The sequence below is a fragment of the Bradyrhizobium guangdongense genome (assembly GCF_004114975.1).
Classification (GTDB): domain Bacteria; phylum Pseudomonadota; class Alphaproteobacteria; order Rhizobiales; family Xanthobacteraceae; genus Bradyrhizobium; species Bradyrhizobium guangdongense.
Window position 1 is genome coordinate 4,083,301 of the sequence record NZ_CP030051.1, and the last position, 57,671, is coordinate 4,140,971.

Sequence of the window (57,671 nt, forward strand, 5' to 3'; positions counted from 1 at the left end):
GGCGGTGGTGATGCCGGCGAGGGTCTTGCGGGCTTCGGGGGACAGCGACATGGACGAGAACGAGCTCCGAGGTGCAGGAAAGAACGCGCGCATCTTGCGAGCCGCAGCCCTTGCGTCAAGGGCCAAAGCCCTGACGGGAACGCGACCCTGCCGGGCTGTTATGCGACACGATAACAAGGCTTTATCGGATGCCCTTGCATTAATTTATTGGACTTGCGGGCGCATTTACGCGAAGCAGGGGTAACGCGGAACTGAAAGGCCGCGCCCGCGCTTTTCCAAAGGCCCGATTACGACAACTCATGGCCGAGACGCTCCCCCCGCCCCGCCTTCTGCCCAGTGGCGACAGCGCCGTCACGGTCGAGTTCAGCCGCACGATCGACGACGCCGCCAACGAGCGCGTGCTCGCGCTCGACAAGGCGCTTGCAACAGCGTCCATCGAGGGAATCTCGGAGACGATTCCGACCTATCGCTCGCTGCTGGTGCATTACGATCCCGGCAGGATCGGCTTTGACGCGCTCGGCGAAAAGCTGCTTGCGATCGCTGGTCAGCCCCTGCCGCCAACCACGAAAGCGCGGCGCTGGCGGATTCCCGTCGCCTATGGCGGCGAGCACGGCATCGACCTCGAGGACGTCGCGAAAGCGCTGAACACCACGCCCGACGATATCGTCGCCCGTCACGTCGGCGGCGACTATCGCGTCGCCATGATCGGGTTCACCCCGGGTTGGTCCTATCTCAGCGGCCTCGACAAATCGCTGCACATGTCGCGGCGGCAGAGCCCGCGACTATTCACGCCCGCAGGCACGATCTCGATCGGCGGCATCCAGGCCGGGATCCAGTGCCTGGCCGCGCCGAGCGGCTGGCACCTGCTCGGCCGCACGCCGGTGCGCACCTATCAGCTCCACCGTAACCCGACCTTCCTCACCGAACCGGGTGATCGCGTGACGTTTTTTGCCATCGACCACAAGACGTTCGAGGAACTGGATCGCGCCGCCGAAGCCGGCGAGATCATCGCCGAGCGGGCCGACGCATGAGCCGGCTCGTCGTCGCCAGCATTGGACCAGCCAGCTCCGTCCAGGACGGCGGACGCCACGGCGCGCAACGCTATGGCCTGACGGTCAGTGGCGCCATGGACCGGCTGGCGCTCGCGGCCGCGAACACGCTGGTCGGCAATGATCCGTCCGCAGCCGCCGTCGAGATCGGCCCGTTCGGTGCGACCTTCACCGCCAGAGATGGCGCCGTGCGCGTTGCGATTGCAGGCGCGCCGCGCAATGTCGACGTGGCCGGAAAACCGGTTGCGTTGGACACGTCCGTCACGCTGAAGGACGGCGAGACGCTGACGCTGGGGTTTGCCCGCGGCGGTGCGTTCACGTACCTGGCCATCGAAGGCGCGATCAAGGGCGAGCCGGTGTTCGGCAGCCTCGCGGTCAATGCCCGCGCCGGTCTCGGCAGCCCCTACCCGCGCCCGCTTCAGGCCGGCGACGAGTTCACCGTCGATGCCGCGAGCGGCGCGCCGGAACTGCGCATCGAATTGCCGAAGCCGGTGAGCGGCCCGATCCGCGTCGTGATGGGGCCACAGGACGACGAATTCGACGACGCCAACAAGGCGCTGTTCCTGAGCAGCGAATGGAAGATCTCGGCGACATCGGACCGCATGGGCTACCGGCTCGAAGGTCCCGCGATCCAGCATCTGCACGGCCACAACATCGTCTCCGACGGCACCGTCAACGGCAGCATCCAGGTGCCCGGCAACGGCGCACCGATCGTGCTGATGATGGACCGCGGCACCTCGGGCGGCTATCCCAAGATCGCGACCGTGATCACGGCCGATGTCGGGCGCCTCGCCCAGACCTCGGCGGGCACGGCGTTCCGCTTCAAGGCCGTCACCATGGCCGAGGCGCAGGATGAGGCGCGCAAGTTCGCACAGCTGATCAAAAGCTTGCCCGATCGCCTGCGCTCGTCGGACACGGTCGAGCTCAACATCGAGGTGCTCAGCGACGCCAACGTTGCGGGGCATGCGGTGAATGCCATGGATGCCGGGACCTGGCAGGTCACGGCGGAGCCGTAAGGACGAGGCCAAAGGCGGAGAGCAACCATGAAGACGATCGATCTCAATTGCGACCTCGGCGAAGGTTTGGGCGCCTGGGAGATGGGCAACGACGCCGCCATGATTGAGCTCGCAAGCTCGGTCAACGTCGCCTGCGGCTTTCATGCCGGCGACCCCGACATCATGCGGCGGACGGTCGAGCTTGCGAAGGCACGCGGCGTCTCCGTCGGCGCGCATCCTGGATATCGCGACCTGCACGGCTTCGGCCGCCATCCGATCGCGGGGCTGAAGGCGTCCGAGATCGAGAACCTCGTCGCCTACCAGATCGGCGCCCTGCAGGCGATCGCGACGGCCGCCGGCCACAAGGTGACGCATGTGAAGGCGCATGGCGCGCTCTCCAACGTCGCCTGCGAGGACGACATGACCGCGAAGGCGATCGCTGCCGGCATCAAAGCGGTCGACCCCAGCCTGATCTTCGTCGTGCTGGCCAACTCGAAACTGGTCAAGGCCGGCGAAGAAGCCAACCTGCCGATGGTGCATGAGGTGTTCGCCGATCGCGCCTATGAGGACGACGGCAATCTGGTGTCGCGCAAGAAACCGGGCGCGGTGCTGCACGATGCCAAGGCGATCGCCGAGCGCGTGGTGCGCATGGTGCAGGACGGCGCAGTGGTTTCGGTGACCGGCAAGGTGATCAAGATGCGGACGGACACCGTGTGCATCCACGGCGACACGCAGGGCGCGGTCGAGATCGCGCGGACCTTGCGTCAGGCCTTGAAGGATGCGGGCATCGAGGTGGCGCCGTTCAAGCGCGGGGCGTGATCAGAACGAGTGCGCCGACAGCGTGCCGAACACGAGCATGGCGATCAGCGCACATGCGCCGTAGATCCCGAGGTGATGCGCGCTCGCTTTGGCTCTGCGGGACAGCGATCGCGCATAGAGATGGAGTCTGGCTTCCGCCGACAATTCCCGGATGGTCGATTTCCAACGCACCATGCGCTGAGTATGAACGATCGGACGCGACGGCTGTAAGACCATCGCGCAAATAGCGACGAAAGCGCGATTGGGCGCCACTTCGCAGTAGAAAATTCTCCGGACCGGCCGGTTCCAAGAATCCCATTCGTTCAAGTTCATGGCAAATGGAACCGGGTCGAGTTCCCACCAGCCGAAACGTGAAAACAACCCCATGCACAGTAGAGGACCGTCACCGGCACGTTGCGCCGCGTCGGCGATTCATGGAGGTCGCCCTGAGGCTTAGTAGACGTCAGCCTGGAAGCGGCCCTTCTTCTTGAGGTCGGCGACGAAGCTGACGGCCTCGTCGGTCGAGCGCGCGCCGAACTGGGCGACGATGTCGACCAGCGCCCGCTCGACGTCTTTGGCCATGCGCTTGGCATCGCCGCAGATGTAGAGATGCGCGCCTTCCGCAAGCCACGTCCACACTTCGCGGCCGAGCTCGCGCATGCGGTCCTGCACGTAGAACTTCTTCTCGCCATCGCGCGACCAGGCCAGCGACAGGCGCGTCAGAAGCCCCGAGGTCTTCATCGCGTTGAGCTCGTCGCGATAGAAGAAATCGCAATCGCTGCGCTGATGGCCGAAAAACAGCCAGTTCTTGCCTTGCGCTCCGGTCGCCTTGCGGTCGAGCAGGAAGGCGCGGAACGGCGCAATGCCGGTGCCCGGGCCGATCATGATGATCGGCGTCTTCGGATCCCGCGGCAGGCCGAAACCGTGCGCCTTCTGCACATAGACCTTGAGCTTGTCGCCTTCGTTGATGCGCTCGCCGAGGAAGGTCGAGGCGACGCCGAGGCGCTTGCGCTTGCCGATGACGTAGCGGACGGAATCGACCGTCAGCGACAGCTTGCCGGGCGTCGCATTGTGCGACGAGGAGATCGAGTAGAGCCGCGGCTGCAGCGGCTCGAGCGCCTCGACAAAGGCTTCCGGATGCGGCCGCGTGCCTGAAAACTTCTGCAGCGCGGCCATCACGTCCAGCGTCGCGGCATCGCCGTCGGGATCCTCGCCCTGCGCAAGTGCCCTCGCCTTTTCGCGCTGGGCGCCGCCGGTGATGAAGGAGAGCAGCTCGAACAGCTTGTCCGGCGCCGGCGACAGCGAGACGTCCTCGACCAGCGCCTCGCGCAGCGTCTTGTTGTTGACTTTGGTGGTGTGGGAAGCGCCGAGCAGCGCGATGATCTGGTCGACGAGGCCAAGGTCGTTGCGCGCGAACACGCCAAAGCTGTCGCCGACAACGTAGTCGAGCTTGCTCTCGGAGAGATCGAACTCGACGTGATAGGTCTCCTTCTCCGAGCCGGGCCTGTTGAGCAGACGCCGCGACAGGAAGGTCGCCTCTGCCGGATTTTCGCGCGCGCGGCCGAGTTCGGCCTTCACCTCAGGCGCGGCCGGGGCGCTCGCGGCCGGAGCGGCTGCTCCCCCGGCAGGCTTCGCGGCCGGCGCCTTGTCGATCTCCTCGAACAGCTGCTTGAGCATCCGCGCCGTCTCCTTGCCGCCGGGGGCGCAGAGGTTCAAGCGCGCTTCGCTCTTGTTGGCGATCGAATCCGAATAGTCGGCGCAATTGTAGCCGCACTGGCCGCAATCCTGCTGCGCCATCGCCGCCATCATGCGGCGGCGGAGCGGCCGCCCCTCGGCGAGCTTCATGCGGTCGGCGATCGGCATCGCCGGATCGTGCCATGGCGCCTCGCCATCGTCGCCGTCGCCTTGCGGCGAGAGCACGGCGCCGTTCTCCGCCGGCGACAGTGGCGTCGAGCCGTCGAGGCCGAGCATGCCGACGAGAAACCCGTTCAGCCACAGCCGTTGTCCCTCGCTGAAGGGAGCGTTCGGCGGGATGATCTCGAGCTTCGGTGGGACGGGCATCTGGGTCATGCTGTGACTTCCGCTTCGGCGAGTTTGCGTAAGGCTTCACCGTCATGGCGACGGGAGAAGGTCAGGAACGTTTCTTCAGGCGAGGCGCGGTTGGCGAGATAGGCCTTGAGCAGACCTTCGACCGTCTTCGGCACATCCTCGGCCCTCACGTCGTGGAACACTTCCTGCCCGATATCGGCATCGGGGCCGAAGCCGCCGCCGGTGAAGAGATGATAGCCCTCGACCTGGTCGTCCTCGCTCGCACCCGGCACCTTGGCCGCGATCAGGCCGATGTCGGAGATGTAGTGCTGCGCGCAGGAATGGTGGCAGCCGGTCAGATGGATGTTGAGCGGCGTGTCGAGATTGACGCGCGCGTCGCACCAGTCGCCGATCGCGGCGGCATGACGCTTGGTGTCGGACGCAGCGAACTTGCAGCCGGCATTGCCGGTGCAGGCAATCAGGCCGGCCCGAACGTTCGAAACTTCGGTGGCCAGCCCGAGCTTCTCGACCGCAGCGGTGACGAGCGCGACGTTCTCGTCGCGCACGCCCGAGATCAAGAGGTTCTGCCAGACCGTCAGCCTGACATCGCCGTCGCCGAGATCCTGCGCGATCTTGGCCAGCCCACGCATCTGCTCGCAGGTGAGCTTGCCGACCGGTAGCGCGACGCCGACCCAGTTGAGGCCGGCCTGCTTCTGCCTGTGCACGCCGATATGGGCCATGCGGTCGCACAGCGGGCGCGGCGCCAGCGCCTCGGCCGGTACACGCGCGAACGGCTTCTTGAGGCGCTCCTCGACCAGCTTGAGGAAGCCGTCGTGGCCCATGGTGTCGAGCACGTATTTCAGCCGCGCCTTGTTTCGGTTGGTGCGGTCGCCATGCTCGATGAAGACGCGCACGATGGCATCGGCAACCGCGGTCGCGTCCTCGGGGCGAACGACGATGCCGGAATATTTCGCAAAATCCTTGTGCCCGGTGATGCCGCCGAGACCGAGCTTGAACCAGACACCCGGCTCGACGCCGAAACCGTCCCTCACCTCGACCGCGGTGAAGGCGATGTCGTTGGTCTCCTCAAGCGCTGCGATCTTGCCGGCGCCGTCGAAGGCAACGTTGAACTTGCGCGGCAGGCCGAACAGCGAGCGGTCGTTGAGGATGTGGTAGTGCCATTCGCGCGCATAGGGGCGCGTGTCGAGCAGCTCCTGCGGATCGACGCCGGCGGTCGGCGTGCCGGTGACGTTTCGGATGTTGTCGGCACCGGCGCCGCGCGAGCAGAGGCCGATGTCCTGGACGGCTTCGATCAGCTTGACCGCGTTCTTCGGCTCGATCTCGCGGATCTGGAAGTTGGCGCGGGTGGTGACATGGGTGTAGCCGCCGCCACAGCTTTCCGCGATGTCGGCAAGGCCCGACATCTGCCAGTGCTTCAGGATGCCGTTGGGAATACGCAGGCGCGCCATGTAGGAGGTCTGCGCCGGCGCCACCCAGAAGATGCCGTAATAGCGCCAGCGGAAATTGTCCGCTGGCGTCGGATTGGCGTTGTTGCGCGCCTGGTCCTTTAGCCGCTCATAGGCATCGAACGGATGCATCTCGCGCTTGAACTTCTCCTGGTCGGTGAGCTTCTTGCCCGCCGCAATGAGCTTGTCCTGCGCCTTGATCGCCGCCGCATCCGGACCTGACGGTTCCGCGGGAGCGCCTACGGCAGGCGCGCCGCCGGCCGCGAAGGCGCGCCCGACACGCCCGACCTGCATGCCGGACATGAAGCCTTCGAGATAGCGCTTCTGCTCGTCGGAGAAATCGGCCGTGGGTGCTGTATCGAGTTTCATGGACTGAATGGACCTACTCTGCTGCCTGGACCGCAACCTGCGCCACGTCGGCGACCGGCTTTGCGGGCTTGTACGTCGTGTAGAGCGCGAGGCCGGTGAAGACGAAGCCGCCGACGAGATTGCCCAAGGTCACGGGAATCTGATTCCACAGCCACCAGTCGGCCACGCTGACCTTGGCGCCGAGCATCATCCCGGTCGGGATCACGAACATATTGACGACGGCATGCTCGTAGCCGAGCGCGAAGAACAGGAAGATCGGCAGCCAGGTCGCCGCGATCTTGCCGACCGTGGAGGTCGAGGTCATCGCCATGACGACGCCGAGACAGACCAGCCAGTTGCAGAGGATCGCCTTGACGAACACCGAGACCATGCCGGCGGTGCCGATTGCGGCATTGGCGATGGTCTTGGCCTCGGCGACCGCAACGATCTTCGCGGCGACGCCGGTGACCTCGAGCTTGCCCATGTTGGTGAGCGAGATCGCGATCAGTGCGCCGACGGCGATGCTGCCGAGCAGATTGGCGAGGAAGACCCACGACCAGTTGGCGATGACCGCATTCCAGCTGGCCTTGCCTTCGAGGCGCGCGAGCGGAACGATGGCAAAGCTTCCGGTGACGAGCTCGAGGCCGAGCAGTACGATCATCACAAGACTGACCGGAAAGATCAGCGCGCCGACGATGGGCTGGCCCGTCGTGACCGCGCCGGTCAGGGCGAGCGTCGTGGCCGCGCCCAGCAGCGCACCTGATATCGCGCCGCGGATCACGATATCGCGCGGGGCCAGCGCCAGCTTCTTCAGGCTGGCATCGACCATCGAGGCCACAACATCGGAGGGTTTCGCGTAATCCATATCGCAGCTCCAGCTTGCCGCGCGAAAGGCGGCGTCAACGGGTGAAACGGACGGTGATCGCGGGGAGCCGGTTGCAGGCGCATCAGCACCTCGCCGGAGCCCGGAGCGATCCGATCAGCCTCGTTGCTGCGGAAATCCACCATGGACTTGGAGTCGCCGGCGTCCACGCCTGGCGGCTTGGGCTCTCCTATTCAAGGAGTGTGCCAACGCAGCAAAAGCCGCAAAACCAATTGAAATCAGCGATTTAGAGTTTGGTGCAATGCATGAAGTGGATCGGGGTTCATGCTGCTTCGGGCAGCAATGGCCCAAAGATTGAGCTTCGAATCGATGTGATTAATACTTGAGCAGACCTACCGAGCCCGGCGGGCGACTTCAAACGCGCCCAGATAACCAGCGATGTCCCTGACATCGAATGCGGGTCCGGCAAAGGCGCCGAACGGGGTGCTGGCCTGCCCTTCTCCGCCATGCCCGAGGGCGGCATCGTAGAGGTCAGACCGGAACACAGCCATGGCGGTCTTGAGGGCCTCTGCGCTCAGCGCTGTCTGCCCCCAGCGCACCATCTGCGCGTAAAGCCATGCGGCCTGAACCGGGTCCGGGCGCCCCGCCCCTTCGCGACCGACCAGGAGATAGCGCCCGCTCTCGCGCACCGTGCCGTCGGGAGAAATCTTCAGGCGCCCGGTGAGCGAGCGCTGGATCAGCTCGGCATCCACACCAAGGCGCTCGGGCTGCGCCAGGATCTGCGCCGCCTCGGTCAGGTTCTCCGGGCCCTCGATGAACTCGGCCGCCTTGACCGCCGCGCGGACCAACGCCGCAACCACGTCCGGATTCTTGTCGGCCCAGACCTGACGCACCGCCAGCACCTTCTCGGCCGCGCGCTCCAGGATGTCGGACACGAAATGCAGGATGTGGCCGATGCCGAGGTCGACCGCAATCGAGTTCCAGGGCGCGCCGACGCAGAAGGCATCGACGTGTCCGCTCCTGAGGCTGTCCACCATGTAGGGTGGCGGCAGCACCACGAGGCGAACATCCTCGTCGGGATCGACGCCGGCCGCGGCCATCCAGAACCGCAGCTGGTAATTGTGGGTCGAGAACGGGAACGTCATGCCGAAGGTCAGCGGCTCGGCGCCTTGCTTGCGCCTGATGGCAACGACCTTCGCCAGCGCCTTTGCCGTGGCGAGCGGATCGAAACGGTCGCCCTCGATCTCTTCCATCAGCGCGGCATGCAGCGCCGGCGACACTGTGATCGCATTGCCGTTGATGCCGAGATTGAAGGGGGCTGCAATCGGCACCTTGACGTGGCCGAGCCCGAGCGAGGATGCGATCGCGACCGGCGCCAGCAGATGCGCAGCGTCGAACAGGCCGATGTTGAGCTTGTCGCGCACATTGGACCAGGAGACCTCGCGCACCAGCTCGACCTCGAGCCCTTCGGCGGCGGCAAAGCCCTTGTCGACGGCGACGATCAGGGCCGCAGCATCGACCAGCGGGATGAACCCGATGCGGAGGGGACCGGTCATTTCAGCATCTCCGACGCGGTGATGATCGATTGGGCGATCTCGCCGATTTTCTTCTTCTCGCGCATGGCGGTCGAGCGCAGCAGCACATAGGCCTCGTCCTCGGTGAGGCCCTTCACCTTCATCAGGATGCCCTTGGCCTTCTCGATGATCTTGCGATCCTCGAGCTGCGACTTGGTGCGCTCCAGTTCCTCCTGGAGCTTGGCGAAGGCGTTGAACCGCGACACGCAGAGGTCGAGGATCGGCTTGATGCGCTCCTTCTTCAGCCCGTCGACGATATAAGCGGACACCCCCGCCTCGACCGACGCCTGGATCGAGGCTGAATCGCTCTGGTCGACGAACATGGCGATCGGCCGCTTCACGGCACGGCTGACCTGGAACATCGCTTCCAGCACGTCGCGACTGGGGTTTTCCAGATCGATCAGGATGATGTCGGGATCCACCGCATAAATACGGGCAAGAAGGCTCTGCATCTCGCGGATATGGACGACCTCGGTGAATCCGGCCTCCCGCAATCCCTCCTCGAGGATCGCGGCGCGGACCGGGCTTTCGTCGACGATCACGATTTTGGGCGACTGGTCGGCGCTCATGGCTCACTCACGGCAGGTGATTCATCCATAGCACGCCGGAACGCCCTGCAAAGGGTTGTAATTATGGGCAATTGGGACTAGCTCAGGCCGGTCAATCAGGCAGATTTGGATATGGATCAGACGGCTGCGCCCAAGGTCAGCTTCGTGTCACTCGGGTGTCCCAAGGCATTGGTGGATTCCGAGCGCATCATTACGCGCCTGCGTGCGGAAGGCTATGAGCTCGCCCGCAAGCATGACGGGGCCGACATCGTCATCGTCAACACCTGCGGCTTCCTCGACAGCGCCAAGCAGGAATCGCTTTCGGCGATCGGCGAAGCCATGGCCGAGAACGGCAAGGTGATCGTGACGGGCTGCATGGGCGCCGAACCGGAAGCGATCGAGCAGGCCTATCCCGGCGTGCTCTCCATCACGGGCCCGCAGCAATATGAGAGCGTACTCGATGCCGTGCATCGCGCGCTGCCGCCGGCCCACAATCCGCATCTCGACCTGGTGCCGCCGCAGGGCATCAAGCTGACGCCGCGCCATTACGCCTATTTGAAGATCTCCGAAGGCTGCAACAACCGCTGCACCTTCTGCATCATCCCGAAACTGCGCGGCGATCTCGTCTCGCGTCCGGCCAATGACGTGCTGCGCGAGGCCGAGCGCCTGGTCGGCGCCGGCGTCAAGGAGCTGCTGGTGATCTCGCAGGACACCTCGGCCTACGGCGTCGATCTCAAATATGCCGAGAGCCCGTGGAAGGATCGTCAGGTCCGCGCGAAATTCCTCGACCTCGCGCGCGAGCTCGGTGAGCTCGGCGCCTGGGTTCGTCTGCAATATGTCTACCCCTACCCGCATGTCGACGAGGTCATCGCGCTGATGAACGAGGGCAAGGTGCTGCCCTATCTCGACATCCCGTTCCAGCATGCCAGTCCCGAAGTGCTGAAGGCCATGAAGCGCCCGGCGGCGCAGGACAAGACGCTGGCGCGCATCAAGCGCTGGCGCGAGGAATGTCCCGATCTTGCTTTGCGCTCGACCTTCATCGTCGGCTTCCCCGGCGAGACCGACTCCGACTTCGCCTATCTGCTCGACTGGCTCGATGAAGCCGAGATCGACCGTCTCGGATGCTTCAAATACGAGCCGGTTGCGGGCGCAACGTCGAATGCAATCGCCAATCCCGTGCCGGAAGAGGTCAAGCAGGAGCGCTACAACGCGCTGATGGCGCGCCAGCAGAAGATCTCCGCGCGCCGGCTGAAGCGCAAGGTCGGCACGCGCCAGCAGATCATCATCGACGAAGTCGGACCGACCGTGGCCAAGGGCCGCTCCAAGGCCGATGCGCCAGAGATCGACGGCGCGGTGTATCTGACAAGCCGCCGTCCCTTGCGCGTCGGCGAGATCGTCACCGCGAAGATCGAGCGCGCGGACGAATACGATCTGCACGGCAGCGTCGCGGGGTTCTGATGTCCCACCGTCATTGCTTCGCTACGCTCGCAGTGACAATTGGCATAAAGTCACACCAGCCATTTCGGCACCCAGCGCTCCGGACGCGGGGCGCGGGCGAGATCGGCCTTGGCTTCGGAGAGCAGCGCGGGCTGTCCGCCGATCGTCGGGCGCACGTCGTATTCGAAATTCGGCATGACGCGGCCGTCGGCGTAGAGGCCGAACTTCATGACGTACCAAAGACCCAGTTCGGGCTGCGCGCGGCGCATCTCCTCGCGCAGGTCGCGCAGCAGGGATTCGATCGAGGCGGCTTCCTCGAACGGCTGCGGCCCGCGCGACATCACGCGCGCCTCGTATTGCTTGCCTGATATCGCGACCTCGAAATGCGTCTTGTCCCAGGGCTTCTTGCCCTTGGGCAAATGCGCAGCGAGCCGCCAGCCGAGCTCGGCCATCAGGCGATGATTGGCCCAGTACTCTTCACGATCCCGGCTCCACTTCTCGACGAAGCCGCGGAAGTCAGGCAGCTCGGATGCACAGTCCTCGCACGTAGCAGGCTCGCCAGCCGGCCGCCGCGCAAGCCATTGCGCAAGCTCGCCCGTCTGAGGCTCGACCTCGCCGTGCGGCCGCAGAGAATGCCAGGCCTCATCGAATTGCTGTGATGTCAGCTTCGCCAGGAGCGCGTCGAGGGACGGCGCGAGCAGCTCATAATCGCCTTCCGAGCCCAACCCCACGATCGGCGGATCGTCGCGGTCGAGACCGGCGCCGTACCAGCCGCCGACGGCCGAACCGTCAGGCAGGCGCATGAACAACGCGAAACGGTCGCGCAAGGGACTGCCGTCGAAAATCGGCGCCTGGTCGGAGAACTGGCCTTGCAGCGAGAAGCAGCCGACGCTGCCCCAGGGACGTCCGTTCAGCCAGCCGGCGAAATCCAGCAGCAAAGGTGGCGCCTCGATACCCGGCGGAAATGCGCCGCGGATGCTGTCGAGGTCAATCGGGTATGGCGTATCGGACAAGGCTGAAAACGATCCTGATGGTCCCGCCCTTTTGGTCTGTCCCGGCTAGCCTCCGGTTCGAACCAATTCGCGTCCTTCGATCACAAACGCGCTAGAGGCTCGTTGGTTTCTGGCGCGGCGAACAAATGACATGCCGCCGTCACAAGATCCGCGATGGACCAGAACTGCGGGGCGACCCGCGCGGCCCCGGCTGGTCTCCAGCCCTGCGCAACTGCGACGCCGCAATGTGACACTATAGTGCATTCACGCTGGGGTCACGGACTCGTCCTAACTCTCGCCGCGCTTTCAACGCGAGCGAGGATTTTTGATGAGCCGCCTGCCGGACATGCTGCGCACGCAGCGCTTCGACGACTACCGCTTCTATCACCAGAGCACCGTCAATCAGACGCTGCACCTGGTCAGTGCAGTGATCTTCCTGGGATGCTACGCGTTGCTGTTCAGGGATCCGGCGCTGGCAGGACTCGTCGGCTGGCTCGCGATGCTGACGCGGCAGACCGGGCATTTCTTCTTCGAGCCAAACGGCTACGACGCGCTCAACGATGTCAGCAACGAGTACAAGGAAGCCGTCAAGGTCGGCTACAACCAGACCCGCAAGATCATCCTGCTGCTGATCTGGGGCAGCGCGCCGGTTGCGCTTTACATCGAGCCCACGCTGTTCGGTCTCTTTGCTCCCCCTGCCGACCGTTTCGACTTCATCCGCCATGTGGGCGCGGTCTGGCTCGCGATCGGCATCGGTGGCGGACTGGCGCGCATGCTCCAGCTGTTCGCGACGCGCGGCGTCACGACCGGGCTGGTCTGGGTGTTCAAGGTGCTGACCGATCCCTTCCACAACATCGCGCTGTACTGGAATTCCCCGTTCAAGCTGCTGCGCGGCGAGCTGATCGACAGGTCGATTGCGGACGCGAACTGGGGCGACGAGGACGCCGAGGAAGCGGCTCATTCCGCCTGAGCAATTGCACGTTCGGCGGGTGTCGCGCAAAACACCCGCTTGACAAGCCCTGCCCTTCGGCTGTACGGACGCGCCCCATGATCAAGGCCCGGACCAACCTGCGCACCGCAATGCTCCGTCGTCGCTGCCGCGACGATGAGAGGGTGCGCCATGTCCGACGACGCCGCTGAACCACTGAATTCAGCTGAAGTTATCGAGAAGGCCGCACCCGCAAGGTGCGGCCTTTCTGCTTTTGCGCCCCTTTTTCCACCCGCCTCCAGAGGAGTTCGACATGACGACGCATCCGTATGACGCGCTGATGGACATCACCGCACGGCCCAAGACCGTGTTCGTCCGCGGTGCGGGCTCCTACCTCTGGGACGACAGCCGCAAGCGTTATCTCGACTTCGTGCAGGGCTGGGCCGTCAACTGCCTCGGCCATTCGCCGCCAGCCGTGGCGGACGCACTCAGCGCGCAGGCCAAGCGGCTGCTGACGCCGAGCCCGGCTTTCTACAACGAGCCGAGCCTGAAGCTCGCGCAGGCGCTGGTCGAGAACAGTGCCTTCGACCAGGTGTTCTTTGCCAATTCGGGAGCCGAAGCCAACGAGGGCGCGATCAAGCTCGCGCGCAAATTTGGCAGCCTGCACAAAGCTGGCGCGTTCGAGATCATCACGTTCGAAGGCGGCTTCCACGGCAGGACGCTGGCGACGATGTCGGCCTCGGGCAAGAAGGCGTTCGAGCCGCTGTTCGAGCCCAAGGTATCGGGCTTCAAGAAGGCCAAGCTCAACGACATCACCTCGGTCGAAAAGCTGATCAACGAAAACACCGTTGCTGTCATGCTCGAGCCGATCCAGGGCGAATCGGGCGTGTGGCCGGCGAGCGATGCGTTCCTACAGCAGCTGCGCGCGCTCACGGAGGCGCACGGTCTGCTGCTCATTTTCGACGAGATCCAGACCGGCATGGGCCGGACCGGAAAGCTCTTCCACCATGAGCACGCCGGTATCGCCCCTGACATCATGACGCTCGGCAAGGGCATCGGCGGCGGCGTGCCGCTCGCGGCCTTGCTTGCAACCGAACGCGCCTCCTGCTTCGAGCACGGCGACCAGGGCGGCACGTTCAACGGCAACCCGGTGATGTGCGCGGCGGGGCTCGCGGTGCTCGAGGAGGTCAGCAGACCTGCGTTCCTGAAACAGGTCGCCGAGACCGGCCTGCTGCTCGAAAGCGAGCTGCAGAAGGTCTCGGCGCGGCACGGGCTCGGCGGCGTGCGCGGACGCGGGCTGTTGCTGGCGCTCGACCTCAAGCTGCCGATCGCGCCCGGTATCGTCACGCAGGCCTTCGAGGCCGGCGTGCTGCTGAACGCGCCGCAGCTCGACGCCCTGCGCTTCATGCCGGCGCTGAACGTCACCAGGGCAGAGATCGCCGAGATGATCGGCTGCCTCGAGGGGATCTTGACCAAGGCGGGCGCGGCACGGAGAGTCGCATAAGCCGTGCTATCCGTCATGGCCGGGCTTGTCCCGGCCATCCACGCCTTGACGCGCGGGCACGAAGAACGTGGATGGCCGGGACAAGCCTGGGCATGACCATCTTTTGACGACCTACGGCTTCAAGATCGACGCCCCGGTCGTCTTGCGGCTCTCGAGATCGATATGCGCCTTCGCGGCGTCCTTCAGCGCGTAGGCATGGTTGATCGGCACGTGCAGCTTACCGTTGATGACGGCCGAGAACAGCGTGTCGGCGCCTTCCAGCAGCTCCTTGCGCGTGCCGATGTAGTCGTTGAGCTTCGGCCGGGTCGCAAACAGCGAGCCGTGATTGTTCAGCTCGGCGATCGAGAACGGCGGCACGGGGCCCGAGGCATTGCCGAACGACACGAACATGCCGCGCGGCTTCAGGCATGACAGCGAGCCCGGGAAGGTCGCCTTGCCGACGCCGTCATAGACCACGTCGCAGCCCTCGTTGCGGCTGATCTGCTTCACGCGCGCGACGAAGTCCTCCTCGTTGTAGAGGATGACGTGGTCGCAGCCATTGGCTTCGGCAAGCTCCGCCTTCTCGCGCGAGCCGACCGTGCCGATGACGTGCGCCCCGAGCGCCCTCGCCCATTGGCAAGCGAGCAAGCCGATCCCGCCGGCGGCGGCATGGATCAGCACGCGATGATGCGGCTCGACCTTGAAAGTCTTGTGCAGCAGATACCAGACGGTGAGCCCCTTGAGCATCAGCACGGCGCCCTGCTCGTGCGTGATGTGGTCGGGCAGCTTGACCAGCTTCTCCCAGGGGATGTTGCGCTCGCCGGTATAGGCGCCGAGATTGTGGTAGTAGGCCACGCGGTCGCCGGGGTGGAAATGCGTCACGCCCGGCCCGACGGCGACGACCTCGCCAGAGGCCTCGTTGCCGGCGATGAAGGGCAGTCCCGGTGCCTTGTAGAGCCCGGTGCGGTAGTAGACGTCGATGAAGTTCAGGCCGACCGCATGCTGGCGGATGCGCACCTCGCCGGGGCCGGGCGCCGGGACCTCGACGCTCTCATAGACCAGGGCTTCGGGGCCTCCGACCTTGTGGACACGGACGGCTTTGGTCATCACCTGACCTCCTCTTCTTCAAGGCCGAGCGAAGACAATCGCGCCCGCCTTGTCAACTCGACGCCGGCCAATGCGGCTAGGTGGATGGCGTCTTCGCTTTCTTGCGATTGCGCCTGGCGAGCACGTTGAAGAACTCGACCGCCGCCGAGAACGCAATCGCGAAATAGATGTAGCCGCGCGGAATGTGGAATTTGAATCCGTCCGCGACCAGCGCCACGCCGATCAGCACCAGAAACGCCAGCGCCAGCATCTTGGTGGTGGGATGCTCAGCGACGAATCGCGCCACCGGCCCCGACGAAATGTACATGATCAGGCAGGCGATCACGACAGCCGCGACCATGATCTCGAGATCCTGCGCCATGCCGATCGCGGTGATGATCGAGTCCAGCGAGAATACGATGTCGATGACGACGATCTGGACGATCACCCAGAAGAAGGCGCTGCCGACGGAATCCTTCTTGCCCTCTCCGTCATCGGCCTCGACCTCGGCGTGGATCTCGTGCGTTGCCTTGGCGATCAGGAACAGGCCGCCGCCGATCAGGATGAGATCGCGCCAGGAGAAATCGTAAGCTGCCAGCGAAAACACCGGCGCGGTCAGGCCGATCAGCCAGACCAGCACGCTGAGCAGGATGATCCGGAAGACCAGCGCCAGCGCCAGCCCGATCTGGCGGGCGCGATGGGCCTGCTTCTCCGGGATGCGCGAGACGATCACCGACAGGAAGATGACGTTGTCGATGCCGAGCACGATCTCGAGCGAGGTCAAGGTGAGCAGCGCGGCCCAGGCCTCGGGGCTGGTCAGAAGATGCATCATGCGAACGATCTCGCCAGGCGGATCAACGCGTCGCTGAAGGCGATCCAGAGCGCGATGGCACAGAGCGCGACCGTCACGCCGGTGCCGACGCGAAAGTCCATCTCCAGCGCGTAAAAGGCGAGCAGCCCCCACAGCACGATCAGGGACATCGTCAGCCAGCGCAGCCGCGCGACGCGAACCGGATGCAGCACGTGGAACGGCACGAAGGTCAGCACCACCAGCGCGGCGACCAGCAGCGTCGACGACAGCGGCGGCCAGTGCAGCAGGAACAGATAGAACGCAGCCGCATTCCACAGCGCCGGAAAGCCGCGGAAATGATTGTCGTCCGCCTTCATGCGCAGATCGGCGAAGTAGAGTGCGCTGGTGACGATGATGGCGATGCCGAGCACGGGCGCGGCCACCGGCAGCAGCATGCCGCTCGCCACGATCGCATAGGCCGGCACGAAGACGTAGGTGACGAAATCGACCACGAGGTCGAGCACGTCGCCCGACCAGTTCGGCTGCACGTTCTTGACGTCGAGCAGGCGTGCGATCGGCCCGTCGATCGCATCGATGATCAGGGCGACGCCCAGCCAGCCGAACATCGCGGCCCAGTGCTCGCGCACCGCCTCCAGCATCGCCAGCAGCGCGATCGCCGCGCCGAAGGCGGTGAAGATGTGCACCGAAAACGCCGCGGCACGGACCACCGGCTTCGGCTTGAGGGAATCCTCTTGGCTGTCCATCTGAGTATCCATGGGTTTCTGCTACCAGAACGGGACCGGTTTGCACATCCGCCGGCGCGGCATTGCGCCGCGCTATCAGTCATAAAAATCAGGCAAAATAGGTGGCTTGAATTTGCCGCCGGGCGTGTCAAATGTCGTTCCATGACAGACGCATCGACACTCTTTGACGCAAGCGTTATCGGCGGCGGACCGGCAGGACTTGCGGCGGCAATCGCATTGGCGCAGCGAGGGGCGCGGACCGCTCTGGTGGCGCGGCGCCTGCCCTATGCCGACAACAGGACGACTGCGCTGTTGGGGGGGTCCGTCGATCTCCTGGAAAGCCTCGACGTTTGGCCGCGCTGCAAGGACAAGGCGGCCGGCCTCGAGGTGATGCGCCTTGTCGACGATACCGACCGGCTGTTCCGTGCGCCGGAGGTCCGGTTCTCCTGTCACGAGATCGGGCTCGATGCCTTCGGCTACAACATCGACAATCGCTCGCTGATGCTGGCGCTCGAAGTGCGCGCGGCAGAGCTCTCTAATCTGGTCCGTTTCGACGACGAGGCCGAGAGCGTCGTGATCGAAGCCGATGATGTCGCGATCCGCACGGCGTCCGGGCAATTCCTCGCAGCCCGGCTCGTGGTCGGCGCCGATGGCCGGCACTCGCTGTGCCGGGAAGCCGCCGGCATCGCGGTGACGCGGCACGACCTGACGCAGACGGCGCTGACCTTCAACGTCGGCCATAGCAGGCCGCACCGCAACGTCTCGACCGAGTTCCACACGTCCCACGGACCCTGCGTGTTCGTACCCCTGCCCGGCAACCGGTCCAGCGTCGTCTGGGTCTCCGCGCCCGCCGAAGCTGAACGGCTTCGCGGCTTGAGCGACGAGCAGCTCTCCGCCGCGATCGAGAAGCAGTCGCATTCGATCCTCGGCCGCATGACGGTCGAGCCCGGCCGCAACCTGTTCCCGCTCGCGATCGAGCGGCCACAATCCTTCGCCCGCGACCGCATCGCGCTGGTCGGCGAAGCCGCCCATGTGGTTCCCCCGATCGGCGCCCAGGGCCTCAACCTTGGCCTGCGGGATGCCGCCGACATCGCCCGGCTCGCCGGCGAGGCCATCGCAGCCGGCCAGGATCCCGGCGCAGACGAGGTGCTGAAACGCTACGACCGGGCGCGGCGGCCGGACATTTTGAGCCGGACCTTTGCAATCGACATCGCCAACCGCTCGCTGCTCAACGACTTCCTGCCGCTCCAGCCGGTCCGCGCCGTCGGCATGCACCTGCTTGGTGCCATCGGCCCGCTCCGGCGCTTTGCGATGCGCGAAGGCCTGACGCCGACCTGGCGCAGGTAATTCGGCGAAACGGTCCTTACGGAAACGACAGCCGGCCGGTCTGGAGCGCCCACATCACGCTGGTCAGCGTGATCACCGATGCAAACGTTCCGAGCAGCACGGCGACGGATGCAGATTCGATCCAGGCGTCGTTTTGCCGGGCGATCACGAACACATTCAGCGCCGGCGGCAGCGAGGCCATCAGGATGGCGGTGGCGGCCCATGGCTGCGCGAAGGGACCGAATGCCAGCATCAGGCCAATGGCGACGAGCGGATGGATCAGCAGCTTGACCGCGATCACACCAGGCACTTCCCAGGGCACGCGATGGAACGGGCGCAGCGCCACCGTCACGCCAAGCACGAACAGCGCGGTCGGGGCCGCCGCGTTCTGGAGGAAGGTGATGGTGCGGTCGAGCGCGACCGGCAGCTCGATATGGAGTGCGGCCACGGCTGCGCCAAAGCACGCCGACATGATCAGCGGGTTGAGCACGATCTGCTTCAGCACGACGCCGAAGGCATGCACGAGCGAGGGATGGTCCCGGTCGGACAGTTCGATCAGCAGCGGCACGATCGTGAACAGGAAGATGCTGTCGCAGCAGAAGATCAGCGCCGTCGGCGCCGCTGCCCTGGATCCAAGCACCGCGAGCGCCAGCCCCGGCCCCATGTAACCGATATTGCCGTAGCCGCCGGAGAGGCCCGCGAGCGTCGCCTCGCGTAGCGTCAGCTTGCCAAGAACCTTCCCGACGACGAGCGCGATGGTGAACGCGGCGACCGTCGACAGCGTGGTCGCGACCAGGAACGGCGGGTTGTTCAATTCCGAAAACGGCGTCTTCGACATGATCGCAAACAGCAGCGCCGGCAGCGACACATAGAGCAGGAAGAAGTTCATCCAGGCGAGGCCTGATTCCGGCAGCGATTTCACCTTGCCGCAGGCAAAGCCGACGAAAATCAAGCCGAAATAAGGGAGCGCCAGATTGAGGATATCGACCATTGATGAAGTATTTTCTGAAGACCTGACGGCTATCTGCCCCGCGGCCGCGGGGTAATTCCCGATAAGGCCACTAGCATCGGCCACAATCCTGGTCTATCGACGGAGGATGATTAAAGCGCGGACAGCCAAATTCCAGATCGGACAGGTCGTGCGCCACCGGATCTTCTCGTTCCGGGGGGTGATCTTCGACATCGATCCGGAATTCAACAACACCGAGGAGTGGTGGCTGTCGATCCCCGAGGAGGTACGGCCCCACAAGGACCAGCCGTTCTATCACCTGCTCGCGGAGAACGCGGAGTCCGAGTATGTCGCCTATGTCTCCGAGCAGAACCTGCTGCCCGACGAATCAGGCGAGCCGATCCGCCATTCCCAGGTCGCGGAGATCTTCATCAAGAACAAGGATGGCGGCTACCGCCCGCGCAATCCGTCGCTGAACTGAGCTCTCCTCCCCCCTCACCAAGTTTTGCCGCATCAAGCGACCCGCAAAAAAGGCGCTCGTTCGAGCGCCTTTTCCATGTCCGGGATTTGAGCCCGATTACTTCTGCCCGGCGGGTGTGCCCGGAGGCGTACCCTGCTGCTCGAGCTTCTTGCGCTGCTCGTCGGCCTTCTTCTGCAGCTCTTCCTGCAGCTTCTTCTGGGTTTCCTCGAACACCTTCGGATCGGTCGGCGGACCGTCATAGGCCTTCTGGAATTCGCCGGCGAGCGGCAGCGGCAGGGTCAGCGGCGCGCCGTTGGCGTTGATCGCCTGCACCACGAGGTTCTGGCCCTTCTTCATGTTGTTGATGAGCTCGGGCGTTGCTTCGTAATCCGACATACACCCGTTCTGGAAGCAGATCACATACGGGCTCTGCAGCGGCGGATTGTTGTCGACGATGATGCGGGTGCCGTGGACGAGCTGCATGCCGAGCGGCAGCGTCACGCGCAGGATCTTCTTGGGCTCGCCTTCCGGCTCGATGATCACGGCCGCGATGACCGGCTGGCCCGATTCGATGCGGCCGTCCTTGCCGGTGAAGCAGACCTGCTTGGCATTGGCGTCCTGGCCCTTGAGGCAGAACTTGGTCCAGGGCGCGTAGATCAGCTGGATCTGCTGATCGGCGGGCTGGCCGCCCGGCGCGGCCGGTGCGCCCGGCTGGGCCGGGGCCTGCTGGGCTTGGGGAGCCGGCGCGGGTGCCGGAGCCTTGGGGGCAGCCTTCGGAGCCGCTTTCGGGGCCGCCTTTGGCGCCGGCGCGGCCGGGGTCGGACCCTGGGCCTCAGCAGCAAACGGAACGACCAATGCCGTCGCCGTCAACAGGGCGAGAAGGCGCCCGCGCGGCCGGACGGACGCGGCCAAATAACGGAAATTCATTGCAGAAAACCCTTTCTGAACGGGAAGTGCCCGAACCGCTCCGAAGCGCCGAACCAAACCGCCTGGGCGCGGCTCTCTCCCCGTCAATTGAGGCGGATACGTGACGGGCTCGGCGCTCTCCGCGCGATTGCGTGCCTTCTTAACGCGGTCGCCGAAAAGATCAATGCCGACAAGCGTCTTTGGCTGTCTCCGGACAAGCTCGCAGTGAAATCCCTGTGATAGGATTCGCCCACCACCGGTCCTCGAATCAACGTGTCCGAATGTTCATGTTCCAGCGCCTGCTCGAGGGCCCCGGTGTCCGCCTTTGCCGTCTCGCCTTGACCCCCGCGATCTTGGCTCTCGCGATCTTGGCTCTCCCCTTGGGGCTGTCGGTCAGCGGCACGCGCGCCGAAGAGGCGCATGCGCTCGCCATGCATGGCAAGCCGACCTTGCCGGCCGATTTCACCCACATGCCCTATGCCAACCCCGATGCCCCCAAGGGCGGCCGGCTGACCTGGGGCATTCTCGGCACGTTCGACAGCCTCAATCCGTTCATCGTGAAGGGATTGGCCGTGCAGCCGATCCGCGCCTACGTGGTCGAGAGCTTGCTGGCGCGCGGCCAGGACGAGCCGTTCACGCTCTACGGCCTGCTCGCCAGGACCGTCGAGACCGATGACGAACGGAGCTACGTCACGTTTCATCTCGACCCCCGCGCCCGTTTCTCCGACGGAAAACAGGTCGCTGCCGAGGACGTGCTGTTCTCCTGGCAGCTCCTGCGCGATCATGGCCGCCCCAACCTTCGCCAGTACTACGCTAAGGTCGCCAAGGCCGAGGCGCCGGATCCACTCACGGTCCGCTTCGACCTCACCGGCGCCAATGACCGCGAGCTGCCGCTGATCCTTGGCCTGATGCCGATCCTGCCGAAGCATGCCGTCGATGTCGCGAGCTTCGAGGAGACGACGCTGACCGGACCCATCGCCTCGGGTCCCTACCGCGTCACGGCGGTGAAGCCCGGCGCCAGCGTGACGCTGACGCGCAATCCCGATTATTGGGGCCGCGACTTACCCGTCAATCGCGGGCTCTTCAATTTCGACGAGATCCGGCTCGATTATTATCGCGAGGCCAATGGCCAGTTCGAAGCCTTCAAGCGCGGCCTCTATGATTTCCGCGTCGAGAACGAGCCGCTGCGCTGGCATGACGGCTACGATTTTCCAGCTGCCAAAACCGGCGAGGTGATCCGCGACACCTTCAAGCCCGGCACGCCATGGCCCTCGGAATTCCTGGTATTCAACACCAGACGTCCTGTCTTCGCCGACATCCGCGTGCGCCAGGCGCTGACGCTGCTGTTCGATTTCGAGCTGGTCAACCGCAACTATTTCTTCTCGCTGTATTCGCGCGCCGGCGGCTATTTCGCGGGCTCCGAGCTGTCGGCCTATGCGCGGCCCGCGGATGCGCGCGAGCGTAAACTGCTCAAACCCTTTGGCGCGCAGATTCCTGCAGACATCATGGATGGCAGCTATCGCCTGCCCGTGACCGACGGCTCGGGGCGCGACCGCACCACGCTGCGCGCGGCGCTCAAACTCCTGTCGGACGCCGGCTACGATCTCGAAGGGACCGTGCTGCGCAATCGCTCGACCAAGGTGCCCTTCACCTTCGAGATGCTGGTGACGACCCGCGACCAGGAGCGCATCGCGCTCGCCTTCCAGCGCGACCTCAAACGCGCCGGCATCGATGTGAGCGTGCGCGCGGTCGATCCCGTGCAATTCGACCAGCGTCGGCTGGCCTACGAGTTCGACATGATCCAGAACCGCTGGGACCAGTCGCTGTCGCCCGGCAACGAGCAATATTTCTATTGGGGCAGCGCGGCCGCCGACAACCCGGGCACCCGCAACTACATGGGCGCGAAGGACCCAGCGGTCGATGCGATGATCAAGGCCCTGCTGGAGGCCCGTGATCATACGGACTTTGCCTCCGCGGTACGGGCGCTCGACCGCGCCTTGATGGCCGGCTTCTACACAATCCCCCTGTTTAACGTATCCGAGCAATGGATCGCGCGCTGGAATCGGATAGAACGACCACAGGCCACCGCGCTCTCGGGCTATCTGCCGGAGACCTGGTGGGCGAAGGGTCAGCCTCAAGCCAGTCCAGCGAAGTGACGCCGTGAACCAGCCAGCCGTATCACCGACGCTCGACACGCTGTTCCAGCGGACGCTGATGCGGCAGCCGCACGCGCCTGCCCTGCTCGACCCCCTCAACAAATCCCGCATCACCGGCCACCAGCCGCGGCGGCTGACCTACGCCGAAGCTGACACAGCCATCGAGGCGCTGTCGGCGCATTTCGTCGAATCGGGCCTGCCGGCCAATTCGGTGATCGCGATCCAGTTGCCCGCGACCGTCGAGTTCGTGCTGACGGTGCTGGCTGCCCATCGTGCCGGCCTCGTGGTCGCAGTGCTGCCGCTGCTGTGGCGACAAGCGGAACTGGCGGCCGCGCTCAACCGCACCGCGGCGCGCGCCATCGTGACCATGAGCAAGGTCGACGGCGTCAGCTATTCCGACCTTGCGATGCACGCAGCCGCCGAGGCGTTCGCGATCCGCCACGTCTTCGGCTTCGGTTCTGATCTGCCCGAAGGCATGGCCCCGCTCGACGAGGTGCTGGCGCGTCCGCCCGGCACGACGCGCGCCGTGATCCAGGACGGCCGCAAGGCGGCGATGATCTCCTTCGACGTCACGGCGGAGGGTTTCCGCCCGGTGCCGCGGCCGCATTTCAGCCTCATCGCCGGTGGCCTTGCGATGTCGCTGGAAGCCGACATCCGGCAGGGCGCGACGGTGATGGCGGCGTTCACGCCGATGTCGTTCGCAGGCCTCGCCTCCTCGCTCGCGGTGTGGCTGCTCTGCGGCGGCACGCTGGCGCTGCATCATCCCTTCGAGAGCGAGGTGCTGGAGCAGCAGATCAACGAGCATGAATGCGACGTGCTGATCGCGCCCGCCCAACTCGCGCTGCGCCTCGGCGATTCCGGCCTTGCCGCGCGCATGCCGACCTTGCGCAACGTCATCGGGCTCTGGCGCGCGCCCGAGCAGGTGGCAGCGAGCGAGGCCTGGATCGCGCCGCATGCGCCGCTCACGGACGTCTACCTGTTCGGCGAGGCCGGGCTGTTCGGCGTCCGCCGCGGCGAGGATGGCATGCCTGTCGCGGTGGTGCCCGGGCCGCATGGTGCCCCGCGCGAGCAGTCCGGCTCCTCGATCGCGGGCGAGATCCTGCTGACGCAGAAGGGCACGCTCGGGCTGCGCGGCCCGATGGTGCCGATCGCGGCCTATGCGCCGCCGCAGCCGGTCGGCGAGACCCTGACGGCGCAGCCGCCGCGCGACTATGTCGACACCGGCTATGCTGCCCGGATCGACCGCACAACCGGCGCGATCTGCATCACCGCGCCGCCAGCGGGCCTCATGGCCGTCGGCGGCTATCGCTTCCTGTCCAACGACCTCCAGGAATGGGCGCGTCGGCTCGGCCAGGGTGCGCTGCTGACGGCCCTGCCCGACCGCCTCTCCGGTCACCGGCTGGCGGGCCGGGCCCAGGACAATGCGAGGGCCCGCGAGGCGCTCAGTGAGCTCGGGCTTAACCCCTTGATGGTCGAGGCTTTTCGCGACCGCTCCGGACCGGTCTAGGCGCAGTTTCGCAGGGAACATTGACGCCGCATTAAGGCGGTCCGGACTAGATTGTGCAGCATCGATTGCGTGATCAGAGTTTCCTGATGTCCCAGGCGGGCCCGATCCTTTTTGTCTCCAATACCGAGCGCCCCGCCTTCATTGCGGCGCTGGACGAGGCCCGTCTGTTTCCGGTCGTCGACAGCGACTGGGCGAGCGCCGTGCGGGCCGTCGAGCAGGTGCAGCCGGCCGCCGTCCTCGCCGCCATGTCCGGTGGCCACGAGCAGCACGTCGCGTTGCTCGCAAAGAAGATCGCCGATCAGCCGCTCTATCTCCCGCTGGTCGCGCTGGATGCGCAGGCGTCGCTGCCTCACAACGCCCTGCCCTTCGCCACGCGTGCCAATGCCGCCGAGCGCCTGATCGCACGCCTGCGCGCTGCGATCCGCGTTCGCACGCTGCACGCCACGGTGCTGCGACGCTTGCCGGAGGTGAAGGTCGCGCTGCCGGAGAGCGATCCGGTGCGTGACGCCATCGTGCTCTTGATTGGCCGGGGCTCCGCCTACCCTGCCCTGTCCGTTGCGCTCGGCGAACGCACCGGCGTCGTCGGCGCGCTCTCGATCGAGGCCGCCGCAAAGCATCTCAACACCCGCGACATCGACGGCGTCGTCCTCTCCGACGGCTTCACCCCGCGCGTCACCGATGCCTTTCTCACGGTGCTGGCGGAGGACACCCGCTTCCGCAACCTGCCCGTGGTCGTCACCGCGCACCAGCTCACCCAGAGCTACGACCTGCCCAATCTCGAGCTGATCGCGGGCGAGCCTGCGAAGGTTGCAGCCAACGCACTACCGCTCATTCGCCAGCGCGCGATGGAGGCGCAACTGAGCCGCACGCTGCGCTCGATCGACGCCGGCGGCTGGCTCGATCCGCGCAGCGGCCTGCTCACGGTCGAAGCCTTCGCCCGCGATTTCGCCAAGGCGGTCGAAGAGACGCTTGCCCGCGGCGGCGGCCTGTCGGTGGCGCGGTTCGCCTTCGATCCGGGCAACCCCCGCGCCCAGCTCGATGCTGCGCGTATTTTAAGCCGCCTGATGCGGCAGATGGATTTTGGCGCTGCGCAGAAGGACGGCTCCGTCATCGTGGTGTTCGCCGAGACCGACTTCCGCACGGCGCACATGATCGCCCGCCGCCTGTCGGCCGTGATGAAGCACACGTCCAACGGCAAGCACGAGATGCGCAGCGATCCCGTCGTCTCGGTGGATTCGCTGTCGCCGTCCGACACGGCACGGTCGCTGCTGGCGCGGCTGTCGGCGGACGCGTCACGGGCGGCGTCGTAGATTTCGCGAGCCGTCCCGACAAGCACCGTCATTGCGAGCGCCGCGAAACAATCCAGAATCTCTCCGTGGAAAGACTCTGGATTGCTTCGTCGCAAGAGCTACTCGCAATGACGTGGAGAGAGTGCCGTAGAGTGGGCAAAGGCGCACTTGCGCCGCGCCCACCACCATTCTCGGACCGCACGAATGGTGCGCACGCTTCGCTTTCCCCACCCTACGGCATCTCGCCCTGCTGCCTACGCAGCCTTCTTTTTCTGCGCGAGCTGGGCCAGCTGCCGCATGATCTCCGTGGTGCCGGCGAGACGCTCTTCCGGCGTCTCCCAATCCTGCAGGAACACCACCTTCATGTCGGGCCGCACCTTGGCCGCCTGGCCGTGGCTCTTGATGAACGACACCAGCCGGTCTGGATAGGCGAAGGAATTGTCGCGGAAGGTGATGACGGCACCCTTCGGTCCGGCGTCGATCTTCTCGACATTGGCCTGGCGGCAGAACGCCTTGATTGCGGCGACCTTGAAGAGATAGCGCACCTCGTCCGGCAGGACGCCGAAACGGTCGCGCATCTCTGCGCCAAAATTCTCGATCTCATCTTCGCTGTCGAGGTCAGCCAGGCGCCGATACAACGACAGCCGCACCGAGAGATCGCCGACATAGTCCTCCGGAATGAGCACGGGCATGCCGATGGTGATGGTCGGTGACCAGCGGTCGGCGGCGGGCTCGGACACACCGGCCTTGAGGTTGACGATCGCCTCCTCCAGCATCGATTGATAGAGCTCGAAGCCGACTTCCTTGATGTGGCCCGACTGCTCCTCGCCCAGCAGATTGCCGGCGCCTCTGATATCGAGGTCGTGCGAGGCGAGCTGGAAGCCGGCACCCAGCGTCTCCAGCGATTGCAGCACGGTGAGCCGGCGCTCGGCCTGCGCAGTGATCTTCTGCTGCGCCGGCAGCGTGAACAGCGCGTAGGCGCGCAGCTTGGAGCGGCCGACGCGGCCGCGCAGCTGGTAGAGCTGTGCGAGGCCGAACATGTCGGCCCGGTGCACGATCAGCGTATTGGCATTGGGAATGTCGAGACCGGATTCCACGATCGTGGTCGACAGCAGGATGTCGAACTTGCCGTCGTAGAACGCGGTCATGATGTCCTCGATCACGGCAGGCGGCATCTGGCCGTGCGCGACCGCGACCTTCATCTCCGGCACGTTCTTGTCGAGGAAATCCTTGACCTCGGCGAGATCGTCGATGCGCGGCACCACGTAGAACGCCTGACCGCCGCGATAGCGCTCGCGCAGCAGCGCCTCGCGGATCATCAGGGGATCGTGCGGGGCGACGAAGGTGCGCACCGCAAGGCGGTCGACCGGGGGCGAGGCGATGATCGAGAGCTCGCGAACGCCTGTGAGCGCGAGCTGCAGCGTGCGCGGGATCGGGGTTGCCGACAGCGTCAGCACATGCACCTCGGAGCGCAGCGCCTTCAGCCGCTCCTTGTGGGTGACGCCGAAATGCTGCTCCTCGTCGACAATGACGAGGCCGAGATCGCGGAACTTGATCGCCTTGCCGAGCAGCGCGTGGGTGCCGACGACGATATCGACAGACCCGTCGGCAATGCCTTTCTTGACCTGGTTCAGCTCCTTGGTCGCGATCAGGCGCGAGGCCTGCGCCACATTCACCGGAAAGCCCTTGAAGCGCTCGGTGAAGGTCTTGGCGTGCTGACGCGCCAAGAGCGTGGTCGGCACAACGACCGCGACCTGCTTGCCTTCGAGCGCAACGGCAAACGCGGCGCGCAGCGCGACCTCGGTCTTGCCGAAGCCGACGTCGCCGCAGATCAGCCGGTCCATGGGACGGCCGAGCTCGAGGTCTTTGAGGGTGGATTCGATCGCCCCCAGCTGGTCCTCGGTCTCGTCATAGGGGAAGCGCGCGCAGAACTCGTCGTAGAGGCCCTGCTGCACCGGCAGCTTGGGGGCCTCGTGCAGATGGCGCGCGGCCGCGATCTTGATCAGCTCGCCGGCGATCTCGCGAATACGGTTCTTGAGCTTCGCCTTGCGGGTCTGCCAGCCGCTTCCGCCGAGACGATCCAGCTCGACCGTGGTCTGATCGGAGCCGTAGCGCGACAACAGCTCGATGTTCTCGACCGGCAGGAACAGCTTCGTATCGGCGGCATAATGCAGCTCGAGGCAGTCATGCGGCGCGCCGGCGACGTCCAGCGTCTGCAGGCCGATGAAACGGCCGATACCGTGGTCGACGTGAACGACGATGTCGCCGGCGGTGAGGCTCGTCACCTCCGAGATGAAATTGTCGAGCTTGCGGCTCGCCTTGCGCGGCCGCACCAGGCGGTCGCCCAGAATGTCCTGCTCGCTGATGACAGCGATCTCGTCGGTCTCGAAGCCGCTCTCGAGGCCGAGCACGGCGAGCATGGTCTCGTTGCGCGGAGTCGCCTGCACCGTGCGCCAGGCATTGACGCTGGTGGTATGGGCCAGCTTGTGGTCCCGCAGCATCGAGGTCATGCGGTCGCGCGAGCCTTCGCTCCACAGCGCGATCACGACCTTCTTGCGCTGGGCCTGTAGCGCCATGACATGGCTGACGACGGATTCGAATACGTTGACGGTGGTGTCGTTGCGTTCCGGTGCGAAGTCGCGACCCTTGCGGGCGCCGGCATCGATGACACTGGTGCCGTCGGTCGGCACCGAGAACGGCGTCAGCCGGATCAGCGGCATATCGCGTTCGCGCTTGGTCCACTCCTCATCGGTTAGATAGAGCCTGTCAGGCGGCAGCGGCTTGTAGATGGCGCCGCCGCCCGGATGCTCCATCGCTTCGCGGCGGGCTTCGTAATAGTCCTGGATCTGCTTGAAACGTTCGCGGACGGCATCCTCGGCCTGCGGCTCGATCGCAACGGCCGCCCCTTGCAGATAGTCGAACAGCGTGTCCATCCGGTCCTGGAACAGCGGCAGCCAGTGCTCCATGCCGGGATGGCGGCGGCCCTCGCTGACCGCCTCGTAGAGCGCATCGTCGCGCTCGGGCGCGCCGAACTCGGCGACATAGCCCATGCGGAATCTACGGATCGTATCGGTGACGAGCTGGAATTCCGAGATCGGCACCAGATCGAGCGAGCGCATGTCGAGCAGCGTGCGCTGGGTCTCGGCATCGAAGGAGCGGATCGATTCCAGGCTGTCGCCGAAGAAGTCGAAGCGAACGGGCTGCTCGAGGCCGGCCGGAAACAGATCGAGGATGCCGCCGCGCACCGCATATTCACCGGGCTCGCGCACGGTCGAGGAGCGGTTGTAGCCGTTGTGCTCGAGCCAGGCGACGATGGTGTCCATCGGCACGACATTACCCGGCGCCACAGAAAGCGCCTGGGCCGCGACGAGCTCGCGCGCGGGCACGCGCTGCACAACCGCGTTCACCGTGGTCAGCACGATCAGCGGCTTGTCGCTGCCGGTCAGCGCGGCGAGTCGCGCCAGCGTCGTCAGACGCTGCGCCAGTATGCCGCCGTGCGGCGAGACGCGGTCGTAAGGCTGGCAGTCCCAGGCCGGAAAGGTCAGGACCGGCAGATCGGGCGCGAAGAACTGCAGCGCGCGTTCGAGCTGCTGCATCCGCGCGCCGTCGCGGCAGACCACGGCAAGGCTGACCGCGGGCTTTTTGGGCCGCGCGGCAATGGCGCGCGCGAGATCGGAGACGACAAGGCCTTCGGCGCCCTCGGCGACATTGGCAAGCGTCAGCGCGCGGCCGGGCGTCAGCAGCTCGGCTGGAGATTTCATGCCTTGCTTCATACGGCGCTGTCCGCAACCGGAAACGCCTTGATGCGGGCGAACAGCGGACCCGCGACAGCGGCTGGCAGCGCCTTGTCACCAGTGAGGGCGGCATAGAGATCGGGATCGTTGACCTCGAGCAGCGCCTCGAGCTCGCTCAGCTCGGCCTCGGACAGGTTGCCGATCTCGGCGTCCGCGAAGCGGCCAAGGATCAAATCCATCTCGCGCGTGCCGCGGTGCCAGCAGCGGAACAGAAGCCGCTTGCGGCGATCGTCCAGCCCGTCGCTCGATCGTGTTGTTCCCGTCATGTCTCAAATCCAGTCAAACGCCGAAAGCCCGGACGTGCCGGGCCGGGTTGATATAGCCACTGGAACCGGCCATGTCAGCCCTCGATTTGACATGGCCGGATGCCGGGAAAACCAGCGAAAAAAGACGTGGATGCCTGGCATAAAGCCGGGCATGACGGGCCGAAACGATCCTAGATTCGCGTCCATGCGCCCCAGCCTGCTCAATCCGCTGTTCGCTCCCGTGACCAGCCTGCCCGGCGTCGGTCCGAAGCAGGACAAGCTGCTGCAATATCTGCTCAGCCGAAACGAGACGCCGCGGCTGGTGGACCTCTTGCTGCATCTGCCGAGCCAGGTGATCGACCGCCGGGCCCGGCCGAAGATCCGCGACGCAGTCCAGGGAACAATGGTGACGCTGGAGGTCACCGTCGATCGCCACCGGCCGCCTCCGCCGCGCAACTCCCGTGCGCCCTATCTGGTCTATGCGAGCGACGATACCGGCGACGTCGTGCTGACGTTCTTCCGCGCCAAGCCCGGCTATGTCGAAAAGCTGCTGCCTGTGGGTGAGAAGCGCTATGTCTCCGGCACACTCCAGATGTATGACGGCATTCCGCAGATCGTGCATCCCGACCGCGTGCTGGACGAAGAGGCGATCTCAAAACTCTCAGGGATCGATCCGGTCTATCCGCTGACCGAGGGGCTGGCGCTCGGCTCGCTGCGTCGCGCGATCGCGCAGGCGCTGCTCAAATTGCCCGCTTTGCCCGAATGGATCAGCCCGGAGGTGCTGCGCCGCTGCGATTTCCCGCCTCTCGCCGAAGCGCTCCATCGCGTGCACCAGCCGGTCGAACTCACCGACATCCTCCCCGACCAGCGTTACTGGTCCCGCCTCGCCTTCGACGAGCTGCTCGCCGGCCAGCTGGCGCTCGCGCTGATCCGGGCACAGCTGCGTCGACCGGCCGGGGTGCGCAACGCCGGCGACGGCCATTTGCGCAACAAGATCATCGACGCCCTGCCCTACGCGCTCACGCCCTCGCAGCGTGGCGCGGCGGCTGCCATCGCCGGGGATCTGCAACAACCGGTGCGGATGCTGCGTCTGCTTCAGGGCGATGTCGGCTCCGGCAAGACCGTGGTCGCCCTGCTCGCGGCCGCCGCTGTGGCCGAAGTCGGCAAGCAGGCGGCGCTGATGGCCCCGACCGAGATCCTGGCGCGCCAGCACATCAAGACCATCGCCCCGCTCGCCGAGCGCGCCGGCATGCGGGTTGCGATCCTCACCGGCCGGGAAAAGGGCAAGGAGCGGCGCGAGTTGCTCGCGCAACTCCAAGCCGGCGAGATCGACCTGCTTGTCGGCACTCACGCGCTGATCCAGGATGATGTGGTCTTCCACGACCTCGCGCTCGCCATCGTCGACGAGCAGCACCGTTTTGGGGTGCGTGAGCGGCTGGCGCTGACCTCGAAGGGCGAAGCGGTGGACGTGCTGGTGCTGAGCGCCACCCCGATCCCGCGCACGCTGGTGCTGACCTATTTCGGCGACATGGACATCTCCGAGCTGCGCGAAAAGCCGGCCGGCCGCCAGCCGATCGACACCCGCGCCGTTGCCATGAGCCGGCTCGGCGAAGTCATGGACGGTGTCGGGCGCGCACTGGAGTCAGGCAAGCTGGTCTACTGGATCTGCCCGCTGGTCGAGGAATCCGAGGCCGAGGGCACCGAGCATCTCACCAACGCGACGAAGCGTTTCGAGAGCCTGCAAAAACGCTTCGGCGACCGCGTCGGGCTCGTGCACGGACAGATGAAGGGCTCCGAGAAGGATCGCGTCATGGGCCGGTTCGCCGCCCACGAGATCGGGCTCCTGGTCGCAACCACCGTGGTCGAGGTCGGCGTCGACGTGCCGGCCGCGACGATCATGGTGATCGAGAACGCCGAGCGCTTTGGCCTCGCCCAGTTGCACCAGCTCCGCGGCCGGATCGGGCGCGGCTCGGAGGCGTCGACCTGCATCCTGCTCTACATCGAGCCGCTCGGCGAAATGTCGAAGGCGCGGCTGAAGGTGATCCGCGAGACCACCGACGGCTTTCGCATCGCCGAGGAGGACCTGAAGCTGCGCGGCGAAGGCGATGTGCTGGGCGTGCGGCAGAGCGGCCTGCCGGGCTATCGCATCGCGCGCCCGGAGGTGCACGGCCAGCTCATCACGCAAGCCCGTGACGAAGCCCTGCGCATCATGAAGGACGATCCGAAGCTGAAGGGCGAGCGCGGCGAAGCGTTGCGATGCCTGCTGTATCTCTACGAACGGGACGAGGCGATCCCGCTGATCGGGGCGGGTTAGCTCGCGACCCTTGATCGCCCGACCTCGTAGACGGCGACATGCGCGCGAGCGAGGTCCAAGAGCGGCGTTTCAATGCCGAGCTTGCGCGCCCGATTGGCCATGTCGCCCAGAATATGCTCCGCCTCCGTGATCGAGCCACGCTCGATATCGCGCAGCATCGAAGCCTTCAGCGGCGAATCCAGGGTGGTGAACAGCTTCCGGTCAAACTCGATGAACGGGGCGCGCGGCTCGAAGCCGGAGGCGGTCGCAATCGCACAGCATTCCGCGAACAGGCGGAAGATGGATTGCTCCCCGTTCGGCACAGCCAGGATGTCTCCGATGCTTGCGCGCATCAGGCAGGTGATGCCGGCAAGCGTCGAGAGCTGGACGAACTTTTCCCACATGTCCTGCATGATCGCTTCGCTGGCGCGCACGTCGATCCCGGGGACGTTGAGCAGCGTCTCCAGCGCGAGCACACGCTCGCTCAACGAACCATCGATCTCGCCGAAGACGATGGTTTGATTGGCCATGAACTGAACGACGCGCCCCTCCGGATCGAGCCCGGCGCTGACATTCGCCAGTCCGCCGAGGACGCACCCCGCGCCGAACCGCGCAATCAGAGCGTCGATATGTTTCAACCCGTTGAGGACAGGCAGGATCATCGTGCTCGCACCGACGGCCGGGGCAAACTGGGTCATCGCATCGTCGAGGGAGTAGGATTTCACCCCGACAAGGACGACGTCGAATGGTTCCTTGAGATCGTTCGCCAGCACCATCTTCGGCTGCACGGCAAAGTCGCCATGCGGGCTCACGACCTGCAATCCATTCCGGCGCAATTGCTCTGCGCGCGCGGCCCGCACCAGAAAAGTCACGTCGCCGCCGGCTCGAACCAGACGAGCTCCGTAATAGCCTCCTAGCGCGCCCGCGCCGATCACAAGCACTCTCATTCCAACTCCTGCGTCATGCTCCTGGACAAGTTCAGCCGGACTGGCGTTTTGACGGCGAAACACCCACTAATCAGATCTTGGCCTTCGCGGCATCAGCCGCGAATGCTTTTATCAGCTCGGCATCGGCCGCCTCGCCTTCGACATCCTCGGCGAGGTGCTCAAACCAGCGCGCAAAGCCTTCGTAGATCTGGCTCGCCGGATGATCGGGGCCGAGGAAGCCCGAGATCTCCCGCATCTCCGCGACCCAACGATAGGCCTTCGGAAGCATGTCCGGCAGCGCGATCTCAAGTCGCGCCAGGATGGAAGGCTGGCTCAGCGCGAGCTCGTTGCGCAGCGCCTCTGCGGCTCCCGCCTTCGTCGCTGCGACGACCATGGCCGAGCCGATCCCGGCGAGGCCCTTGACGATGCCCGCATAAGACATTTTCAGCGCGGACGCTGCGCCGACCGGGCCGTCGACGATGCGGACGTCGAGGCCGAAATCCTTCAACACCGCGACGCTCTTGGCGTGCTCGCCCGAGACGTAGAAAGCCGGGCTCTTGCCGCCGGGCTGCGGCGGAAAACCGATGATGCCGCCGTCGACGAACGGCGCTTGCGCCGAGCCGATGATTTCCTCGATCCGGCGTACCGTGTCGACGTTGACGGCATTGCAGTCCACGACGACCGGCTTCTTGGCGCACTTGACGATCAGAGCCGCCAGCCGTTCGGCCAAGGCTTCGGCCTCGCCCGGCGGCACGATCGAGAGAATGATGTCGGACTCCGCGATCGCATCGTCCTCGGCGCCGACCATACCCGCATCCGCCGCCCGTTTCAGCGTCACCTCGCTGCGTCCCTTCAGCGACGTGAGCACGCGCGCGCCGTTCTCGCTGAGACGGCGGGCCACCGCGCTGCCCATGGCACCAGGAGCAAGAATCGCAATGGTCTTGGACATCGGGCACTCCGGTTCGAATTCCGAGCGTTGTGCTCAGTTCGACCGGAATATTAGCAGAGGATGCTGACCCGCGCGTGATCCGCGGCCATCCCGGGCGGGAATAGCCCTACTCCGCCTTCGCAGGCTCGGGCTTGAGCGCGGAGGCGTTGGCAATGCGCGCCGCATTCGCCACGCCCGCAAGCGCGGCGGCCTTCTTCGGGTCGGGCGCCGAACCGGGCTGCACCACGCCGGCCGACATGATCAGCGTCGCGGCATCTTCGGCGCTGAGATCGACCTCGATGATCTTGCTCTTGGGCACGTAGAAGAAGAAGCCGGTGGTCGGGTTCGGCGAGCACGGCAGAAACACCGAGACGTGTTCCTCCTGCCCCGGCAGGCTGCGCGAGATCTCTTCATTCGGCGATTGCGAGATCAGCACGATCGACCACATGCCCCGCGATGGAAACTCGACCAGACCCACTTTGCGGAAGCTCGAGCCCTTGCCCGAGAACAGCGTCTCGAACACCTGCTTCAAGCCGCGATAGATCGCGCGCACGGCCGGAATCCGGCCGAGGAAGGTCTCGCCGACATCCACCAGCGTACGGCCGATCAGGTTGGCCGCGAGGAAGCCGACCAGCGTCAGCGTGAAGAATGCGACAATCAGTCCCCAGCCGGGAACGCCGTAAGGAAGATAGGTCTCGGGCCGGTAAGCCAGCGGGACGAATGGCCGCACGACACCGTCGACCCAGGTGACGAACCACCAGACCAGATACAGGGTGATCGCGATCGGACCGGTGACGATCAACCCGGTCAGGAAATAATTGCGGAAACGGCCCATCAGGCCGGTATGCGGTTCCGGGGCGGGATCAAGAGGCGCAGGCGCGTCGTCGCGGGCGGTCATTCGGGTTCCAGGTCGGTCGCTTCGTCCAAGCTAGGGTCTTCTAGCAGGTTTTGGAAGATCACGAAGCGGTTCGGCCCGATCCCCCTTGCCTATTCCACGGTCACGGACTTGGCGAGATTGCGCGGCTGGTCGACGTCGGTCCCCATCACGACAGCGGTATGATAGGCGAGCAGCTGCACAGGAACGGCATAGACCATCGGCGTGAAGGCCGCAGCCATGTCGGGCATGACGATGGTGACGACCGAATCCACCGTCGCCTCCGCGGCACCTTTGGCATCGGTCATCAGAATGATATTGCCGCCGCGCGCGGCGACCTCCTGCATGTTGGAGACGGTCTTTTCGAACACACGGTCGTAGGGCGCGATGACGACCACAGGCATGGTCTCGTCGATCAGCGCGATCGGTCCGTGCTTGAGTTCGCCGGCGGCATAGCCTTCGGCGTGGATGTAGGAGATTTCCTTCAGCTTCAGCGCGCCTTCGAGCGCCAGCGGGAAGCTGGTGCCACGGCCGAGATAAAGCACGTCGCGGGATTTCGAGATCCGGTGCGCGAGCTTCTCGATCTGCGACTCGGTGGTGAGCGCATCCGACATCAAGCGCGGAATCTCGACGAGACCATGGACCAGCTTGATCTCGTCCGCTTCGGACAATTCGCCTCTGGCCCTGCCGGCCGCAATCGCGAGGTTGGCGAGCACCATGAGCTGGCAGGTGAAGGCCTTGGTCGAGGCGACACCGATCTCGGGACCTGCCAGCGTTTGCAGCACGGTCTCGCTCTCGCGCGCGATCGTCGAGGTCGGTACGTTGACGACGGCAATGGTGTGCGCGCCTTCGGCCTTGGCGTAGCGCAAAGCAGCCAGCGTGTCCGCGGTCTCGCCGGATTGCGAGATGAAGATGGCGAGATCGCCCTTGCGCAGGGGCGCTTCGCGGTAACGGAATTCGGAGGCGACGTCGACCTCGACCGGCAGGCGCGCAAAGCGCTCGAACCAGTATTTCGCAACGATGCCGGCGTAGCTCGCGGTGCCGCAGGCCGTGATATTGATGCGCTGGATGTCCTTGAAGTCGAACGGCAGCTTGACCGGCAGCGAAACGCGCTCGGTCGCCATGTCGACATAGCGCGCCAACGTATGGCCGACCACTTCCGGCTGCTCGTGGATCTCCTTCGCCATGAAGTGGCGATAATTGGCCTTGTCGACCAGCGAGGTGGAAGCGGCGTGCCTGATCTTGTCACGCTCGACGGCCTCTCCGTCCTTGTCGAAGATCGTCGCGCCGTCGTGGGTCAGCACGACCCAGTCGCCGTCTTCGAGGTAGCTGATCGTATCGGTGAACGGGCCGAGCGCGATCGCGTCCGAGCCGAGATACATTTCGCCGTTGCCATAGCCGATCGCCAGCGGCGGCCCATTGCGAGCGCCGATCATGAGATCGCCGTCGCCGGCGAAGATGAAGCCGAGCGCGAAGGCGCCCCGCAAGCGCGCCAGCGTCTGCTTCACCGCTTCCACAGGCTTGCTGCCGCGCGAGAGCAGATCGTCGACGAGATGCAGCACGATCTCGGTATCGGTTTCGGTGTGGAACACCGTTCCCTTCTTCTCGAGCTCCTCGCGCAGCTCTCGGAAATTCTCGATGATGCCGTTGTGAACGACTGCGACGCGCTCGGTCGCATGCGGATGGGCGTTGTTGACGGTCGGTTTGCCGTGGGTGGCCCAGCGGGTGTGACCGATGCCTGTGGTGCCCTTCAGCGGTTCCGCCTCCAGCCGCTTCTCCAGATTCTTCAGCTTGCCCTCGGCGCGGCGGCGCTCGATATGCTTGCCTTCAAGCGTGGCGACGCCCGCGGAATCATAGCCGCGATATTCCAGACGTTTGAGCGAATCCACCAATTGCTCTGCAACCGGCTCGCGCCCGAGAATGCCGACAATCCCGCACATGCGGATCAATATCCCCCAAATCGTCGAAAAGTCGCCTAAACGAAGCGTTCGGTTTTTAGCGAAGTTCCCAAGGAACCAGATACTCAATAATTATTGCGATCCTACATATTTTCAAACTTTTCAATTGCTTCTCGCAGTCGCCTCTCAAAGAGCGCGCCCTTGTTGATGTCATTCCAGGTAAGCCTGGCCTTACCGACATTGTCGACACTACGGCAAGTCTGCGCCGGCCCATGGAGGCAGCGACCTCGGTGTGAGCAGCCAAAGCAAGAACAAGATGGCGGCTCCGTTGCTCAACAGCATTGTGGTCATTGGCACGTTGAGGAATGCCGGCAGCACAACGCCGCTGGATACCAATACAAACCGTGAGGGTAGTTTCGCCGACGCGCCGTTTGCCAACGCCACGATGCATCCGCACGCCAGTGCGACCAGCGGCGCACCTACCGGACCGACGGACGCGATCCCCTCCGTAGCGAACAGAGAAGCGTTCAGGGCACCAAAATCATAGGACTTGGCCATTACCAGCGCCAACGGCTCTGCATAGGGGCATTGGCTGAAGAACGGCTTGATCAACGATATCTGACAGAAATACGTCAGCAGGTGCCGAGAGAAGAAATCGTTATAGAGATCAATCGCCATCGACGGGACAGCGATCATTCTGAAGTTGATCGTGCCGAAGATCAGGTCGCTCGATGCCAGTCCCGATCTCTGGAACACAAATCCCAACAGCCCGATCATAATCGGCAGGAGAAGAGAGAGAATGATAGCGTCGCGCGCTCCTGCGCGTCGTGACAGCAGCAGGAGGAAAGCGAGCCAGACAGGTGCAAGGAGATTGAGCTTGGCCAACGTAACTGGGAATGCGGCGAACATCAGCACAACCGTCAATGCCACGTAGCCCCATCGCTTCAGGAAGGCAAAACAGGTAAATGCAAACGGCAGAAATGCGCCTGTGGTTATCCCGATCGCGTAACCCAGCAGTTTTGGGAACTCGATCTGATCTCGATACCGGTAAATTTCACTGAGTTTCGCCAGCTTGAAGTTGTAGGACGCGCCGGCAAGGAGCACCGCAGCGCTGACAATCAAGATAGCCTTCAGCCACAGTTCAAAATGTGCCGGCGAAATCTCGGGGAATTTCGGCCTGTCGGGACGCCAGAAAACCGCAGGAACGGAGAACACCACGGCGCTGACGACAATCGAAAGCGTCGCGAGACGACCATCATAACCATAGATCGAGGAAGGCACGATCCAGCAATAGCCCAGCAAAACCGTGAAGAAGTAGAAGCTCAGGCAATAGCCGAAGCTAAACCGCCCAAACAGAAATATGCCCATGAGGCCGATCAGAGGTAGACTGTTGATGACCGCTGCAAGCAAGGCCCGCGTATCCGGATTCCCGAGCAGGCCCAGATATGAATATCGTTGCTCCACGATATAGAGCGAGATGCAGCAGAATATGACGTGAGCGACCAGCAAGGCGATCGTGCGACGAGGGCGGGTCGGCGTCGGCCTGCACCTCAGGAAACCATCAAAATCGTTGAACCGAACGATCTTCCCCTGCACCATCGCTTCAATGGCTACGTCGTCCACAAAGCGATACGGGATCCCGTCAAAGTACCCCTCCGCCTGAAACAGCACGGATTCGCGCAATGGTAGCTGGTTCCCAGGGCCTATCATAAAAGCTGTGTAGCATTGCGCTCGTGTGAAACGCAACGAGACGCAGCAAAGCAGACGGGGTTGATGGAATTGCCTTCAGTTGGCGGCGTTGTCTGGCCAAACGCAGTGTCAGTGCTTGAGCTGCGCTTCGTAAGGGGCATCAGGATCGAGCAGCCGGTATACTCTACCGTTGCTGTTGGGGTTGGAGTTGTCACTTGTCGAGAAGACGACAACGGGAACCCTTCCTGCCTCTGACCAATACGAGTATCTGCCAAGGCCGATCGTATTAATGTCGCTGTGGGGGCTGTGACTTGGCCCCAGAAGCTTTCCGTCTTCGGTGAGCACAACATGTGATCGGCGCGACTCATCGAGCGTGTCAGCGGGTGCGGGAGCAGGCAGCTTGTAGATGGCGAACGCGTTCCCGGCCAGCCGCGCGAATGGCGGATTGAGGATCGTCTTGTCCATTGGGACAAAGTGCGCCTCGAGGTACAACCCTATTGGAACGTAGAGTGCCAGCAAGACCATGACAGCCGCGACGCTCGCAATCGGCATTTTTCCTCTGCTACTAGCGATGAGCGAGTTCTGCGTCATGGGAAACAGCAGTTAGTGGACCCCTCTGATCATATTATCGGCAGCCTGAGCGAGCACGCAAGCGGCGCTGCGAGACTTCGAAAGAATGGAGGCCCGGTTCCAGCCCGACGCAAATGCCACCATCTTGCACCCGCCAGATATCTTGGCGATCCCGACCAGTCTGCGAGCGGCGGCTTCTGGGTCGGCGAATGGGCGGGGTGTATTTCGTTTCGTGCGTGCGTCATTATGGCTGACCTTTAGTCGCGCGCATTAACTCGTTGTCAACAAATTTGGCCAACGATTCGCGACCAGGAGATCAAGGCCATGAAAGCCACGTCCGACCGCAAAGGTCTGTCATCGCTCTATCTGCGCGCCAGCGAGACCGAAGGCACGCATTTGGCTCATTGGCCGCCGCCTCAGCGCGGCAAGGAAAACAAGCCCGTCTTCATCAAGCATCCGGAAGGCGAACCTGTGAAGCGCGCCAAGCCGCGCGGCTGGCGGCTGACGCGCGCCATCTTCTCCGAATTCGCTGACGACGAATAGCGCTGCGGCTATTTCTCCGGTTTCTTGCCGCCCGTCTTCATTTCGCGATAGCGCGCCGCACCGCCTTCGCGGATGGTCTGCTGATTGCGTTCCAGCGCCATCGCGTCGTCGGGCACATCGCGGGTGATGACCGAGCCGGAGCCGATATAGGCGCCGTTGCCGATTTTGACCGGCGCGACCAGAGAGGAATTGGTGCCGATGAAGGCGCCCTGCCCGATCACCGTCTTGTGCTTCTTGAAGCCATCGTAGTTGCAGGTGATGGTGCCGGCGCCAATGTTGGATTTGGCTCCGACGGTGGCGTCCCCAATGTAGGAGAGGTGGTTGACCTTGACGCCCGCCTCCAGCGTCGCGGCCTTGGTCTCGACGAAATTGCCGATGCGCGCACCGTCGCCGAGCGAGGTGCCGGGTCGAAGCCGCGCATAAGGACCAATCGAGACGTTCTTGCCGAGCGTCGTCTGCACGATGTGCGAAAACGAGTGGATCACGGCGCCGTCGCCAATCGACACGCCCGGGCCGATCACCACGAACGGCTCGATGGTGACGTCCTTGCCGAACACGGTGTCGGCGGCAAGATAGACCGTTTCCGGCGCGATCAGCGTGACGCCGGCCTCCATCGCGGCCATGCGCAACCGCGCCTGCATCACGCTTTCCGCTTCCGCAAGCTGCGCCTTGGTGTTGATGCCGCGCACCTCGTCCTCGCTGGTCTCGATCACCACGGACTCCCATCCCTGTTCGCGGACGATGCCGACTGCATCCGTCAGATAATATTCGCCCTTGGAGTTCGCATTGCCGATCTTGTCCAGGATCGCGAGCGCGCGGCGTCCGTCGATCGCCATGACCCCGGCATTGCACAGATTGATCTTGCGCTCGTCCGCGCTGGCATCGGCCTGCTCGCGGATCGCGACCAGGCGATCGCCCTCGACGATGAAGCGGCCATAGCCGGTCGGATCCGCCGCGCGGAAGCCGAGCGCGGCAAGCGCAGCTCCCCTGGCGAGCGGCGCGCGAAGCCGCGCAAAGGTCTCGGCCGAGATCAGCGGCGTATCGCCGAACGCGATCAGGAGATCATCCACGCCGCGTGCGATCGCCTCGCGCGCTGCCAGCACCGCATGCGCGGTGCCGAGCCGCTCGCTTTGTACGAAGGTGAGCGCGTCGGGCCGAATGCGTTTTGCCTCTTCAGCGACGGCCTGGTGGTCCGGGCCGATCACGACCGCGAGCGCAGTCCCGGTTCCCTGCGGTGCGGCGCCGAGGACGTGGGCAAGCAAGGTCTGGGAGGCTACGGGATGCAGCACCTTCGGCACGCTCGATCGCATGCGCGTACCCTCGCCAGCGGCCAGAACGATCGTGAGACTTGAGCGGGCAGTCATTGCAATCCTGTCAAATATGGCCGAATCGATCGTCGCACCGGCGGGCGGCGGGGCAGTATCGCCCGACCTGTCGCCTTGCTACCCCCGCAAACGCCCGGAATTCAAGTGCGCGCGGGTTTTCCTGTTAATGTTCCTTGATTGATTCGGGGAAGCCAGACAGGGCTGGGCACTCAAGGTTCATGGCAAAGGATTCCGACCCACTGGCGGATGCCTTCGGCGACAAGGAGACCGGCGGGCTGTTCTCCGGACTTTTGGCCGAGGAAGGCTCGTTCGATCGACGCTTGCTGTGGCGGCTGGGCTCGTGGGGCGTGGCCGCCGTCGGCGCCGTGGTGGTGGCCGTGATGGCCAACCAAGCCCAGCTCGGCTGGCGGCGCGACCAGGCCGCCTCCGCCGATCTCGCCCGCCAAGCTGACAGGCTCCAGCAGCTGACCAAGGAAAGCCAGCTCGAAGCGCGCCGGCTCACCTCTGCCATCGAAACGCTGAACGCAGATCGCGACCGGCTCTATGCGCGCGTCACCGTGCTCGAGCAAGGGCTCGATTCCGTCACCGGCACCATCGCAAAGCAGACCGCGACATCGCCACAGACGGCCGAGTCGAAGCCGCAGGACACGCCCGTCGCGGCCACTCAGCCCTCGGCTGCCGTGCCTGAAGTCGCGCCGGTTGCCTCCACCGCCGCCTCGTTGGTCGACAGGCCGCGCACAACGGCCGGCAAGGAGACCAAGGAAAACGCGAAAGACAATTCGAAAGAGGCTGCCAAAGCTCCGTCAGGCCCGCCGCCGCAGACCGCTGCTGCAGCATCGCTCGTTGCGCAGCCGCCGGTGACGACGTCGGCGCTGCCGATTCTTCCGCTGGTGCCGTCGAAGTCGATCATGGCGCCGCCCGATCCCGCCGCATCGAAGCTGATTCAGCCTGAATCGACCGACAAGGCGACCGAGAAGAAGCCCGAGCCGCCGCCCGCCCCGGCCGAAGTTGCTGCGGTGCCGGCGAAGCCGGCGGACTCCGCTGAGGCTGAACCGCCTGCCATTCCCGTCCAGCAGACGCGCTTTGCGATCGACCTCGGCGGCGCAAATTCGATCGACGGCCTGCGTGCGCTCTGGCGTGGCCTGTCCAAATCCAATCCGGAGATCGCCGCGCTCCGGCCGATCATCATGATCAAGGAAGGCAACACAGGTCTCGGCATGCAGCTCCGCCTCGGCGCCGGTCCGCTGATCAACGCTGCCGCCGCCGCCAAGCTCTGCGCGGGTCTCGCCGAGAGCGATCGCCATTGCGAGACGACGGTGTTCGACGGCCAGCGCCTGTCGATGCGCGGCGGATCGGAGAAGGGGCAAGAAAAATCTCAGGACCGTGTTCAGGAGAAGAACACGGAGAAGAATCCGGACGCGGCACCGCAAGGCGAAACCGCGCCCGTGCCGGGCGCAAAACCCGAGAAGCCGCAGCGACGCCACAGCTACTCTTCCAAGCGCTCATCGAAGCGCGAGGAGCCCGCACCGGCACCTGCGGCACCACCGCCGGCGGCCGCCCCCAAGCCCGAGACGGCCTCGGCGAGCTCGACAATATCGTCATTCTTCAGGCGATAGGGCCAACCGCCAGCGGCCTGTGACGGTGGGGTCAGAAAATCGACTTTGCCGGTTGCTCCTTCCCCCCTTCCCGACCATATTGCCGACATGACAAAAAAGCCGTTCCGCCTTACGCCCTATCAGGTGCAGTTTCTCATCGTCGTCGGTTTCGTCACCGTCGGCTGGGCGCTCTATGTGCGCTATCTCGCGATCGAATTCTCGCAGGTGGCGCTGGCTTGCGATGCCGGCTTGCAGACGATGATCTGCAAGGCGCGCTCGGTGTCGACGTCGCTGTTCAAGAATTCCGTGTTCGGCATCGTCGCGCTGGTCATCGCGATGCTGAACTTGATGCGGCCCTCGATCGTGCTGCTCACGCTTGGCGTGATCGCAGCCGGCCTCGGCATCGTGCTCTACAACATCGTGCTGTCGGGCCTTGCGATCGGCCTGCTCATCCTTGGCTTTGCTCGGCCCGCGCCCGCCACAGCGTGAGCGCGAACAGCAAGTAGATCGCGCAGCTCCACATCGCCTGCCAATTGTCGCGGCCTTCGTTCAAGATCACGTAGGCCGCCGACAGCGCCAGCAGCCCCGCGAATACCGCTTCCGCGATCGGGCGCAGGCCGATCTGGGGACGATTCAGCATCAACAGCGCGAACGGCACCACGGCCATCGTCAGCGAGGCATAGGGGAAGTCGCGGTAGCGCGGATCGAACACGAAGCCGAGCGCGGTCTCGGCCGCGATCACCGCCGTCACCGCCAGGGTCAGGCAAAGCACGGCGGAGAGCTTCGACCATTTCCGGCCCTCGCGCGGGCCGAGCAGGTCGAGGAAGGTGGGAAGACTTCGGCCGATGACGAGCGCCTGCGCGCAGAAGATCGGCGAAAGGATGCCGGCGAGCAGCAGCGCGCCCCATTGCAGCCAGCCGCCCCAGCCGTAGCTCTCGTAGTACATCTTGTCGGCGGCGATCCCCAGCAGGATGCCCGCTGATGTCGCCGAGATGCCGACACCGAGCCAGGCCGAGAAGCGCGGCGTCCAGGGACGGCGCCTCAGCGTGATGCCGGCCACCACGAACACCAGCACGCTGAGGCCCATGCCTGATCCCATGTACCATTTCCAGAGCGGGAAGTTGCTGATCGGCTCGCCGGGCGGATATTTCAGCTGGCGCCGTACGGAATCGAGCAGCCCCCAATAGCCGCCGACGGTGCCTTCGAGCCGCCGCTTCCACGGCTGGTCATAGGCCTCGATCAGGTTGACCCGAAACTTCTGCGCCTTCGCCAGCGCCAGGATCTCCGACACCACGCGCGCCTGGTTGCTGCGGGACGGCAGCGCGCCCTCGCGCATGCGGCCTTCGCTCGGCCAGCCGGTCTCGCCGATCAGGATCTCCTTGCCGGGAAACGCCACCGCCATGCGCTCACGGATCGCCTCGACATGGGCAGAGGCGAATTTCGCCTTCACCGGCATGTCCTCCCAATAAGGCAGGATATGAATCGTGACGAAGTCGACGGCGTCATAGACCTCGCGGTTCTTCAGCCAATATTCCCAGACATCGGCATAGGTCACGGGGACGGCGACCTGCGCCTTCACCGAACGGATGATCGCGATCAGATCCTGCGTCGTCATCTCTCCGCGCAGCAGCACCTCGTTGCCGACGACGAGGGCGGAGACGGTGTCGGGAAATTCCTTGGTGAGGCGGACCGCCGTCGAGACCTGGGCAAAATTCTTGGCGCGGTTGCTGCCGAGCCAGATGCCCTGGATCACCTTCAGCCCGCCGACTTTGGTGGCGACCGCCGGCACCTGGTCGAGGCCGTTCTCGATCGAATAGGTGCGGACGCAGTCGGTGATCTCCTTGAGCTGGCGCAGATCCTGCTCAATCTGGTCGGCCTCGATGTGGGTCGATGGGTTCAGCGGCGTCTGCTCGCCGCGGAACGGCGCATAGGAGACGCATTGAACCTTGTCGTTGGGATCGATGGGCGCGCGGGCAAGCGTGATCGGCGTGGCCAGCCACCACCACACGGCAGCAATTGCACCCAGGGAGACGAGCAGGAGCGCCAATGGCGTACGAAGAGAAATTGGTTCCGTCCTCCGCGAAGGAGCCGTCGATTACCTGCTCGCACGCGGTCTGCCAAGGGGGCGCGACGCTCGCCCCCACCATCTTGCCGGCGAATTAACCTGCGGCCCTTCGACCGCGCCGGAGAATGGTGACTTTGCTGGACAAAAATCCAAATACAGGTCATGGCATTCCGCAGGGCATTTCCGCCGCATTGGAGACCCATTTGGACGCCATCACCGACGCGTCCGCGAGGTCCCTTTCCGCGGGCGGACATTGAGAAATTGGGGAATTCATGCGGCGACGGGTGTTCGAGTCACGAAATGCGGTCCTGCGGCAGTTCGCCGCCGCCTTGGCCGTCTCCTCCCTTGTGCTGCTGGCCAGCCTCGGCGGCGCCTCCGCCCAGAGCGGCACCCCGGCTCCCGATCAGGGCAAGGCCGCGGCCCAGCCCGCTGACGCCGCCAAGGAAGCGACCGCCCAGAACCAGCGCCGCACCGATGAATTCGCCGAAGCCGCCCAGGCCATCAACGGTCCGGCGGGCAATCCTGAATGCGTCTGGCTCGGTCGGCGCGTGGTGCGACTGATGTGGCGGGATGACCTCGATACCGCGTTCCGCCATCTCGACCTCTATGACCGCTTCGGCTGCCCGGGCGGCCACATCCAGGCCGCGTTCCGCTGCCTCACCCGCTTCGGTGCCCAGATCGACCCCAAGGTCGCCGAGACCCTCGATAGCCGCGTGCACGCGTGCTGGATCAATCCGGCCGCCCAGCCGCAGCAGGCCGCGGCCGCGGCTTCCCAGCCGGCCGCGCCGGCGTCAGGCAATGCGCAGGCCCCGCAGCCGGCCGCGAGCCCGGCCCCGGCGGCAAGCCCGTCGCCCGCGCCCCAGAAATAGCCTCGATCGTTTCAGCCTCCGTTCAGGAACGATCGGCAATAGAGACGGTTGGCACTGCCACGCTTGCAAAATGCCATGCCCTCATAAGGACATGAGGCCATGACAGTTGTGAAACCGCGCGGCAGAGGTATGCTCCATTTGCCGCGGACTTGGTCGGATCTCGGGGTCGGATCCGCTTCCCTGCCCCCTCAGCCCCTTTTGGTTTAGCCGCGATGCGCGTTGTCGCCGCCGTTCTGTTGCTCGTGTCCGTGCTCCACGCCGGCATCTGGGGAGTCCTGCGCGACAAGGAGCCCGCGCCGGACTTCAAGGGCCTGTTGCCCAGCGTTTCCTATGCGCCGTTCGAAGGCTCGGCCCATCCCGATATCGACAACATCCCGACCATCGAAAAAATCCGCTCGGACCTGAAGACGCTGTCGACGATGACGCGCGCGATCCGCCTCTATTCGTCGACGGGCGGTGTGGAACTGGTGCCGCCGATCGCGGCCGAGTTCGGCCTCAAGGTTACCGTCGGCGCCTGGATCGACAAGGACCCTGATCGCAACGAGCGCGAGATCAAGGCCGCGATCGAGCTCGCCCGCAAGAACAGCAACGTCAACGGCGTCGTCGTCGGCAACGAAGTGATCTATCGCGGCGAGCAGAAGGTCGAAGACCTCATCGAGATGATCAAGAAGGTGAAGGGCGCCGTCCGCGTGCCAGTCACCACCGGCGAAATCTGGAACATCTGGCGCGACAATCCGGACCTTGCCTCCAACGTCGACTTCATCGCCGCCCACGTGCTGCCCTACTGGGAAAATTTCCGCTCGGACCAGGCGGTCGACCAAGCCGTCGACCGCTACAACCTGTTGCGCAACCTGTTCCCGGGCAAGCGCATCGTGATCGCCGAGTTCGGCTGGCCAAGCCAGGGCTACAATCTGCGCAACGCCGACCCGGGTCCGTTCCAGCAGGCGCTGACCTTGCGCAACTTCGTCAGCCGCGCCGAAGCGCTCGGCATGGAGTACAACATCGTCGAGGCGATCGATCAGCCCTGGAAGTATTTCGAAGGCGGCGTCGGTCCTTACTGGGGCATCCTCAACGCCAGTCGCGAGCCGAAATTCGCCTGGACCGGTCCGGTCGAGAACCCCGATTACTGGAAGCTGATGGCGATCGCACTGCTGGTCGGCATCCTCCTCTCGCTGCCGATCCTTCGGCTTGAAAAGCCCACCGCGAAACAGGCCTTCCTGCTGTCGGCGACCGCCAACGGCGTCGGTGCCTGGGCGGCGACCGTGTTCGCGTTCTGGAACAGCCACTATTTCATCTTCGGCTCGGCCTTCGCGCTGACGCTCGGCATGATCCTCCTTGTTCCCCTTGTCCTCATCGCGATGGCGCGCATCGACGAGATCGCGGCCGTCGCCTTCGGCCGGCCGCCGCAACGCCTGCTTTCCAAGGGCAAGCCGATCCCGAACGTGCCTGATAATTACTACCCCAAGGTCTCCATCCATATCCCGGCGTATTTCGAGCCGGTCGAGATGCTGAAGCAGACGCTCGATGCGCTGTCGCGGCTCGACTATCCGAACTACGAATGCGTGGTCATCATCAACAACACGCCGGACCCCGCGTTCTGGCAGCCGATCCAGGACCATTGCCGCGCGCTCGGCGAACGCTTCAAGTTCATCAACGCCGAGAAGGTGCAGGGCTTCAAGGCCGGCGCGCTGCGCATCGCGATGGACCGCACCGCTGTCGACGCGGAGATCATCGGCATCCTCGATGCCGACTATGTCGTCGAGCCCGACTGGCTGAAGGACCTCGTGCCTGCTTTCGCCGATCCCAGCGTCGGCCTGGTGCAGGCGCCGCAGGAGCATCGCGACGGCGACCTGTCGATCATGCACTACATCATGAACGGCGAATATGCCGGCTTCTTCGACATCGGCATGGTCCAGCGTAACGAGCTCAACGCCGTCATTGTGCACGGCACGATGTGCCTGATCCGCCGCGCCGCGATGGACATGGCCGGCGGCTGGTCATCCGACACGATCTGCGAGGACTCGGACCTCGGCCTTGCGATCCAGGAGCTCGGCTGGACCACCCATTACACCAATCACCGCTACGGCGCTGGCCTGCTCCCCGACACCTACGAGGCCTTCAAGAAACAGCGTCACCGCTGGGCCTATGGCGGACTGCAGATCGTCAAAAAGCACTGGCGCCGCTTCCTGCCGGGCGCGAGCCGACTTACCCCCGACCAGAAGCGCGAATACGGGCTCGGCTGGCTGAACTGGCTCGGGGCCGAGAGCCTCGGCGTGGTCGTGGCGCTGCTCAACCTCGTCTGGGTGCCGATCGTCGCGTTCGCCGATATCGCCATCCCGGACAAGATTCTGACGCTGCCGATCATCGGCGCCTTCGTCGTCTCGCTCGCGCATTTCCTGTCGATGTATCGCGCCCGCGTCGCGATCAAGCCCGGCCAGATGCTGGGCGCCATGATCGCCGCGATGAGCGTGCAATGGACGGTGTCGCGCGCGGTGGCGCAAGGGCTGATCACCGAGCACATCGCGTTCGCACGCACCTCGAAGGGCGGTCTGTCCCGGATGTCGATCGAATTCCAGGCGTTCTGGGAGGCGGTGATCGGCACCCTGCTCCTGGTCGGCGCCGGCGTGCTGGTTGCCTCGAACAGCTTCCGGCAGATCACCGAGATCTATATCTTCGCGGGCGTCCTGGTGCTGCAGAGCCTGCCGTTCCTCGCCGCAGTCGCCATCGCCATCCTCGAGCTCAGCCGCATCAACTCGTTCCAGTTCTGGCGCGACAGCGCCATCCGCACCGCCGAACTGATCGGCTTGCGCCCGGTTGCGCTGCCGACACCGGGCAATGCCCAGCCGGTGCCGAGCGAGGTGCGGCGGGAAGCGAACTGATCCGGGCCGGCCTCGGGTCTCGCCACGCGGCTCCGCGAGCCGGCGTTTCACAGGCCGATCACTCTTCGGCGTGGATGAACCACGTCAATCGAGTTTAAATTCTCCCGCTAAGTGCCGGCTACGGCGGACAAATCCCGGGCCCTGCCGCGATCTGCGGCAACCGCGCCCGCTATTGACCTCAGCGCCCCATCCCCCTACACAGCGCGGGCCGAAAGCATGATCCGGAAACAGCCGGTTTCCCCGCGACGCAAGCCGAAGCGTAGCGGCAAGACATGCTTCTCGAATGTCCGAAGACGATGGCGATCGACAACAAAGCCATCAGCGGCCATGGGAGCGCGTAGCTCAGCCGGTAGAGCACGTGACTTTTAATCACGGGGTCCTGGGTTCGAGCCCCAGCGCGCTCACCAAGCCGGATCAATGCCTTAAGCGAAATTACGAGCCGGAAGAAGAACCGGCGATCGGGCTCCTCGGATCGAGCGCCGATACGAAGTTTTCCGACGCGGCTTCCGAGACCGATAGGAACCCACCGCGAGCTCGCGCGTTTATGGGCGCTTGAGCAGACCTCAACGCTATTCGCCATTCTTCGGGCGAAGAGGCTTGCCACCAAAGTCACTCTAGACGTCCGGGGGGGCTCGATGAGCCTCAAGTATGCGTTGAGTTGGGTCGCCGTTGTCCTCGCGCTTTATGTTCCTGCCGCGATATATTCAACCAGGTCATTTGAAGACCCCAGCCCTGCGGGCAAGGTTGCTGTGATCCTGCTCCGACCGTATGAGCCGCTCGGCGGTTCTGCCTATCGAGCTAATTTATTGCCAGGTGAGAAGGCTTTGCTTCCGCAGCAATCCGATTTGGTTGTCTACGAGGAAGAGTCACCGCTGCGCCGCGTTTCCGAATTCCTGCGCATCAGCAAAGGTGGCGGCAATTTCGCGATTTGGTCCGATCAGGGCATCGTGTTCTCCAGCCGCGACAACAGCGACCCGAACCGAAATGGACGCAAATATTGGGTCGTTGTGCGGCAAGGCGAGCCTGAAACGGTTGCCGACAACCTGGTCAACTCGTATTGAATCGAAGCCGGGGCCGTTTGTCCGGGCTGCGCGCCGGCGTGAACCGACGGCCCGTTCATTATGCAGGGCCGTCCGCATGGCTGAATCACGATATTAGCCCGAATCCGTAGCTCGCATAACATTTGATAATGCGGGAACTTTCGGCATTCCCCCTAATTCAATTCTGAAAATCCGCCCCGGTGTTGCCTCAGGGGATGGGGGGAAACATTGAACCGCGAGCTTCGGGAATTCCGCAGGCTGGAGCGTGTTTGTCGCGAGTCCGCTGCGATCACCACGCTGCCGATGGAGCGAGATGCTTTGCTGGTCGTGGCCGAGGATCTGCGTAAAGCGATCGAGGCTCGTGAGCCTGCTCGCCAAGCGAAAGCATAGAGCCCGTCTAGGGCTCTCCGATGACAACGGGCTCAGAGAGCCCCTCCCCGCCCCATCATCGCTTCCCGGAGCGCGCCCATCAAAGCCGCTCTGTGACTTCACCTGCCCACTCAGCCGGACAGTTCGCCCCGAGGCTAAGCGCAGCTGTGTTCACTTTTGAACAATGCGGCCACGCGACGCTCATGCCGCTTTTTCCTGATTTTGCTCGCCGCTCCAACAAAAGCTGTTTGGCACTGCGAATTCTCTTTTGGGTTGATCCATCGTACTTCGACGCTGTGCTTCTGCTGCAAAACAAGAGCAGTCGTGACATCGACAGGGCGCAACCGCGCGATGGTGCAGCGCGTGATCCCGTTAATTTCCAGTACGTAGTTTTCCCTACTCTTTGTTTCTAACTTGACGCAATTCGCGTTGTCAGAAACAGTCCGCGAAAATTTGCGAAATCGCCAAGCACTTTTCTCGTCTCCAGCCGGCGCAACATTCGTGCGCCGCACCGACAAACCAAACTCGTTTCGACACTAACCAATGAATTTTGGGGAGGGGCACAGCTATGTCAAATTCAGCCGCGATCATCGGGACGCCCACGAATTCGACCGTTACCGAAGACGCCAATCCGCAGACGCTGATTGCGGCGCGATCGATCTCGATTTCTGACGCCAATCCCGGACAAGCCGCCTTTCGGACGACGGTGATTGCCGCCGCAGGCGATCTCGGCACCCTCACCATCGCCGCGAACGGCTCCTATGTCTACTCCGTCGCAGACAGCAAGGTGCAGTATCTCGGCGCGGGCGATACCAAGGTCGATACGTTCACGGTCACCTCGCTCGACGGCACCAGAAGCAGGTGTCGTTCACCATCTACGGCGTCAACGACGCGGCCGTCATCGGGGTCCCGACCGTCGCGGACGTGGTCGAAGACGCGACCCATCCTACGCTCAAGGCGATCGGCACGATCTCGATCTCGGATGCCGACCAGGGGCAAGCCGCGTTCAAGACGGCCGTGATCTCGGCGGCGGGCAATCTCGGCAATCTCGTCCTGCAGAGCAACGGCAGTTACACCTACTCGGTCGCCGACAGCGCCGTGCAGTATCTCGGGGCCGGCGATGTCAAGACGGACGTCTTCACGGTGACCGCGCTCGACGGCACCACGAAGCAGATTTCCTTCAACATCCACGGCACCAACGACGCGGCCGTGATCGGAACGCCGACGCAGCACGACGTCTACGAAGATGCCAGCCAACCCACCCTGTCGGCTTCGGGATCGATCTCCATCTCCGACGCGGACCAGGGCCAGGCCGCGTTCAAGACGACCGTGACGTCCGCGCCGGGCACGCTCGGCAGCCTCGTCCTCGCCGCCAACGGCACCTATACCTACTCAGTCGCCGACAGCGCCGTGCAATATCTCGGCGCGGGAGAGACCAAGGTCGACACCTTCACCATCACCTCGCTCGACGGCACCAGCAAGCAGGTGTCCTTCACCATCCACGGCGTCAACGATAATGCCGTCATCGGCACGCCGACCGTGAGCGATGTGACCGAGGACGGGTCCAATCCGCTGTTGTTCGCGGTCGGGACGATCTCCATCTTCGACCCGGATCAGGGGCAGTCGGCCTTCCGCCCGGCGATTCTGACCGGCGCCGGCGATCTCGGGATCCTGATCCTCGGCAAGGACGGCAGCTACGTCTATACGGTTGCGGACTCGGCCGTACAATATCTCGGCCAGGGAGAGACCAAGGTCGACACCTTCACGGTGACTTCGATCGACGGCACGAAGAAGGTCGTCTCCTTCACGATCCATGGCGTCAACGACGCGGCCGTCATCGGCACACCGACCGTGAGCGACGTCACCGAGGACGCCAACCCGACCACGCTGACCGCATCCGGCACGATTTCGATATCGGACGTCGACCAGAACCAGTCCACGTTCAAGACGACCGTAACGGCCGCGGCCGGCACGCTCGGCGCACTCTCCATTGCCGCCAACGGCGCCTACACCTATTCGGTCGACGATTCCAAGGTGCAATATCTCGGTGCCGGTCAGACCAAGACCGAGACCTTCACGGTAACCGCCTTCGACGGCACCCAGAAGCAGGTGTCCTTCACCATCCACGGCGTCAACGACGCGGCCGTCATCGGCACGCCCACCGTGCATGACGTCTTTTCGGACCCGAGCAAAACCACATTGACAGCCGCCGGATCAATTTCGATCTCGGACGCCGACCAGGGCCAATCGGCGTTCACAACGACGGTGGCTTCGGCGGCCGGAAATTCGGGCCATCTGACACTCGCGGCCGACGGCAGCTACACCTATTCCGTCGCGGAAAGCGTGGCGGCCCAGCTCGGCGCCGGCGCGACGAAGGTCGACACCTTCACGGTCACATCGCTCGACGGCACCACCAAGCAGGTCTCCTTCACCATTCACGGCGGTACGCCGGCGAACACGCCGGCAACCATCGGCGATCCCACCAACGCCAGCGTGACCGAGGACGTCGGCGGAGCCACGCTGACGGCGACCGGCACCATTTCGATCAGCGATCCCGACGCCGGTCAGGCCGCCTTCCGGACGACCGTTGCGCCGCAAGCCGGCAATCTCGGTACGCTCTCCCTGCAGAGCGACGGCAGCTACACCTACTCGGTGCTCGACAGCGCCGTGCAATATCTCGGCGCCAGCGACACCAAGGTCGACGGCTTCACCGTAACATCGGTTGACGGCACGTCGAAGCTCGTCTCGTTTACGATCCATGGTGCCAATGATGCCGCCGCCATCGGCGATCCGCTGGTCCACGACGTCACGGAAGACAGCAACGTTCAGCCCTCCGGCAACCTCGTCGCGTCAGGCCAATTGTCGGTGGTCGACCCGGACCAGAACCAGTCCTCGTTCCAGCCCGGCACCATCACCGGCGCCGGCAACCTCGGCACCCTGACGCTGGCGGCCGACGGCACCTACACCTACTCCGTCTCCAACGCGGCGACCCAGTCGCTCGCAGACGGCGACATCCATATCGACACCTTCACCGTTCATTCGTCCGACGGCACCGCCAAGGTGATTTCGTTCGACATCCACGGCGTCAACGATGCCGCCGTCATCGGCGATTTGCAGGGACACGATGTCACCGAGGATGCAACGACGCCGACATTGTCGGTGTCGGGCCAGTTGACGGTGACCGATGCGGACCACGACCAATCCGCCTTCACCACCAATGTGGCATCCGCGCCGGGCAATCTCGGGCAGCTCACCATCACCGCCGACGGCCACTACACCTACAGCGTCGACAACGCCTCCGTGCAGAGCCTCGCGGCGGGCGAGGTCCGGAACGAGACCTTCACCGTCTCCTCTGTCGACGGAACGCAAAAGCCCCTTACATTCACCATCCACGGCACCCAGGACGCCCCTGCCCTGCAGGTCGCAACCGCGTCGGGCGCCGACGACGCCGCGATTCCGCTCTCCATCGCGGCCCATCTCGTCGACGACAGCGGCACGCTGGGGCCGATCGTCATCACCGGCATTCCATCCGGCTATACGCTCAACCACGGCACCTACTTCGACGGCGACGGCCATTGGGAAGTGCCGTCCGACGCTGCCACGCTCGCCACGCTCGCATTGATCCCCGGCGCCGACGCCCATCAGGACACGTTGGTGCTCAACGTCTCGGTCGCCTCGATCGAAAACGGTCAGCAGGCCGTCGCCTCGACCACGATGACGGTCAACGTCGCGGCAGGTCAGAACGATGCCAGCGCCCGCGCGGTGGACGGGTACATCGCCGGCGCGTTCGTGTTCGCCGACGCCAATGGCAACGGCATCTACGACGCAGGGGAAGCTTCGGCCGTCACCAATGCCGACGGCAGCTTCACCCTGCACGACCCCCATGGCACCCTCATCATGTCCGGCGGAACGGATATTTCAACCGGCCTCGCCTTCACAGGGACGCTCAAGGCCCCCGACGGCTCGACTGTCGTCACCCCGCTGACGACGCTCGTTACCTCCGTGGTCGCCGCGGCAGCGGCAAGCAACGTCGTCATCTCGGCGGCGGACGCGGCCTCCCAAGTCGCCACCGCCTTCGGCATCGATCCGACCAAGATCGACATCACCACCTTTGACCCGGTGCCCGCCGCCGTCAGCGGCAACGCCGACGCCACCGCCGTGCTGGCCGCCGGCGTCCAGGTCCAGAGCACCGTCGTCCAGATGGCGGCGGTGGGCGCCTCATCGACCGCCGTTGTCGACGCCATCGCCAAGACGATCGCGACCGCCGGTACCATCGACCTGACCTCGGGCGACACGGTCACTGCCATCGCCACGGATTCCCACGTCAGCAGCGACGCGATTGCAACGGTAACGGCCGTCGTGCAGGCGGCCAACACCAGCATCCAAAATGCTCCGGACGTCACCACCATCGCGCAGGCGGCACAGGTCGCCCAGGGCGACGCCGCGACCTCGCTAGCGTCCATTACCAACTTCGCGGACGCCGGTCAGACCTCCGCGGTGACGACGACCTACGTCGACCAGCTGTCGACCCAGGTACAGGCGGCGGTCGTCGCCAGCCCGACCGGCCCCATCATGGGCACGTCAGGCAACGACGTCCTGACCGGCACGGCAGGAATCGACACCATTGACGGGCGCGAAGGCAACGATCAGATCTCGGGCGGCGACGGCGCCGACCTGCTGTTCGGCGGAGCCGGCAACGATCGGATCGCCGGCAACGCGGGCAATGATCATATCGACGGCGGCGCTGGCTTCGATCGCGCGCTCTATACCGATGCGACCGGCAGCGTCACCATCAACATGGCCGCCGGCACCGCGTCCGGCGCAGGCGTCGACAGCGACACGCTCGTCAACATCGAAGGGATCGTCGGCGGCGCATTCGACGATACGTATGATGCGACAGGATTCACCGGGGTTTCCGGCATCCCGGGCTCTCCGATCGGTTACAACGAATTCGAGGGCGGCGGCGGCAACGATACCGTCATCGGCACGGTCAACGCCCAGGGCGCCTTCCTTACGCGGGTGTCCTATGTGAGCGCCACCTCCGGCGTGACCGTGGACATCGCCGCCGGCACGGCTGACGGCGATGCCTCAGTCGGGCACGACACTTTCCTCGGCGGCATCCAGTCGATCTGGGGCTCGAGCCACGACGACGTCCTGCGCGGCAGCAACAACGGATTCGGCACGGTCGAAGTTTTCGCCGGCTTTGCGGGCAACGACACGATCGACGGCCGCGGCGGCTTCGATCGCGTCGACTACAACCAGGATCCGGCCACGACCTCCGGCATCACCGTCCACCTGGCGGCCGGCACCGTAACGGGCGACGCCTCCGTCGGCACCGACACCCTGGTGTCGATCGAAGCGGTACGCGGCACGAATTTCGCCGACACCTACGACGCAACAGGGTTTTCCGGCACCAGCATCAACGCAGGTTCGTTCGGAACCTTCAACGAATTCACCGGCGGCGGCGGCAACGACACCATCATCGGCAACGGCAACACCCGCATCAGCTTCAACAATGCCACGTCAGGCGTGACCGTTGACCTGCAGACCGGCGCGACGCCGGGCACGGGCACCGCCACCGGCGATGCGTCCGTCGGCACGGATACCTTCAGTGGCGTGAACGCCGTGCAGGGCTCGATGTTCGACGATGTGATCTACGGCAGCAACAACACGGCCGTGACCGAGACCTTCACCGGCAATGGCGGCAACGACTATATCGACGGGCGCGGCGGATTCGACATTGCCAGCTACAACAACATCTACCTGTCGACCGGCAGCATCACCGTCAACATGGCGGCCGGTATCGTGACCGGCGACTCCTCGATCGGCACCGATACGCTGCGCTCGATCGAAGGCATCCAGGGCACGGTGAACGCCGACACCTACGACGCGACCGGATACGGCGCGGCCGGCGCCCTCAACATCGGCAACAACGGCACCTTCAACCAGTTCGAGGGCCTCGGCGGCAACGACATCATCATCGGCAACGGCAACACGCGCGCGATCTACGCCAATGCCGCGGCCGCGGTCACGGTGGACCTCTCGCTCGGGACCGCCCACGGTACGGCGGCAGGCGACGTGGCGGCGATCGGGACCGACACCCTCGCCGGCGTGTTCAGCGTGACAGGCTCGGCCTTCGCCGACACGCTGATCGGCAGCGCCGGCAGCGACATGTTCGTCGGCAATGGCGGCAACGACCAGATCAATGGCGGTGCCGGCGGCGACATCGCCATCTATTCCGGAACCAGGAATCAATATTCGATTTCGACCGACGGCGCCGGCCACGCAACGGTGACGGACAACGTTGCCGGACGCGACGGCACGGACACGCTGACCAACGTCGAAGCGCTGCAATTCACCAATGCGAATGTCCTGATCACCTCAGGAAGCGCCGCCAACCCGGTCGATCTGTCCGACAACAGGCTGTACTTCAACGCACAGGCCAATCCGTTCGTCTCGGCGACGGGGTCTGCCGACGACTACGTCAAGATCAACCAGGGGCTCTCGGGCCATCTCATCGACCTCGGTGCGGGCGCCAACGACACCGTGATCCTCGGTGTCACGGGCGGCTACAACCTCAACCTCGCCAATGTCGAGCACCTCGTCGGCACCTCTGGCGGAGATTTCGTCGGCCTTATCTCCAACGTCAACGGCCTGACGATCGACATGGGCGGCGGCAACGACACCGTCAATCTGGCCAACGGCTCCAATTCGGTGAGCGTGAGCAACGTCGAGAACCTGAACGGCAGCGATTTTGCAGGCGGCAGCGTCTCCAACGACACGCTCACTCTGCTCAACGATGTGAGCGGCCTGTCGGTCAACCTTGCCAACGGCGTCAATACGCTGAACCTCGCGGCGGGCGCCAACGCCTTTACCAACATCTTCAACGTCGATGCCGTCAACGGCACCGCCTCCGACGATACGCTCTCGGTCGCCAACGGCCTTTACTCGCCGAACAACGACGTGTCGATCGATCTCGGCGCCGGCAACGACACGCTGACGGTCGCCTCGCAATTTGGAAACTTCGCGCTCCACAATGTCGAGCACATGGTGGTCACGTCAGCCAACGCCTTCTACACGCTGACCAACGACCAGAATGGCCTTGCCATCGACTTTGGCGGCGGCAATTCCGGCCTGCAGATCGCGGCGGGAAGCAACTCCCTCGCGCTGACTGGCCTGCAAAACGTCGGCACCGGCGACTTTGCCGGCGGCAGCGCCGTCTCCGACGACACGCTGACGCTGCTGAACGATGTCACCGGCCTGACCGTCAATCTGCAGCAGGGAAACAACACGCTAAACCTTGCGGCCGGGACCAATTCGATCACCGCCTTCAACGTCCAGCATCTCAACGGCACGGCGTCTGACGACGTGCTCACCATGCTGAACGACGCCGGCGGCGACACGATCGATCTGGGCGCCGGCAACGATACGCTGAACCTCACCGGCTTCACCGGCGGTGTCACGGTCGCCAACGTCGAACACGTCAACGGCAGCAGCCAGACCGACTTCATCACCATCGCCAACACCTCCGGGACTACGACGGTGACCGGCGGCGGCGGCAACGACTTCATCACGGCGAGCGCCGCGGTCGACGTGTTCCGCTACACCGATGCCTCCGACTCCTCAGTGGCCACCGGCGAGGATACGATCAACAATTTCGATGCCGGGCAGGACCAGATCCTGCTGGACGGCGTCGCAGGTCTCGCCGGCTCGGTGCACTTCATGGCATCCGGCGTGCTCGACGGCTCGCCCGCAACGCCGCACGCCGAGGCGATCCTCGCCAATGTCGGCGGCCAGACCCAGCTCCAGATCGATGTCGACGGCAACGGCGTGATCGACGGCAGCGACATCGTCGTCGTCATGAACGGCCTCACCGGCACGTTGAGCGATGCCAATTTTGCGGTCATCACGCCGAACCACGCCCCGACCGACATCTTGATCTCCAACGCGACGGTCGCCGAAAACAGCCCGGCCGGCACCGTGGTAGGCGCACTGTCCGACACAGACCCGGACGCCGGCGACGGCGCCACCTTCACGCTGACGGACAGCGCGGGCGGGCTGTTCGCTATCTCAAACGGCAACCTGGTC

Annotated in this window: 43 protein-coding genes, 1 tRNA gene and 2 pseudogenes (2 of these 46 only partly in view); 22 read left to right on the forward strand and 24 right to left on the reverse strand. The window is 64.6% G+C overall.

The genetic code is table 11. The features are described from left to right. Nucleotides 1–51, reverse strand: partial view of a ribonuclease activity regulator RraA gene (locus tag X265_RS19570; RefSeq protein ID WP_128966291.1) — the 5' end (the start) only. 648 nt of this gene lie to the left of the window's left edge; the window shows 51 of its 699 coding nt (coding positions 1–51); its start codon is at nucleotides 49–51; its stop codon lies off the left edge, out of view. Between the two features lie 248 nt (nucleotides 52–299). Between X265_RS19570 and pxpB the strand changes: the two genes are divergently transcribed. The 3 genes from pxpB to X265_RS19585 are packed head-to-tail and all read left to right on the forward strand — an operon-like array spanning nucleotide 300 to nucleotide 2,863. Next, nucleotides 300–1,031 carry a 5-oxoprolinase subunit PxpB gene (gene pxpB / locus X265_RS19575; protein ID WP_128966292.1) on the forward strand — a complete coding sequence of 244 codons (732 nt, stop codon included), beginning with the start codon at nucleotides 300–302 and terminating at the stop codon, nucleotides 1,029–1,031. Continuing rightward, the gene (locus X265_RS19580) at nucleotides 1,028–2,065 is read left to right on the forward strand and encodes a 5-oxoprolinase subunit C family protein (RefSeq protein ID WP_128966293.1); all 1,038 of its coding nucleotides are present in this window, start codon (nucleotides 1,028–1,030) and stop codon (nucleotides 2,063–2,065) included. The genes pxpB and X265_RS19580 overlap by 4 nt, the downstream gene beginning before the upstream one ends. Before the next feature lie 27 nt (nucleotides 2,066–2,092). Then, the gene (locus X265_RS19585; protein WP_128966294.1) at nucleotides 2,093–2,863 is read left to right on the forward strand and encodes a LamB/YcsF family protein; all 771 of its coding nucleotides are present in this window, start codon (nucleotides 2,093–2,095) and stop codon (nucleotides 2,861–2,863) included. Here the strand turns inward: X265_RS19585 and X265_RS19590 are convergent, their stop codons facing one another. From X265_RS19590 to X265_RS19615, 6 genes are all read right to left on the reverse strand, one after another. Further along, nucleotides 2,864–3,223 carry a hypothetical protein gene (locus tag X265_RS19590; protein ID WP_164938340.1) on the reverse strand — a complete coding sequence of 120 codons (360 nt, stop codon included), beginning with the start codon at nucleotides 3,221–3,223 and terminating at the stop codon, nucleotides 2,864–2,866. It lies immediately after the preceding gene. A gap of 72 nt (nucleotides 3,224–3,295) precedes the next feature. Then, the gene (locus X265_RS19595) at nucleotides 3,296–4,912 is read right to left on the reverse strand and encodes a sulfite reductase subunit alpha (RefSeq protein ID WP_128966296.1); all 1,617 of its coding nucleotides are present in this window, start codon (nucleotides 4,910–4,912) and stop codon (nucleotides 3,296–3,298) included. Then, on the reverse strand, nucleotides 4,909–6,705 hold the full coding sequence (locus tag X265_RS19600; protein ID WP_128966297.1) for a NirA family protein: 1,797 nt from the start codon (nucleotides 6,703–6,705) through the stop codon (nucleotides 4,909–4,911). Before X265_RS19600 ends, X265_RS19595 begins: the two co-directional genes overlap by 4 nt. Nucleotides 6,706–6,718: 13 nt before the next feature. Then, nucleotides 6,719–7,549, reverse strand: coding sequence for a formate/nitrite transporter family protein (locus X265_RS19605; RefSeq protein WP_128966298.1), 831 nt, complete (start codon nucleotides 7,547–7,549; stop codon nucleotides 6,719–6,721). Between the two features lie 350 nt (nucleotides 7,550–7,899). After that, a complete protein-coding gene (locus X265_RS19610; RefSeq protein ID WP_128966299.1) occupies nucleotides 7,900–9,063 on the reverse strand; it encodes a CmpA/NrtA family ABC transporter substrate-binding protein in 1,164 nt (387 codons plus the stop codon). Further along, nucleotides 9,060–9,650 (reverse strand): ANTAR domain-containing response regulator, encoded by a 591-nt coding sequence (locus X265_RS19615; protein WP_092290397.1) that lies wholly within the window; start codon nucleotides 9,648–9,650, stop codon nucleotides 9,060–9,062. Before X265_RS19615 ends, X265_RS19610 begins: the two co-directional genes overlap by 4 nt. A gap of 111 nt (nucleotides 9,651–9,761) precedes the next feature. Between X265_RS19615 and rimO the strand changes: the two genes are divergently transcribed. Next, nucleotides 9,762–11,087 carry a 30S ribosomal protein S12 methylthiotransferase RimO gene (gene rimO / locus X265_RS19620; protein ID WP_128966300.1) on the forward strand — a complete coding sequence of 442 codons (1,326 nt, stop codon included), beginning with the start codon at nucleotides 9,762–9,764 and terminating at the stop codon, nucleotides 11,085–11,087. A 50-nt stretch (nucleotides 11,088–11,137) separates the two neighbouring features. On the opposite strand, the gene X265_RS19625 is transcribed toward rimO, so the two are convergent. Next, complete coding sequence (locus tag X265_RS19625; protein WP_128966301.1) at nucleotides 11,138–12,079, reverse strand: hypothetical protein; 942 nt, start codon at nucleotides 12,077–12,079, stop codon at nucleotides 11,138–11,140. A 307-nt stretch (nucleotides 12,080–12,386) separates the two neighbouring features. Between X265_RS19625 and X265_RS19630 the strand changes: the two genes are divergently transcribed. Next, nucleotides 12,387–13,028: a hypothetical protein gene (locus tag X265_RS19630; protein WP_128966302.1), complete on the forward strand. Its 642-nt coding sequence runs from the start codon at nucleotides 12,387–12,389 to the stop codon at nucleotides 13,026–13,028. A gap of 271 nt (nucleotides 13,029–13,299) precedes the next feature. Then, nucleotides 13,300–14,490, forward strand: a complete 1,191-nt coding sequence (locus X265_RS19635; RefSeq protein ID WP_128966303.1) for an acetylornithine transaminase — start codon at nucleotides 13,300–13,302, stop codon at nucleotides 14,488–14,490. 111 nt (nucleotides 14,491–14,601) lie between these two features. Here X265_RS19635 and X265_RS19640 read toward each other — a convergent pair whose 3' ends face one another. The 3 genes and pseudogenes from X265_RS19640 to pcsA all read right to left on the reverse strand — a co-directional run bounded on the left by X265_RS19640 (nucleotide 14,602) and on the right by pcsA (nucleotide 17,185). After that, nucleotides 14,602–15,576, reverse strand: coding sequence for a quinone oxidoreductase family protein (locus X265_RS19640; RefSeq protein ID WP_128966304.1), 975 nt, complete (start codon nucleotides 15,574–15,576; stop codon nucleotides 14,602–14,604). A gap of 76 nt (nucleotides 15,577–15,652) precedes the next feature. Beyond that, nucleotides 15,653–16,387, reverse strand: coding sequence for a TerC family protein (locus X265_RS19645; RefSeq protein ID WP_128966305.1), 735 nt, complete (start codon nucleotides 16,385–16,387; stop codon nucleotides 15,653–15,655). Further along, a pseudogene (gene pcsA, locus X265_RS19650) lies at nucleotides 16,384–17,185 on the reverse strand (phosphatidylcholine synthase). The gene X265_RS19645 and the pseudogene pcsA overlap by 4 nt, the downstream one beginning before the upstream one ends. Nucleotides 17,186–17,250: 65 nt before the next feature. Between pcsA and X265_RS19655 the strand changes: the two are divergent. After that, on the forward strand, nucleotides 17,251–18,435 hold the full coding sequence (locus tag X265_RS19655; RefSeq protein WP_128966307.1) for a UbiH/UbiF family hydroxylase: 1,185 nt from the start codon (nucleotides 17,251–17,253) through the stop codon (nucleotides 18,433–18,435). Between the two features lie 16 nt (nucleotides 18,436–18,451). On the opposite strand, the gene X265_RS19660 is transcribed toward X265_RS19655, so the two are convergent. Next, nucleotides 18,452–19,405 (reverse strand): AEC family transporter, encoded by a 954-nt coding sequence (locus X265_RS19660; protein ID WP_128966308.1) that lies wholly within the window; start codon nucleotides 19,403–19,405, stop codon nucleotides 18,452–18,454. 106 nt (nucleotides 19,406–19,511) lie between these two features. Here X265_RS19660 and hspQ point away from each other — a divergent pair, with 106 nt between their 5' ends. Continuing rightward, nucleotides 19,512–19,844, forward strand: coding sequence for a heat shock protein HspQ (gene hspQ, locus X265_RS19665; RefSeq protein ID WP_018317973.1), 333 nt, complete (start codon nucleotides 19,512–19,514; stop codon nucleotides 19,842–19,844). A 96-nt stretch (nucleotides 19,845–19,940) separates the two neighbouring features. Here the strand turns inward: hspQ and X265_RS19670 are convergent, their stop codons facing one another. After that, on the reverse strand, nucleotides 19,941–20,750 hold the full coding sequence (locus tag X265_RS19670) for an invasion associated locus B family protein (RefSeq protein WP_128966309.1): 810 nt from the start codon (nucleotides 20,748–20,750) through the stop codon (nucleotides 19,941–19,943). Between the two features lie 260 nt (nucleotides 20,751–21,010). On the opposite strand from X265_RS19670, the gene X265_RS19675 reads away from it, so the two are divergent. From X265_RS19675 to X265_RS19685, 3 genes are all read left to right on the forward strand, one after another. After that, on the forward strand, nucleotides 21,011–22,885 hold the full coding sequence (locus tag X265_RS19675) for an extracellular solute-binding protein (protein ID WP_128966310.1): 1,875 nt from the start codon (nucleotides 21,011–21,013) through the stop codon (nucleotides 22,883–22,885). Nucleotides 22,886–22,889: 4 nt separating this feature from the next. Continuing rightward, nucleotides 22,890–24,392 (forward strand): AMP-binding protein, encoded by a 1,503-nt coding sequence (locus X265_RS19680; RefSeq protein WP_128966311.1) that lies wholly within the window; start codon nucleotides 22,890–22,892, stop codon nucleotides 24,390–24,392. Between the two features lie 86 nt (nucleotides 24,393–24,478). Then, entirely contained in the window at nucleotides 24,479–25,702 is a 1,224-nt protein-coding gene (locus tag X265_RS19685; RefSeq protein ID WP_128966312.1) for a GGDEF domain-containing protein, read from the forward strand. A gap of 233 nt (nucleotides 25,703–25,935) precedes the next feature. On the opposite strand, the gene mfd is transcribed toward X265_RS19685, so the two are convergent. Continuing rightward, on the reverse strand, nucleotides 25,936–29,454 hold the full coding sequence (gene mfd / locus X265_RS19690; protein ID WP_128966313.1) for a transcription-repair coupling factor: 3,519 nt from the start codon (nucleotides 29,452–29,454) through the stop codon (nucleotides 25,936–25,938). Next, nucleotides 29,451–29,741: an FAD assembly factor SdhE gene (locus tag X265_RS19695; protein ID WP_128966314.1), complete on the reverse strand. Its 291-nt coding sequence runs from the start codon at nucleotides 29,739–29,741 to the stop codon at nucleotides 29,451–29,453. Before X265_RS19695 ends, mfd begins: the two co-directional genes overlap by 4 nt. Nucleotides 29,742–29,925: 184 nt before the next feature. Between X265_RS19695 and recG the strand changes: the two genes are divergently transcribed. Beyond that, a complete protein-coding gene (gene recG / locus X265_RS19700) occupies nucleotides 29,926–32,034 on the forward strand; it encodes an ATP-dependent DNA helicase RecG (RefSeq protein WP_128966315.1) in 2,109 nt (702 codons plus the stop codon). On the opposite strand, the gene panE is transcribed toward recG, so the two are convergent. The 6 genes from panE to X265_RS19730 all read right to left on the reverse strand — a co-directional run bounded on the left by panE (nucleotide 32,031) and on the right by X265_RS19730 (nucleotide 38,880). Next, nucleotides 32,031–32,960, reverse strand: a complete 930-nt coding sequence (gene panE / locus X265_RS19705; RefSeq protein ID WP_128966316.1) for a 2-dehydropantoate 2-reductase — start codon at nucleotides 32,958–32,960, stop codon at nucleotides 32,031–32,033. The genes recG and panE overlap by 4 nt on opposite strands. Nucleotides 32,961–33,030: 70 nt before the next feature. Continuing rightward, nucleotides 33,031–33,888: an NAD(P)-dependent oxidoreductase gene (locus X265_RS19710; protein ID WP_128966317.1), complete on the reverse strand. Its 858-nt coding sequence runs from the start codon at nucleotides 33,886–33,888 to the stop codon at nucleotides 33,031–33,033. Nucleotides 33,889–33,994: 106 nt separating this feature from the next. Beyond that, complete coding sequence (locus tag X265_RS19715) at nucleotides 33,995–34,765, reverse strand: DUF502 domain-containing protein (RefSeq protein ID WP_128966318.1); 771 nt, start codon at nucleotides 34,763–34,765, stop codon at nucleotides 33,995–33,997. An 89-nt stretch (nucleotides 34,766–34,854) separates the two neighbouring features. Further along, complete coding sequence (glmS, locus tag X265_RS19720) at nucleotides 34,855–36,681, reverse strand: glutamine--fructose-6-phosphate transaminase (isomerizing) (protein ID WP_128966319.1); 1,827 nt, start codon at nucleotides 36,679–36,681, stop codon at nucleotides 34,855–34,857. 207 nt (nucleotides 36,682–36,888) lie between these two features. Beyond that, nucleotides 36,889–38,322 (reverse strand): hypothetical protein, encoded by a 1,434-nt coding sequence (locus tag X265_RS19725; RefSeq protein WP_128966320.1) that lies wholly within the window; start codon nucleotides 38,320–38,322, stop codon nucleotides 36,889–36,891. A gap of 135 nt (nucleotides 38,323–38,457) precedes the next feature. Then, a complete protein-coding gene (locus X265_RS19730; protein WP_128966321.1) occupies nucleotides 38,458–38,880 on the reverse strand; it encodes a hypothetical protein in 423 nt (140 codons plus the stop codon). A 342-nt stretch (nucleotides 38,881–39,222) separates the two neighbouring features. Here X265_RS19730 and X265_RS19735 point away from each other — a divergent pair, with 342 nt between their 5' ends. Beyond that, nucleotides 39,223–39,441 carry a hypothetical protein gene (locus X265_RS19735; protein WP_128966322.1) on the forward strand — a complete coding sequence of 73 codons (219 nt, stop codon included), beginning with the start codon at nucleotides 39,223–39,225 and terminating at the stop codon, nucleotides 39,439–39,441. A gap of 8 nt (nucleotides 39,442–39,449) precedes the next feature. Here the strand turns inward: X265_RS19735 and glmU are convergent, their stop codons facing one another. Beyond that, nucleotides 39,450–40,805 (reverse strand): bifunctional UDP-N-acetylglucosamine diphosphorylase/glucosamine-1-phosphate N-acetyltransferase GlmU, encoded by a 1,356-nt coding sequence (glmU, locus tag X265_RS19740; RefSeq protein ID WP_128966323.1) that lies wholly within the window; start codon nucleotides 40,803–40,805, stop codon nucleotides 39,450–39,452. A 179-nt stretch (nucleotides 40,806–40,984) separates the two neighbouring features. Between glmU and X265_RS19745 the strand changes: the two genes are divergently transcribed. Continuing rightward, on the forward strand, nucleotides 40,985–42,382 hold the full coding sequence (locus X265_RS19745; protein ID WP_128966324.1) for a hypothetical protein: 1,398 nt from the start codon (nucleotides 40,985–40,987) through the stop codon (nucleotides 42,380–42,382). A gap of 87 nt (nucleotides 42,383–42,469) precedes the next feature. After that, complete coding sequence (locus X265_RS19750) at nucleotides 42,470–42,850, forward strand: hypothetical protein (RefSeq protein WP_128966325.1); 381 nt, start codon at nucleotides 42,470–42,472, stop codon at nucleotides 42,848–42,850. Here X265_RS19750 and X265_RS19755 read toward each other — a convergent pair. Next, complete coding sequence (locus X265_RS19755) at nucleotides 42,810–44,369, reverse strand: glycoside hydrolase family 17 protein (protein ID WP_128966326.1); 1,560 nt, start codon at nucleotides 44,367–44,369, stop codon at nucleotides 42,810–42,812. The genes X265_RS19750 and X265_RS19755 overlap by 41 nt on opposite strands. 329 nt (nucleotides 44,370–44,698) lie before the next feature. Here X265_RS19755 and X265_RS19760 point away from each other — a divergent pair, with 329 nt between their 5' ends. The 5 genes from X265_RS19760 to X265_RS40625 all read left to right on the forward strand — a co-directional run bounded on the left by X265_RS19760 (nucleotide 44,699) and on the right by X265_RS40625 (nucleotide 49,604). Further along, nucleotides 44,699–45,295, forward strand: coding sequence for a beta-1-3, beta-1-6-glucan biosynthesis protein (locus tag X265_RS19760; RefSeq protein ID WP_128966327.1), 597 nt, complete (start codon nucleotides 44,699–44,701; stop codon nucleotides 45,293–45,295). Between the two features lie 212 nt (nucleotides 45,296–45,507). Then, nucleotides 45,508–48,174 carry a glycosyltransferase gene (locus X265_RS19765; RefSeq protein ID WP_128966328.1) on the forward strand — a complete coding sequence of 889 codons (2,667 nt, stop codon included), beginning with the start codon at nucleotides 45,508–45,510 and terminating at the stop codon, nucleotides 48,172–48,174. A gap of 331 nt (nucleotides 48,175–48,505) precedes the next feature. Continuing rightward, a tRNA-Lys gene (locus X265_RS19770) sits at nucleotides 48,506–48,581 on the forward strand. 228 nt (nucleotides 48,582–48,809) lie between these two features. Continuing rightward, nucleotides 48,810–49,235, forward strand: coding sequence for a hypothetical protein (locus X265_RS19775; protein WP_128966329.1), 426 nt, complete (start codon nucleotides 48,810–48,812; stop codon nucleotides 49,233–49,235). 207 nt (nucleotides 49,236–49,442) lie between these two features. Then, on the forward strand, nucleotides 49,443–49,604 hold the full coding sequence (locus tag X265_RS40625; RefSeq protein ID WP_164938693.1) for a hypothetical protein: 162 nt from the start codon (nucleotides 49,443–49,445) through the stop codon (nucleotides 49,602–49,604). Between the two features lie 134 nt (nucleotides 49,605–49,738). On the opposite strand, the gene X265_RS19780 is transcribed toward X265_RS40625, so the two are convergent. Beyond that, entirely contained in the window at nucleotides 49,739–50,101 is a 363-nt protein-coding gene (locus X265_RS19780; RefSeq protein ID WP_128966330.1) for a hypothetical protein, read from the reverse strand. Between the two features lie 50 nt (nucleotides 50,102–50,151). Between X265_RS19780 and X265_RS42325 the strand changes: the two are divergent. Next, nucleotides 50,152–50,379 (forward strand): annotated as a pseudogene (locus tag X265_RS42325) (VCBS domain-containing protein); the annotation flags it as partial. A gap of 65 nt (nucleotides 50,380–50,444) precedes the next feature. Then, on the forward strand, nucleotides 50,445–57,671 hold the 5' portion of the coding sequence (locus X265_RS19785; protein ID WP_164938695.1) for a beta strand repeat-containing protein. The gene runs 4,563 nt beyond the window's last position; only the first 7,227 of its 11,790 coding nucleotides appear in the window; it begins with the start codon at nucleotides 50,445–50,447; the stop codon falls past the right edge of the window.

Coding starts and splice junctions, on each gene's coding strand:
- X265_RS19630 (WP_128966302.1), top strand. CDS start 12,387: ATGAGCCGCCTGCCGGACATGCTGCGCACGCAGCGCTTCGACGACTAC.
- X265_RS19655 (WP_128966307.1), top strand. CDS start 17,251: ATGACAGACGCATCGACACTCTTTGACGCAAGCGTTATCGGCGGCGGA.
- X265_RS19675 (WP_128966310.1), top strand. CDS start 21,011: ATGTTCATGTTCCAGCGCCTGCTCGAGGGCCCCGGTGTCCGCCTTTGC.
- pxpB (WP_128966292.1), top strand. CDS start 300: ATGGCCGAGACGCTCCCCCCGCCCCGCCTTCTGCCCAGTGGCGACAGC.
- hspQ (WP_018317973.1), top strand. CDS start 19,512: ATGATTAAAGCGCGGACAGCCAAATTCCAGATCGGACAGGTCGTGCGC.
- X265_RS19760 (WP_128966327.1), top strand. CDS start 44,699: ATGCGGCGACGGGTGTTCGAGTCACGAAATGCGGTCCTGCGGCAGTTC.
- X265_RS19750 (WP_128966325.1), top strand. CDS start 42,470: ATGACAAAAAAGCCGTTCCGCCTTACGCCCTATCAGGTGCAGTTTCTC.
- rimO (WP_128966300.1), top strand. CDS start 9,762: ATGGATCAGACGGCTGCGCCCAAGGTCAGCTTCGTGTCACTCGGGTGT.
- X265_RS19600 (WP_128966297.1), bottom strand. CDS start 6,705: ATGAAACTCGATACAGCACCCACGGCCGATTTCTCCGACGAGCAGAAG.
- mfd (WP_128966313.1), bottom strand. CDS start 29,454: ATGAAGCAAGGCATGAAATCTCCAGCCGAGCTGCTGACGCCCGGCCGC.
- X265_RS19765 (WP_128966328.1), top strand. CDS start 45,508: ATGCGCGTTGTCGCCGCCGTTCTGTTGCTCGTGTCCGTGCTCCACGCC.
- X265_RS19715 (WP_128966318.1), bottom strand. CDS start 34,765: ATGACCGCCCGCGACGACGCGCCTGCGCCTCTTGATCCCGCCCCGGAA.
- X265_RS19685 (WP_128966312.1), top strand. CDS start 24,479: ATGTCCCAGGCGGGCCCGATCCTTTTTGTCTCCAATACCGAGCGCCCC.
- X265_RS19610 (WP_128966299.1), bottom strand. CDS start 9,063: ATGACCGGTCCCCTCCGCATCGGGTTCATCCCGCTGGTCGATGCTGCG.
- X265_RS19735 (WP_128966322.1), top strand. CDS start 39,223: ATGAAAGCCACGTCCGACCGCAAAGGTCTGTCATCGCTCTATCTGCGC.
- panE (WP_128966316.1), bottom strand. CDS start 32,960: ATGAGAGTGCTTGTGATCGGCGCGGGCGCGCTAGGAGGCTATTACGGA.
- X265_RS19730 (WP_128966321.1), bottom strand. CDS start 38,880: ATGCCGATTGCGAGCGTCGCGGCTGTCATGGTCTTGCTGGCACTCTAC.
- X265_RS19745 (WP_128966324.1), top strand. CDS start 40,985: ATGGCAAAGGATTCCGACCCACTGGCGGATGCCTTCGGCGACAAGGAG.
- X265_RS19670 (WP_128966309.1), bottom strand. CDS start 20,750: ATGAATTTCCGTTATTTGGCCGCGTCCGTCCGGCCGCGCGGGCGCCTT.
- X265_RS19595 (WP_128966296.1), bottom strand. CDS start 4,912: ATGACCCAGATGCCCGTCCCACCGAAGCTCGAGATCATCCCGCCGAAC.
- X265_RS19605 (WP_128966298.1), bottom strand. CDS start 7,549: ATGGATTACGCGAAACCCTCCGATGTTGTGGCCTCGATGGTCGATGCC.
- X265_RS19580 (WP_128966293.1), top strand. CDS start 1,028: ATGAGCCGGCTCGTCGTCGCCAGCATTGGACCAGCCAGCTCCGTCCAG.
- X265_RS19710 (WP_128966317.1), bottom strand. CDS start 33,888: ATGTCCAAGACCATTGCGATTCTTGCTCCTGGTGCCATGGGCAGCGCG.
- glmS (WP_128966319.1), bottom strand. CDS start 36,681: ATGTGCGGGATTGTCGGCATTCTCGGGCGCGAGCCGGTTGCAGAGCAA.
- X265_RS19645 (WP_128966305.1), bottom strand. CDS start 16,387: ATGATGCATCTTCTGACCAGCCCCGAGGCCTGGGCCGCGCTGCTCACC.
- X265_RS19640 (WP_128966304.1), bottom strand. CDS start 15,576: ATGACCAAAGCCGTCCGTGTCCACAAGGTCGGAGGCCCCGAAGCCCTG.
- recG (WP_128966315.1), top strand. CDS start 29,926: ATGCGCCCCAGCCTGCTCAATCCGCTGTTCGCTCCCGTGACCAGCCTG.
- X265_RS19695 (WP_128966314.1), bottom strand. CDS start 29,741: ATGACGGGAACAACACGATCGAGCGACGGGCTGGACGATCGCCGCAAG.
- X265_RS19635 (WP_128966303.1), top strand. CDS start 13,300: ATGACGACGCATCCGTATGACGCGCTGATGGACATCACCGCACGGCCC.
- glmU (WP_128966323.1), bottom strand. CDS start 40,805: ATGACTGCCCGCTCAAGTCTCACGATCGTTCTGGCCGCTGGCGAGGGT.
- X265_RS19775 (WP_128966329.1), top strand. CDS start 48,810: ATGAGCCTCAAGTATGCGTTGAGTTGGGTCGCCGTTGTCCTCGCGCTT.
- X265_RS19615 (WP_092290397.1), bottom strand. CDS start 9,650: ATGAGCGCCGACCAGTCGCCCAAAATCGTGATCGTCGACGAAAGCCCG.
- X265_RS19585 (WP_128966294.1), top strand. CDS start 2,093: ATGAAGACGATCGATCTCAATTGCGACCTCGGCGAAGGTTTGGGCGCC.
- X265_RS19660 (WP_128966308.1), bottom strand. CDS start 19,405: ATGGTCGATATCCTCAATCTGGCGCTCCCTTATTTCGGCTTGATTTTC.